The sequence below is a fragment of the Pseudomonas sp. FFUP_PS_473 genome, assembly GCF_002858665.1.
Lineage (GTDB): Bacteria > Pseudomonadota > Gammaproteobacteria > Pseudomonadales > Pseudomonadaceae > Aquipseudomonas > Aquipseudomonas defluvii.
The window spans coordinates 55,512-111,740 of sequence record NZ_PJQQ01000016.1; the positions used below are offsets into that span (position 1 = coordinate 55,512).

54 protein-coding genes and 1 other RNA gene (2 of these 55 running past the window's edge) are annotated in these 56,229 nt (G+C 60.0%); 41 read left to right on the plus strand and 14 right to left on the minus strand.

The window, feature by feature from the left end; genetic code table 11:
* The 6 genes from CYD26_RS13065 to CYD26_RS13090 form a co-directional block, all read left to right on the plus strand.
* On the plus strand, nucleotides 1–760 hold the 3' portion of the coding sequence (locus CYD26_RS13065; protein WP_102052789.1) for a polysaccharide deacetylase family protein. Its footprint begins 371 nt before the window's first position; only the last 760 of its 1,131 coding nucleotides appear in the window; the start codon falls outside the window, past its left edge; it ends in the stop codon at nucleotides 758–760.
* 328 nt (nucleotides 761–1,088) lie between these two features.
* Nucleotides 1,089–2,483, plus strand: a complete 1,395-nt coding sequence (locus CYD26_RS13070) for a PhoH family protein (RefSeq protein WP_065758773.1) — start codon at nucleotides 1,089–1,091, stop codon at nucleotides 2,481–2,483.
* 105 nt (nucleotides 2,484–2,588) lie between these two features.
* Nucleotides 2,589–3,062 (plus strand): cyclic pyranopterin monophosphate synthase MoaC, encoded by a 474-nt coding sequence (gene moaC, locus CYD26_RS13075; protein WP_099776780.1) that lies wholly within the window; start codon nucleotides 2,589–2,591, stop codon nucleotides 3,060–3,062.
* Nucleotides 3,059–3,304, plus strand: coding sequence for a MoaD/ThiS family protein (locus tag CYD26_RS13080; protein ID WP_065758772.1), 246 nt, complete (start codon nucleotides 3,059–3,061; stop codon nucleotides 3,302–3,304). Before moaC ends, CYD26_RS13080 begins: the two co-directional genes overlap by 4 nt.
* Before the next feature lie 2 nt (nucleotides 3,305–3,306).
* Nucleotides 3,307–3,765, plus strand: coding sequence for a molybdopterin synthase catalytic subunit MoaE (moaE, locus tag CYD26_RS13085; RefSeq protein WP_065758771.1), 459 nt, complete (start codon nucleotides 3,307–3,309; stop codon nucleotides 3,763–3,765).
* A gap of 184 nt (nucleotides 3,766–3,949) precedes the next feature.
* Nucleotides 3,950–4,729, plus strand: a complete 780-nt coding sequence (locus CYD26_RS13090; RefSeq protein ID WP_099775743.1) for an ABC transporter substrate-binding protein — start codon at nucleotides 3,950–3,952, stop codon at nucleotides 4,727–4,729.
* 29 nt (nucleotides 4,730–4,758) lie between these two features.
* Here CYD26_RS13090 and CYD26_RS13095 read toward each other — a convergent pair whose 3' ends face one another.
* From CYD26_RS13095 to CYD26_RS13115, 5 genes are all read right to left on the minus strand, one after another.
* Complete coding sequence (locus CYD26_RS13095) at nucleotides 4,759–5,385, minus strand: transcriptional regulator (protein ID WP_065758769.1); 627 nt, start codon at nucleotides 5,383–5,385, stop codon at nucleotides 4,759–4,761.
* 74 nt (nucleotides 5,386–5,459) lie between these two features.
* Nucleotides 5,460–6,599 carry an FAD-binding oxidoreductase gene (locus tag CYD26_RS13100; RefSeq protein WP_102052790.1) on the minus strand — a complete coding sequence of 380 codons (1,140 nt, stop codon included), beginning with the start codon at nucleotides 6,597–6,599 and terminating at the stop codon, nucleotides 5,460–5,462.
* 18 nt (nucleotides 6,600–6,617) lie between these two features.
* Complete coding sequence (locus tag CYD26_RS13105; RefSeq protein WP_099775741.1) at nucleotides 6,618–7,568, minus strand: ornithine cyclodeaminase family protein; 951 nt, start codon at nucleotides 7,566–7,568, stop codon at nucleotides 6,618–6,620.
* Nucleotides 7,569–7,689: 121 nt separating this feature from the next.
* A complete protein-coding gene (gene rhlB / locus CYD26_RS13110) occupies nucleotides 7,690–9,117 on the minus strand; it encodes an ATP-dependent RNA helicase RhlB (RefSeq protein ID WP_102052807.1) in 1,428 nt (475 codons plus the stop codon).
* Nucleotides 9,118–9,219: 102 nt separating this feature from the next.
* A complete protein-coding gene (locus CYD26_RS13115) occupies nucleotides 9,220–9,876 on the minus strand; it encodes an alpha/beta hydrolase (protein ID WP_102052791.1) in 657 nt (218 codons plus the stop codon).
* A gap of 330 nt (nucleotides 9,877–10,206) precedes the next feature.
* Here CYD26_RS13115 and CYD26_RS13120 point away from each other — a divergent pair, with 330 nt between their 5' ends.
* The 4 genes from CYD26_RS13120 (at nucleotide 10,207) to CYD26_RS13135 (ending at nucleotide 14,360) form a co-directional block, all read left to right on the plus strand.
* On the plus strand, nucleotides 10,207–11,235 hold the full coding sequence (locus tag CYD26_RS13120; protein ID WP_099775740.1) for an amino acid ABC transporter substrate-binding protein: 1,029 nt from the start codon (nucleotides 10,207–10,209) through the stop codon (nucleotides 11,233–11,235).
* Nucleotides 11,236–11,298: 63 nt separating this feature from the next.
* Nucleotides 11,299–12,477 carry an amino acid ABC transporter permease gene (locus CYD26_RS13125; RefSeq protein ID WP_099775739.1) on the plus strand — a complete coding sequence of 393 codons (1,179 nt, stop codon included), beginning with the start codon at nucleotides 11,299–11,301 and terminating at the stop codon, nucleotides 12,475–12,477.
* 10 nt (nucleotides 12,478–12,487) lie between these two features.
* Entirely contained in the window at nucleotides 12,488–13,585 is a 1,098-nt protein-coding gene (locus CYD26_RS13130; RefSeq protein ID WP_102052792.1) for an amino acid ABC transporter permease, read from the plus strand.
* A 10-nt stretch (nucleotides 13,586–13,595) separates the two neighbouring features.
* Entirely contained in the window at nucleotides 13,596–14,360 is a 765-nt protein-coding gene (locus CYD26_RS13135) for an amino acid ABC transporter ATP-binding protein (RefSeq protein WP_065761990.1), read from the plus strand.
* 47 nt (nucleotides 14,361–14,407) lie between these two features.
* On the opposite strand, the gene algW is transcribed toward CYD26_RS13135, so the two are convergent.
* On the minus strand, nucleotides 14,408–15,565 hold the full coding sequence (algW, locus tag CYD26_RS13140) for a Do family serine endopeptidase AlgW (protein WP_102052793.1): 1,158 nt from the start codon (nucleotides 15,563–15,565) through the stop codon (nucleotides 14,408–14,410).
* 226 nt (nucleotides 15,566–15,791) lie between these two features.
* Between algW and CYD26_RS13145 the strand changes: the two genes are divergently transcribed.
* From CYD26_RS13145 to cysN, 3 genes are all read left to right on the plus strand, one after another.
* Nucleotides 15,792–16,550, plus strand: a complete 759-nt coding sequence (locus CYD26_RS13145) for a Nif3-like dinuclear metal center hexameric protein (RefSeq protein ID WP_102052794.1) — start codon at nucleotides 15,792–15,794, stop codon at nucleotides 16,548–16,550.
* A gap of 137 nt (nucleotides 16,551–16,687) precedes the next feature.
* A complete protein-coding gene (gene cysD, locus CYD26_RS13150; protein WP_099775736.1) occupies nucleotides 16,688–17,605 on the plus strand; it encodes a sulfate adenylyltransferase subunit CysD in 918 nt (305 codons plus the stop codon).
* Nucleotides 17,606–17,619: 14 nt separating this feature from the next.
* The gene (gene cysN, locus CYD26_RS13155) at nucleotides 17,620–19,521 is read left to right on the plus strand and encodes a sulfate adenylyltransferase subunit CysN (RefSeq protein ID WP_102052795.1); all 1,902 of its coding nucleotides are present in this window, start codon (nucleotides 17,620–17,622) and stop codon (nucleotides 19,519–19,521) included.
* 87 nt (nucleotides 19,522–19,608) lie between these two features.
* Here the strand turns inward: cysN and CYD26_RS13160 are convergent, their stop codons facing one another.
* Complete coding sequence (locus tag CYD26_RS13160; RefSeq protein ID WP_065761279.1) at nucleotides 19,609–20,088, minus strand: Lrp/AsnC family transcriptional regulator; 480 nt, start codon at nucleotides 20,086–20,088, stop codon at nucleotides 19,609–19,611.
* 127 nt (nucleotides 20,089–20,215) lie between these two features.
* Between CYD26_RS13160 and CYD26_RS13165 the strand changes: the two genes are divergently transcribed.
* Nucleotides 20,216–21,412 (plus strand): methionine gamma-lyase, encoded by a 1,197-nt coding sequence (locus tag CYD26_RS13165; RefSeq protein WP_065761280.1) that lies wholly within the window; start codon nucleotides 20,216–20,218, stop codon nucleotides 21,410–21,412.
* 60 nt (nucleotides 21,413–21,472) lie between these two features.
* Nucleotides 21,473–24,139 (plus strand): alpha-ketoglutarate dehydrogenase, encoded by a 2,667-nt coding sequence (gene mdeB / locus CYD26_RS13170; RefSeq protein ID WP_256588020.1) that lies wholly within the window; start codon nucleotides 21,473–21,475, stop codon nucleotides 24,137–24,139.
* Nucleotides 24,140–24,273: 134 nt separating this feature from the next.
* Here mdeB and CYD26_RS13175 read toward each other — a convergent pair whose 3' ends face one another.
* Complete coding sequence (locus tag CYD26_RS13175; protein ID WP_102052796.1) at nucleotides 24,274–24,711, minus strand: YhcB family protein; 438 nt, start codon at nucleotides 24,709–24,711, stop codon at nucleotides 24,274–24,276.
* A 138-nt stretch (nucleotides 24,712–24,849) separates the two neighbouring features.
* Here CYD26_RS13175 and CYD26_RS13180 point away from each other — a divergent pair, with 138 nt between their 5' ends.
* From CYD26_RS13180 to zapE, 3 genes are all read left to right on the plus strand, one after another.
* Nucleotides 24,850–25,485, plus strand: a complete 636-nt coding sequence (locus CYD26_RS13180) for an alpha/beta hydrolase (protein WP_102052797.1) — start codon at nucleotides 24,850–24,852, stop codon at nucleotides 25,483–25,485.
* Between the two features lie 24 nt (nucleotides 25,486–25,509).
* Nucleotides 25,510–26,859: a tryptophan--tRNA ligase gene (locus tag CYD26_RS13185; RefSeq protein ID WP_065761283.1), complete on the plus strand. Its 1,350-nt coding sequence runs from the start codon at nucleotides 25,510–25,512 to the stop codon at nucleotides 26,857–26,859.
* A gap of 82 nt (nucleotides 26,860–26,941) precedes the next feature.
* Entirely contained in the window at nucleotides 26,942–28,036 is a 1,095-nt protein-coding gene (gene zapE / locus CYD26_RS13190; protein WP_099775729.1) for a cell division protein ZapE, read from the plus strand.
* Nucleotides 28,037–28,121: 85 nt separating this feature from the next.
* Here zapE and CYD26_RS13195 read toward each other — a convergent pair whose 3' ends face one another.
* Both CYD26_RS13195 and CYD26_RS13200 read right to left on the minus strand, forming a co-directional pair.
* Nucleotides 28,122–29,018 carry a GlxA family transcriptional regulator gene (locus CYD26_RS13195; protein WP_176717467.1) on the minus strand — a complete coding sequence of 299 codons (897 nt, stop codon included), beginning with the start codon at nucleotides 29,016–29,018 and terminating at the stop codon, nucleotides 28,122–28,124.
* A 212-nt stretch (nucleotides 29,019–29,230) separates the two neighbouring features.
* The gene (locus tag CYD26_RS13200; protein ID WP_099775728.1) at nucleotides 29,231–30,271 is read right to left on the minus strand and encodes an NADP(H)-dependent aldo-keto reductase; all 1,041 of its coding nucleotides are present in this window, start codon (nucleotides 30,269–30,271) and stop codon (nucleotides 29,231–29,233) included.
* A gap of 250 nt (nucleotides 30,272–30,521) precedes the next feature.
* Here CYD26_RS13200 and rplM point away from each other — a divergent pair, with 250 nt between their 5' ends.
* The 7 genes from rplM to CYD26_RS13235 all read left to right on the plus strand — a co-directional run bounded on the left by rplM (nucleotide 30,522) and on the right by CYD26_RS13235 (nucleotide 35,376).
* The gene (gene rplM / locus CYD26_RS13205) at nucleotides 30,522–30,950 is read left to right on the plus strand and encodes a 50S ribosomal protein L13 (RefSeq protein ID WP_009404632.1); all 429 of its coding nucleotides are present in this window, start codon (nucleotides 30,522–30,524) and stop codon (nucleotides 30,948–30,950) included.
* Nucleotides 30,951–30,964: 14 nt separating this feature from the next.
* Complete coding sequence (rpsI, locus tag CYD26_RS13210; RefSeq protein ID WP_065761287.1) at nucleotides 30,965–31,357, plus strand: 30S ribosomal protein S9; 393 nt, start codon at nucleotides 30,965–30,967, stop codon at nucleotides 31,355–31,357.
* A 263-nt stretch (nucleotides 31,358–31,620) separates the two neighbouring features.
* Nucleotides 31,621–32,214, plus strand: a complete 594-nt coding sequence (gene petA, locus CYD26_RS13215) for a ubiquinol-cytochrome c reductase iron-sulfur subunit (protein ID WP_065761951.1) — start codon at nucleotides 31,621–31,623, stop codon at nucleotides 32,212–32,214.
* Nucleotides 32,214–33,425: a cytochrome bc complex cytochrome b subunit gene (locus CYD26_RS13220; RefSeq protein ID WP_065761950.1), complete on the plus strand. Its 1,212-nt coding sequence runs from the start codon at nucleotides 32,214–32,216 to the stop codon at nucleotides 33,423–33,425. Before petA ends, CYD26_RS13220 begins: the two co-directional genes overlap by 1 nt.
* Nucleotides 33,425–34,207, plus strand: a complete 783-nt coding sequence (locus tag CYD26_RS13225) for a cytochrome c1 (RefSeq protein ID WP_065761949.1) — start codon at nucleotides 33,425–33,427, stop codon at nucleotides 34,205–34,207. Before CYD26_RS13220 ends, CYD26_RS13225 begins: the two co-directional genes overlap by 1 nt.
* Nucleotides 34,208–34,324: 117 nt before the next feature.
* Nucleotides 34,325–34,942: a glutathione S-transferase N-terminal domain-containing protein gene (locus CYD26_RS13230; protein ID WP_065761948.1), complete on the plus strand. Its 618-nt coding sequence runs from the start codon at nucleotides 34,325–34,327 to the stop codon at nucleotides 34,940–34,942.
* Nucleotides 34,943–34,959: 17 nt separating this feature from the next.
* Entirely contained in the window at nucleotides 34,960–35,376 is a 417-nt protein-coding gene (locus CYD26_RS13235; protein ID WP_065761947.1) for a ClpXP protease specificity-enhancing factor, read from the plus strand.
* Nucleotides 35,377–35,458: 82 nt separating this feature from the next.
* On the opposite strand, the gene CYD26_RS13240 is transcribed toward CYD26_RS13235, so the two are convergent.
* From CYD26_RS13240 to CYD26_RS13255, 4 genes are all read right to left on the minus strand, one after another.
* Entirely contained in the window at nucleotides 35,459–36,040 is a 582-nt protein-coding gene (locus CYD26_RS13240) for a BON domain-containing protein (protein ID WP_065758901.1), read from the minus strand.
* Nucleotides 36,037–36,630, minus strand: a complete 594-nt coding sequence (locus tag CYD26_RS13245; protein WP_065758902.1) for a phosphoheptose isomerase — start codon at nucleotides 36,628–36,630, stop codon at nucleotides 36,037–36,039. The genes CYD26_RS13240 and CYD26_RS13245 overlap by 4 nt, the downstream gene beginning before the upstream one ends.
* A 132-nt stretch (nucleotides 36,631–36,762) precedes the next feature.
* Complete coding sequence (locus CYD26_RS13250) at nucleotides 36,763–37,134, minus strand: YraN family protein (RefSeq protein ID WP_065758903.1); 372 nt, start codon at nucleotides 37,132–37,134, stop codon at nucleotides 36,763–36,765.
* Nucleotides 37,134–38,954: a penicillin-binding protein activator gene (locus CYD26_RS13255; protein WP_065758904.1), complete on the minus strand. Its 1,821-nt coding sequence runs from the start codon at nucleotides 38,952–38,954 to the stop codon at nucleotides 37,134–37,136. Before CYD26_RS13255 ends, CYD26_RS13250 begins: the two co-directional genes overlap by 1 nt.
* Before the next feature lie 187 nt (nucleotides 38,955–39,141).
* Here CYD26_RS13255 and rsmI point away from each other — a divergent pair, with 187 nt between their 5' ends.
* The 16 genes from rsmI to ftsA all read left to right on the plus strand — a co-directional run.
* Complete coding sequence (rsmI, locus tag CYD26_RS13260; RefSeq protein ID WP_178081712.1) at nucleotides 39,142–40,017, plus strand: 16S rRNA (cytidine(1402)-2'-O)-methyltransferase; 876 nt, start codon at nucleotides 39,142–39,144, stop codon at nucleotides 40,015–40,017.
* Between the two features lie 67 nt (nucleotides 40,018–40,084).
* Nucleotides 40,085–40,444, plus strand: an RNA gene (gene rnpB / locus CYD26_RS13265) — RNase P RNA component class A.
* Nucleotides 40,445–40,753: 309 nt separating this feature from the next.
* The gene (gene mraZ, locus CYD26_RS13270) at nucleotides 40,754–41,209 is read left to right on the plus strand and encodes a division/cell wall cluster transcriptional repressor MraZ (RefSeq protein ID WP_065758906.1); all 456 of its coding nucleotides are present in this window, start codon (nucleotides 40,754–40,756) and stop codon (nucleotides 41,207–41,209) included.
* Nucleotides 41,206–42,153 (plus strand): 16S rRNA (cytosine(1402)-N(4))-methyltransferase RsmH, encoded by a 948-nt coding sequence (gene rsmH / locus CYD26_RS13275; RefSeq protein WP_065758907.1) that lies wholly within the window; start codon nucleotides 41,206–41,208, stop codon nucleotides 42,151–42,153. Before mraZ ends, rsmH begins: the two co-directional genes overlap by 4 nt.
* Nucleotides 42,150–42,443: a cell division protein FtsL gene (gene ftsL / locus CYD26_RS13280; protein WP_065758908.1), complete on the plus strand. Its 294-nt coding sequence runs from the start codon at nucleotides 42,150–42,152 to the stop codon at nucleotides 42,441–42,443. The genes rsmH and ftsL overlap by 4 nt, the downstream gene beginning before the upstream one ends.
* Nucleotides 42,443–44,176, plus strand: a complete 1,734-nt coding sequence (locus CYD26_RS13285; protein ID WP_177442449.1) for a penicillin-binding protein 2 — start codon at nucleotides 42,443–42,445, stop codon at nucleotides 44,174–44,176. The genes ftsL and CYD26_RS13285 overlap by 1 nt, the downstream gene beginning before the upstream one ends.
* The gene (locus CYD26_RS13290; protein WP_102052799.1) at nucleotides 44,176–45,639 is read left to right on the plus strand and encodes a UDP-N-acetylmuramoyl-L-alanyl-D-glutamate--2,6-diaminopimelate ligase; all 1,464 of its coding nucleotides are present in this window, start codon (nucleotides 44,176–44,178) and stop codon (nucleotides 45,637–45,639) included. The genes CYD26_RS13285 and CYD26_RS13290 overlap by 1 nt, the downstream gene beginning before the upstream one ends.
* The gene (murF, locus tag CYD26_RS13295; RefSeq protein WP_102052800.1) at nucleotides 45,632–46,999 is read left to right on the plus strand and encodes a UDP-N-acetylmuramoyl-tripeptide--D-alanyl-D-alanine ligase; all 1,368 of its coding nucleotides are present in this window, start codon (nucleotides 45,632–45,634) and stop codon (nucleotides 46,997–46,999) included. Before CYD26_RS13290 ends, murF begins: the two co-directional genes overlap by 8 nt.
* Nucleotides 46,999–48,081, plus strand: coding sequence for a phospho-N-acetylmuramoyl-pentapeptide-transferase (mraY, locus tag CYD26_RS13300; RefSeq protein ID WP_065758912.1), 1,083 nt, complete (start codon nucleotides 46,999–47,001; stop codon nucleotides 48,079–48,081). The genes murF and mraY overlap by 1 nt, the downstream gene beginning before the upstream one ends.
* A gap of 6 nt (nucleotides 48,082–48,087) precedes the next feature.
* On the plus strand, nucleotides 48,088–49,434 hold the full coding sequence (gene murD, locus CYD26_RS13305; protein ID WP_099775722.1) for a UDP-N-acetylmuramoyl-L-alanine--D-glutamate ligase: 1,347 nt from the start codon (nucleotides 48,088–48,090) through the stop codon (nucleotides 49,432–49,434).
* Nucleotides 49,431–50,645: a putative lipid II flippase FtsW gene (ftsW, locus tag CYD26_RS13310; protein WP_065758914.1), complete on the plus strand. Its 1,215-nt coding sequence runs from the start codon at nucleotides 49,431–49,433 to the stop codon at nucleotides 50,643–50,645. The genes murD and ftsW overlap by 4 nt, the downstream gene beginning before the upstream one ends.
* Entirely contained in the window at nucleotides 50,635–51,714 is a 1,080-nt protein-coding gene (gene murG, locus CYD26_RS13315; RefSeq protein ID WP_065758915.1) for an undecaprenyldiphospho-muramoylpentapeptide beta-N-acetylglucosaminyltransferase, read from the plus strand. The genes ftsW and murG overlap by 11 nt, the downstream gene beginning before the upstream one ends.
* Nucleotides 51,707–53,161 carry a UDP-N-acetylmuramate--L-alanine ligase gene (gene murC, locus CYD26_RS13320; RefSeq protein WP_102052801.1) on the plus strand — a complete coding sequence of 485 codons (1,455 nt, stop codon included), beginning with the start codon at nucleotides 51,707–51,709 and terminating at the stop codon, nucleotides 53,159–53,161. The genes murG and murC overlap by 8 nt, the downstream gene beginning before the upstream one ends.
* A complete protein-coding gene (locus CYD26_RS13325; RefSeq protein ID WP_099775718.1) occupies nucleotides 53,158–54,117 on the plus strand; it encodes a D-alanine--D-alanine ligase in 960 nt (319 codons plus the stop codon). The genes murC and CYD26_RS13325 overlap by 4 nt, the downstream gene beginning before the upstream one ends.
* A 4-nt stretch (nucleotides 54,118–54,121) precedes the next feature.
* A complete protein-coding gene (locus tag CYD26_RS13330) occupies nucleotides 54,122–54,988 on the plus strand; it encodes a cell division protein FtsQ/DivIB (RefSeq protein ID WP_065758918.1) in 867 nt (288 codons plus the stop codon).
* A 14-nt stretch (nucleotides 54,989–55,002) separates the two neighbouring features.
* Nucleotides 55,003–56,229, plus strand: partial view of a cell division protein FtsA gene (gene ftsA / locus CYD26_RS13335; protein ID WP_065758919.1) — the 5' portion only. Its footprint extends 27 nt past the window's final position; only the first 1,227 of its 1,254 coding nucleotides appear in the window; it begins with the start codon at nucleotides 55,003–55,005; its stop codon lies off the right edge, out of view.

Sequence of the window (56,229 nt, forward strand, 5' to 3'; positions counted from 1 at the left end):
CGGCCAGATCAAGGTCGCCGCCGACTCGTTCTATGCCCCGTGGGTTGAGCCAAGCCGGATTTTCCATGAGCGCTACCTGGATGAACTGCTGCGCAAGGCTGCGTTGTTTCCGCAGACCAGCAGCGAGATCGAGCGTTTCTCCAGCCTGGAGCGTAACGGTGACGAGCTGAACGACCGGATGTTCCTGCTGACCTTCGAGGGTGGCCCTACGCTGGCCGGTGGTGCCAGTGATGCGCTGACAGATTATTTGCGTCGGCAGAAGCTGTCAGCGACGTTCTTTGTGCTCGGCGACAGTGTGCAGAAACGCCGTGACAAGACCTCCGTCGCCGCGTTGCAGGCGCTTTACCGCGGGCAGTGCGTGGGCATTCAAGGCTGGCAGTACCGTTCTCACAGCCATTGGCTGGACTGGCAGGACTCTATTCTGCGCAGTCAGGCACGGGCCAGTAGCGATCTGCCCGAGCAGTATGTTGCGCTCTTTCGCCCCCCCTATGGTCAGCGTCGTGCCGACGCGCAGGCGTTTTTCAGCAGCCAGCACATGCAGGTGGTGTTGTGGGATATCGATGCCCAGGACCAGAGCGCACTGGATGCCGAACAGTCGGCACAGCGGGTGCTGAGCCTGATGTTGCTGTGGCGCAAGGGCTTGATCCGGTTCCATGACACCCAGCCCAAGGCGCAGGCGTCACTGACCTGGCTGCTACAACACACGGCGCAGAGCGGGATCGGTTGGGAGGGGTGTAAGGACTTCGCGGCAGGCCGTTGAGGGGCGTGGGTGGGCGCACATTGCATGCAGCCGTTGAGCCGACTGGATTTTTGACTTTAGCGGTGCATGGGGGCTACGCCAAGCGGTTTTTGTCCTCTTGAAAAATAAACTTCAAGAATGCGTAAAAACGCTTTTTACCGTCATGGGTTTTGCGGTATTACAAAGACAGACCGCCGAACCCTGCAACACAGGTGGCGTCTTACTCGCCATCCTTTGTTTGTAGCTGCCCACCCGTAACGACGCGGGCCCCGGGGAGCATCAGCGGTCACATCGCGGCGCAGCACCGTCTGGGTATTGCGTCGTCAGGCTCCCACAAAGGTGACCGAGTATGGATGATCAAGGACGTACCACTTCTTCCAACCTGCCAATCCTTTACGTGCTCGATACCAATGTTCTGATTCACGATCCGAACGCGTTACTGAACTTCGAGGAGCACCACGTCACCATCCCGATGACCGTGCTTGAGGAGCTCGACAAGCTCAAGGACGGCAAGCACTCCGTAGCCGCAGAATGTCGTCAGGCCATCCGCTTGATCGATCAGACCCTGGGCGACGCCTCGCCTGCCGATGTTGAGCAGGGCGTACCCATCCAGCGGGGCAAGAGTGGCCCGAAAGGCTTCCTGTCCATCTTGATGACGCCGCGCACTGAGCCGCACCGTCTACTGCCTGAGCATTTGAACGACAACATCATCATCAACCAATTGCTTGAGCTGCGGAGCCGGCGCAAGGAACTGAGTGTGGTGCTGGTGACCAAAGACATCAACATGCGCCTCAAGGCCCGTGCCTGTGGAATCGCGGCCGAGGACTACAGTACCGATCAGTTGGTCGACGACGTTTCCCTGTTGTCCAAGGGCTATCACTCGGTGACGGGGTCGTTCTGGGACCGGGTCAGCAAGGTCGAGACCCGTCAGGAGCGCGGGCGCACCTGGCACCGTGTGCAATTGATCGACAACCTGCCGGCTGTTCACATCAACGAGTTCATCATTGACGAACAGGGCTTTGTCGGCTGGATCAAAGGTATCAAGGACAGTGAACTGCTGCTGCTCGACTTGCACCAGGAGCCGCTGCTGCATCAGGAAGCCTGGGGTTTGAAGCCGCGTGACATTCATCAGGGCCTGGCGCTGTTCGCCTTGCTTGACCCGGACATCCACCTGGTCAACCTGACGGGCGCTGCCGGTTCCGGCAAGACCATTCTGGCCTTGGCGGCAGCCATTGAGCAGACCATGGTCAGCAAGCGTTACCGGCGCATCATCGCTACCCGCAGTGTGCAGGGGCTCGACCAGGAGATCGGCTTCCTGCCAGGCACCGAAGCGGAAAAAATGGAGCCTTGGCTGGGCGCCATCACTGACAACCTCGAAGCGCTGCACATGGACGATGAGAGCACCCATGGCAGTGTCGAATACATCCTTGAGCGGGTTCCGCTGCAGTTCAAGTCGCTTAACTACATTCGCGGTCGCAGCTTCCAGCAAAGCCTGATCCTGATCGACGAATGCCAGAACCTGACCCCGCACCAGATGAAAACCATCATCACCCGTGCCGGTTCCGGTTCCAAGGTGATCTGCCTGGGCAACCTGGCGCAGATCGATACCCCTTACCTGTCCGCGACCAGCTCGGGCCTGACCTACCTGACCGAGCGCTTCAAGGACTTCCCCAACGGTGTGCATATCACCCTGCAAGGGGTGCCTCGTTCGATTCTGGCCGAATACGCCGAATCGCATCTGTGACGTCTCGTTCGGGCGGCCATGTGCCGCCCGAACTTTGTCGCATGGCCCGTGCGAAAAGTTGACCTGCAGGTTTACAATCAAGGTCCGCTGATCAGGAGTATGGCTGTGCTGACACATCTCGATTCTCAAGGTCGGGCCAATATGGTCGACGTTACCGAAAAGGCCGTGACCTCGCGTGAAGCTGTTGCTGAGGCGCGCGTACGCATGCTCCCGCAAACCCTGCAGATGATTGTCGACGGTGATCATCCCAAAGGGGATGTGTTTGCCGTGGCCCGCATTGCCGGGATCCAGGCAGCGAAAAAAACCAGTGACCTGATCCCGTTGTGCCACCCGTTGATGCTCACCAGCGTCAAGGTCGAACTCAGTGCCGAAGGCCTCGACACGGTGCACATCCTGGCCCGCTGCAAGTTGGCCGGGCAAACCGGCGTCGAGATGGAAGCCCTGACCGCGGCCAGTGTGGCCGCGTTGACGATCTATGACATGTGCAAGGCCGTCGACCGTGGCATGACCATCGACAGCGTGCGCCTGTTAGAGAAGCGCGGCGGCAAGAGTGGTGATTACCAGGCAGGTGACGCATGAGCTTGAACGTGCAGTATTTCGCCCGTTACCGGGAAGCCTTGGGGCTGGAGAGCGAAACGCTCGAGGGCGTGTTTGCCACGGTCGATGCCCTGCGCCAGCACCTGCTGCAGCGCGGCGGAGCCTGGGAGGTACTGGCCGAGCAGAACATCATGTGCGCACGTAACCAGGACCTCTGTTCACTCAGCGAGCCCTTGGCTGATGGCGATGAGGTAGCGTTTTTTCCAACCGTGACCGGAGGTTGAGCATGGCGATTCGGGTGCAGGCGGGCGCTTTTGATCCGGGTGCCGAACTCAATGCCCTGCATGCGGCCAATGTGGGGATCGGCGCCGTGGTCGGTTTCGTCGGGTACGTGCGCGACTTCAACGAGGGGCGTGAAGTCGCGGGCATGTTCCTGGAGCACTATCCAGGCATGACCGAAAAGGCGCTCGGCAAAATCATCGCCGAAGCGGAGTCACGCTGGCCGTTGTTGCGCCTTGAAGTACTGCATCGCATCGGGGCGTTGGAGCCCGGTGAGCCGATTGTCTTCGTCGGGGTGGCCAGCGCTCATCGTCAGGCGGCATTCGATGCCTGCAACTTCGTGATGGACTACCTCAAGACCCGGGCACCGTTCTGGAAAAAGGAAAACACTGCCGAAGGGCCGCGTTGGGTCGAAGGACGGGTCAGTGACCAGTCGGCGGCGCAGCGCTGGGAGGACGGTCGCTAAACGACACAAACGCTGTGGTCGCCAGTGTGGCTGGCGATGCTGCGCCTCGGTCTCTCGCGCGCATCCAGGTGTTGAAATTCTGTACGTAAAAGTCCAGTATGGATTTATAAGTACAAAATAATTTCAGGCTTGTCACTTTCCTCTGTCTTGCAACACACCTCCAATAATGAGCGAGAGAGCCCTCATGAAGACCACTACCCTGATTGCCGGTCTGGCCCTGAGCCTGTTGGCCAGCAGCAACCTGTTCGCCGCCGAGAAAACCTTGCGTATCGGTATCGAAGCCGCCTACCCGCCGTTTGCGTTCAAGACCCCGGACGGCAAGATCAGCGGTTTCGACTATGACATCGGTAATGCCCTGTGCGCGCAGATGCAGGTCAAATGCCAATGGACCGAGCAAGAGTACGACGGGCTGATTCCCTCGCTGAAGGTCAACAAGATCGACGCCGCGCTGTCGTCTATCACCATCACCGAAGAGCGTAAGCGCTCCGTGGACTTCACCCACAAGTACTACTTCACCTCGGCGCGCCTGGCGATGAAGGCCGGTACTCAGGTCGATGACCAGTACCAGAGCCTCAAGGGCAAACGTATCGGCGTGCAGCGTGCGACCACCACCGACCGTTACGTCTCTGAAGTGCTGGCGCCAAAAGGTGTAGAAATTGTTCGCTACACCAGTAACGAAGAGATTTTCATGGACCTGGTTTCCGGGCGTCTGGACGGTGTGTTCGCGGACACCATCCCGCTGGAGCAAGGCTTTCTGTTGACGCCCAAGGGCGAGGGCTATGCCTTTGTCGGGCCTGAGCTGAAAGATCCGAAGTACGTTGGCGAAGGTGCCGGTATTGCCGTGCGCAAGGGCAATACGCAGCTGGTCAGCGAGCTCAACAAAGCCATCGATGAAATCCGCAGCAATGGCGAGTACCAGAAGATCCAGGCCAAGTACTTCAAGTCGGATATCTACGGCGACTGATCTGCGCCTGACTCAGGGCCTGATGCTGTTCAGGCCTTGAGTTCCTTCAGGTGTTTGTACACCGTCGCCCGCCCCATGTTCAGTACATTGGCCACATAGTTGGCCGCACTCTTGCCACGAAACGCGCCTTCAGCGTGCAGGGCAAACACCAGTTCACGCTTATGCTCGCGGGTCAGCAGGTTCAGGCTGAGCTGGCGCTGGCGCAGCCAGCCGTTCAGGAAGGTATTGATACGCTCCTGCCAGTCATCGCGGAACAATGCGTCGGGTTGCGGGATCAACTTGCTGGGCGAGAGAAACAGGTCCAGGGCGGCCTTGACGCTCTCGAACAGGGAAATGTTCAAGTTGATGCACAGCACGGCCAAGGGGCTGCCGTTGGCGTCGCGCAGCACCGTGCTCAGCGAGCGAATCTTCTGCCCGTCCCAGTTGAGTTTCTCGTAAGGGCCGATATTGGTTTCGTCGGTGCCTTCTTCGAACATGTCTTCCAGCGCCGCATCGTCACCGATCTCGCGCTTGGAGAGGTTGTTGGCGATGTAGTCGATCTTCTGGCTGCGCAGGTCGTGCAGGACCACTTCGGCATGCGGGAAGAACAGCGTGGCGATGGCATCGGCGATCGCCCGGAAGTTGTCCAGGGCCGGGTCGGGGCGAGGTGTCGACATTGAGGCGGGCTCCAGCGGTTGTCAGCGCCCTTGGCTAAAGGGCGCTGGGAGTGTGCCGCAAACGCAGTGGCGCGTCACCCTTGGGCTGCAACCAAGCGCTCAGGCGAGAGCATGGCGGCCGTCAGGCCAAAGCTCTTGAGTGGCTCGGGCAATGCTTCGCCGCGCACCAGTGCGGCACTGGCCTGGCCCATGGCGGGCGAGGTCTGTATGCCATAGCCGCCTTGTGCCGCGACCCAGAACAGGCCGGGTACTTGAGGGTCGAAGCCGGCGATCAGGTCGCCGTCGGCCACGAAGCTGCGCAGCCCGGCCCAGGTGCGGGTAGGGCGGCGAATGCTCAGGGTGGTGGCTTCTTCGATCTGGTAAATGCCCATGGCGATGTCCAGCTCTTCCGGCTGCACATCGTGTGGTGCCACCGGGTCAGCGTTGGCGGGCGAGCCCAGCAGCATGCCGGCGTCGGGCTTCATGTAGAAGGATTCGTCGAGGCTGACCAGCATTGGCCAGTCATGGCTGTCCACGCCTTCCGGGGCGGCGAAGATGAAGGCGGCGCGGCGTTTGGGTTGCAGGCCCAGCGGCCGTGCGCCCGCCAGTTCGCCGATCTGGTCCGCCCAGGCGCCTGCCGCGTTGATCAACACCGGGGCGCTGAAACTGCCACGACTGGTGTGGACCTGCCACAGGCCGTCGGCGCTGCGTTCTATGCGCTGAACTTCACAGTCGCTATGCACTTCGCCCTGTTGGCGGCGAATGCCACGCAGGTAACCCTGATGCAGGGCGTCGGTGTCGATATCGCTGGCGCTTGGGTCGTAGAGCGCGCCGTGCACCTTATCGCGGCGCAGTACCGGGAGCCGCTCGCAGGCCTGCTCGGCACTGAGTAACTGCACCTCGGGCACGCAGGCTTTGGCGCTGTCGTACTGGCGTTGCAGCTCTTCGGCATCACCGGTGAAGTCGACGGTCATTTCCCCGCGCGGGGTCAGTAGCGGATGCTCGGCAAACCCCGCTGGCGGGGCATCGAAAAATGCCCGGCTGGCAAGCGTCAGGGCGCGTACTTGTGGCGTGCCATAGGCGGCCGTGTAGAGCGCCGCCGAGCGGCCGGTGGAGTGATAGCCCGGCTGCGACTCGCGTTCGAGCAGCACGACCTTGCCATGGCCGGCGAGCCAGTAGCCGGTGGAGGCGCCGGCAATGCCGGCGCCAATAATGATGAAATCTGCTGGTTGCATGGACGTCTCCGGTCGCCGTCAGTCGGCGCGCTGCAGTCGATAGAGCGCATTGGCCAAGGCAATGTCTTCAAGGCCCAGGCCGATGGAGCGGAAGAACGCATGGCGCTGGTAGTCAGGGCGCGGCGCCTGATCGCTCAGCAGTTGTGCCAGGTCGCCGATGATCGCGTCGGCGTGCCAGCCATGCTGTTCGCTGGCGATGCGCATTTCCCCGGCCGACCCTGGCGTGGTCAGGCGGTAGTCGCAGTAGACGTCCATGTTCGCGAGGGTTTCTGGCGGCACTTCATGAGCGCGCACGGCGTTGGTGCTGATCGAGGTGATCAGGGCAGGCTTGCTCAATTGACGCGGGTCGATGACCGGGCTGGCCGAAGACGTACAGAGCATGATGACGTCGGCGTCTTGTACCGCTTGTTCAAGGGTATCGGCAAAGGTCAGGCGTGGATCGAGGTCACTCAGTGCACGACGTTGTTCGGCGCTCTGCTGATGCAGGCGCGGCGAGTAGAGGCGGATGTCCTGCCAGTCGCGCAGGTCGCGGGTGTAGCGCAGGTGCGCCCGGGCGATGGGGCCGCTGCCGATCAGGGTCAGGCGGCGGGCACCGCTTGCGGCCAGTGCATCGACGGCCACGGCGGTGGTCGCGGCGGTGCGCGCTGTGGTCAGTTCGCCAGCGTCGCAAAGCAGCAGTGGCTGGCCGCTTTCCATGGACATCAGCAGTGTCCAGGCGGTAACCAGCGGGCCCGTGTCACGGACGATGTAGGGCGATGTCTTGACCCCGTAGACACCGTCTTCAGCCAGTACGCCGCCGTAGTTGATGAAATCGCCGGCACCACCTGGGAACTCGACGAGCTGCTGCGGCGGCTGCACAGCTTGCCCGGCGGCCAGATCGCGAAACAGTTTGCGCAGGATCTGCGGGACATCCAGCTGGCTGAGCAGTTGGCGTGCGTGCTGTTGATCAATGACGAGGGGCGCGGACATGCAGTGCTCCAAATAAACTATTTTGTCTATTATGGACTTTTTGTTCTTGCGGGCAATATCGCGGCCATAAAAAAACGCCGCCTGGCAGCAGGCAGCGTTTTCGGTGTTGCAGTACAGCCGATCAGTGAGGCTTGCGGGGCACGGCGTCGAGCAACTCGGCCGGCGGCATCTCGCAGCTGATCTTGCGACCCAGCAGTGTTTCGATGGCGGGTAGCTGGTAAGAGTCATCTTCACCGGCGAAGCTGATCGATACGCCGCTGGTGCCGGCACGACCGGTACGACCGATACGGTGAACGTAATCGTCCGGGTCTTCTGGCAGGGTGAAGTTGATCACATGGCTGATGCCGTCGATATGAATACCGCGACCGGCCACGTCGGTGGCCACCAGTACGGTGATACGGCCTTCACGGAAGTTTTCCAGCGTGCGGATACGCTTGTGCTGCGGCACATCGCCGGACAGCTGGGCGGCGTTGACACCGTCGCGTACCAGGCGCTCTTCGATACGGCGCACTTCGTCCTTGCGGTTGGCGAAGACGATGACCCGTTCCCATTTGTTGCGGGTGATCAGGTTGTACAGCAACTTGTATTTGTCGCTGCCGGCCACGGCATAAACGTGCTGCTCGACGGTCTCGCTGGCGACGTTTTCCGGCTCGATCTCGACGATGGCCGGGGTCGTGGTCCACTGCTTGGCCAGGTTCATCACGTCTTCGGTGAAGGTGGCCGAGAACAGCAGGGTCTGGCGTTCGCTTTTCGGTGGTGTCTGGCGAATGATCTGCCGTACCTGGGGGATAAAGCCCATGTCGAGCATGCGGTCGGCTTCGTCCAGCACCATCACCTCGACCATGTCCAGGTGCACTTCGCCGCGCTGGTTGAAGTCCAGCAAGCGGCCCGGTGTGGCAACCAGGATGTCGCAGTGGCGGGCTTCAAGCTGTTTGAGTTGTTTGTCGAAGTCCATGCCGCCAACGAAGGTCATTACGTTCAGGCCGGTGTACTTGGTGAGTGCGGCGGCGTCCTTGGCGATCTGGACGACCAGTTCACGGGTCGGGGCGATGATCAGTGCCCGTGGCTCACCCATGTAGCGCTCTTTGGGGGCCGGAGTCTGCTGCAGTTGGGTAATGATCGAAATCAGGAACGCGGCGGTCTTGCCTGTGCCGGTCTGAGCGCGGCCGATAGCGTCCTGGCCACGCAGGGTATAGCCCAGTACCTGAGCCTGAATCGGCGTGCAGTAGGGGAAGCCCAGGTCATGGATGGCGTGCATCAGCTCTGGCGAAAGCTTGAAGTCGTGGAAACGGGTCTTGCCTTCCTGTGGCTCAACCATGAAGTCTTCCAGTTTCCAACTGGATGCCGCGGGTTTTGGCTTGCGCTCACGGCGCGGCTTGGGTTCTGCCGGTTTCTCAGCCTTTGCCGCGACGGGCGCTTGAGCCTGTGGCTGGGCTGCTGGTGCAGAGGGCTTGGGTTGTGCAGGTGGCTGCACCACGGGGGCAGCGGTTTCGGCAGCGAGTTGCTCAGCCTCGCCTTTGCCGAACATCTTCTTGAGTGCTTTGAGCACGGTCATCTCGTCAATTGGTTAAGGAATGTACGCCGGCCAGTGTAATGCAAGATTCGGGCGCGGCGTAGTGGATTGCGCTGACGGCTACACGGAAGTCGCGCTTCAGCTCAGACGCTGGGTCAGCCAGGTACCGATATCGCGGATTTCCTCGGGCAGCACTTCGTGCTCCATCGGGTATTCCTGCCAGCTGACATTAACCCCCCAATGTTTGAGGTGTTCGTAGGCGGTACGGCCCATGGCGTTCTGTACCACAGTGTCGTACTGGCCATGCAGGCACAAGGCCGGGGTGCGTTGCTGGCTGGCGCTTAGCTCGCGTTCGGCGCTGAAGGTCGGTGCGTAGGTTGACAGGGCCAGGACACCGCCCAGGGTGCCTTGCCACTTTACATACGCCGTGTGCAGCACGACCGCACCACCTTGTGAAAAGCCGGCAAGAAAAATCCGCGTTGGATCGATCCCTTTGGCGCGCTCGGCCTCGATCAATGCAATGACCTGGTCGGCTGAGTCTTCCAACTGCTTGCGATCAATCGAACGGGCCGGGCTCATGGCCGTGATGTCGTACCAACTGGGCATTTCATAGCTGCCGTTGATGGTCACCGGGCGGGTGGGTGCCTGGGGCATTACGAAGCGGGTACTCAACAACTGTTCCTGCAAGGCTTCGGCGACCGGCAGGAAGTCGTAACGATCTGCCCCCAAACCGTGCAACCAGATCACACAGGCATCGGGGGTCTTTTGCGGCTCAAGTATCAACGGGGTGGTCATGACTGCTCCGAAAATGTGCGCACGCTCTTATTAAGTGCATGAAAAGAAGGCGTGTCGGTTCGGTCCGGGAAAAACTTGTCGAAAGGCGACAAGTTTACCTGTTGGCGCACACTGAATCGCTTAAGCGGCTCAGTGTGGTACGCGCTTTGCTACGAACCTTGCGACGTGACGCGTGGCGTTTCGACGGTAACACCATTTCGCTATTAAAGGCTGTCACAGAACAGCGTTATTGCGCCATTGACCCAAAAGCAAGCCAGCGCGGGTCGGATGCGCCTCATAAGGGTGCGGTGCAATCGGCTCGAACACAACAAGAGCAATCTGGAGGTTTTAATGAAGATGTTGAAATCCACTCTGGCAGTCGTTACCGCTGCCGCCGCACTGGGTATCAGTGCTTTCGCGCAGGCCGGTGCAACCCTCGAAGCGGTTCAGAAAAAGGGTTTCGTCCAGTGTGGCGTGAGTGACGGCTTGCCGGGCTTCTCGGTGCCGGATGCCAAGGGCAAGATCGTGGGTATCGATGCTGACGTCTGCCGCGCCGTGGCTGCCGCCGTCTTCGGTGATGCAAACAAGGTCAAGTTCAGCCAACTGAACGCCAAGGAGCGTTTCACGGCGTTGCAGTCCGGTGAAGTGGATGTGCTATCGCGTAACACTACCTGGACCAGTTCGCGCGATGCCGGCATGGGCCTGGTGTTCGCGGGCGTCACGTACTACGACGGCGTAGGTTTCCTGGTGAACAAGAAGCTTGGCGTTTCCAGTGCCAAGGAACTGGATGGCGCAACCATCTGCATCCAGGCCGGTACCACCACTGAACTCAACGTCTCCGACTACTTCCGCGCCAATGGCCTGAAGTACACCCCGATCACCTTCGACACCTCCGATGAAAGCGCCAAATCGCTGGAGTCCGGTCGTTGCGATGTACTGACCTCCGACAAGTCGCAGCTCTACGCACAACGCTCCAAACTGGGGTCGCCAAACGATTATGTCGTGTTGCCGGAAACCATCTCCAAGGAGCCACTGGGCCCTGTCGTGCGTAAGGGCGATGAAGAGTGGTTCAGCATCGTCAAGTGGACCCTGTTCGCGATGATCAATGCCGAAGAGGCAGGTATCACCTCGAAGAATGTCGAGGCTGAAGCGAAATCGACCAAGAACCCGGACGTCGCCCGCCTGCTCGGTGCTGATGGCGAATATGGCAAAGACCTCAAGCTGCCCAAGGACTGGGTCGTACAGATCGTCAAGCAAGTCGGTAACTACGGCGAAGTGTTCGAGAAGAACCTTGGCGCAAGCACCGATCTGAAGATCGACCGTGGTCTGAATGCCCTCTGGAACAACGGCGGCATCCAGTACGCGCCACCAGTGCGCTGATGGGTACGGCCTGCGGCAGCGAGCTGCTGCAGGCCGTTTCGTTCCTTCTCTTCGGGGCATTTCATGCAAAATAAAATCGGCGCACCCAAAGGGGTTTCCCTTAGCGATCCACGTGTGCGTGCGTGGCTGTTCCAGATCATCACCGTGGTCGCGGTGGTAGGGCTGGGCTGGTACCTGTTTCACAATACCCAAACCAACCTGCAGCACCGAGGCATTACCTCGGGTTTTGATTTCCTTGAGCGCAGTGCCGGTTTCGGGATCGCTCAGCATTTGATTCCTTACACCGAGTCCGACAGTTATGCCCGGGTATTTGTCATCGGTTTGCTCAACACGCTGCTGGTGACCTTCATCGGCATTATCCTGGCGACCGTGCTGGGTTTCATCGTCGGTGTGGCCCGGTTATCGCCGAACTGGATGATCAGCAAGCTGGCCACGGTGTATGTCGAGACTTTTCGTAACATTCCGCCGCTGCTGCAGATCCTGTTCTGGTACTTCGCAGTATTTTTGACCCTGCCGGGGCCGCGCGGCAGCATCAATTTTGGCGATACGTTCTTTATCAGCAACCGTGGCTTGAACATGCCGGGTGCTTCGCTGGCGGAGGGCTTCTGGCCGTTCGTCGGCAGTCTCGTGGTAGCCGTGATTGCCATCGTGCTCATGGTCCGTGTGGCCAACAAGCGCTTTGAGGAAACCGGTGAGCCGTTCCATAAGTTCTGGGTCGGCCTGGCGCTGCTTTTGGCCATTCCCGGGCTGTGTGCGTTGCTCATAGGCACCCCACTGCACTGGGAAGTGCCGCAGCTCAAGGGCTTCAACTTTGTGGGCGGCTGGGTACTGATTCCCGAACTGCTGGCGCTGACCCTGGCATTGACGATCTATACGGCAGCGTTCATTGCCGAGATCGTTCGTTCCGGGATTCGCTCGGTCAGCCATGGCCAGACCGAGGCGGCGCGTTCGTTGGGCCTGCGTGAAGGGCCAACCCTGCGCAAGGTCATCATTCCCCAGGCGCTGCGAGTGATCATTCCACCCTTGACCAGCCAATACCTGAACCTGGCGAAGAACTCCTCGCTGGCGGCGGGTATCGGCTATCCGGAAATGGTTTCGCTGTTCGCCGGAACCGTGCTCAACCAGACCGGCCAGGCTATCGAAGTGATCGCCATCACCATGAGTGTCTACCTGGCCATCAGCATCAGCATTTCCCTGCTGATGAACTGGTACAACAAGCGCATTGCGCTGATCGAGCGGTGAGGATACGCGCATGAGTACCCATGTTTTCAAACCTGATATGCCGCCGCCGGTGAAAGCCGTCGGTGCCCTCGCATGGATGCGCAACAACCTGTTCTCCAGCTGGCTCAACACCCTGTTGACGTTGTTTGCGGTGTATTTGGTCTGGCTGATCGTACCGCCCCTGTTGCAGTGGGCATTCATCGATGCCAACTGGGTGGGAACCACTCAGGCCGACTGCACCAAGGAGGGCGCTTGTTGGGTGTTTATCCAGCAGCGCTTCGGGCAGTTCATGTACGGCTACTACCCCAGTGAACTGCGCTGGCGGGTCGACCTGACGGTGTGGCTGGCCGTGATCGGCGCAGCACCCCTGTTCATCGCCCGCGTCCCGCACAAGGTTGTCTACGGCCTGGCGTTTCTGGTGCTGTACCCCGTCCTGGCCTACACCCTGCTGCACGGTGGGTACCTGGGGCTGGTTGCGGTGGCCACCAGCCAATGGGGTGGCTTGATGCTGACCCTGGTGATTGCCACGGTCGGTATCGTCGGTGCGTTGCCGCTGGGCATTCTGCTGGCACTGGGGCGGCGCTCGAGAATGCCTGCAGTGCGCGTGGTGTGCGTCACGTTCATCGAGTTCTGGCGTGGTGTGCCGTTGATCACGGTGCTGTTCATGTCGTCGGTAATGCTGCCGCTGTTCCTGCCTGAAGGCATGAGCTTCGACAAGCTGCTGCGAGCGATGATCGGGGTGATCCTGTTCCAGTCGGCCTACATCGCCGAGGTGGTGCGCGGTGGCTTGCAGGCCATTCCCAAAGGCCAATACGAGGCGGCTGCCGCGATGGGCCTGGGTTACTGGCGGGCGATGGGCCTGGTGATCCTGCCGCAAGCCCTGAAACTGGTGATTCCCGGCATCGTCAACACCTTCATTGCCCTGTTCAAGGACACCAGCCTGGTCATCATCATTGGCCTGTTCGACCTGCTCAACAGTGTCAAGCAGGCAGCGGCCGACCCCAAATGGCTGGGTATGGCGACTGAAGGCTACGTCTTCGCCGCCCTGGTGTTCTGGATTTTCTGTTTCGGTATGTCCCGCTACTCCATGCATCTGGAGCGTAAGCTGGACACAGGCCACAAGCGTTAGGAGTGTTCCCATGAGTGAAGCGATCAAACAGCCTGTGAGCCCTGAAGGCATTATTCAGATGCAGGGCGTGAACAAGTGGTACGGTCAGTTCCACGTGCTCAAGGACATCAACCTCAATGTGCGTCAGGGGGAGCGTATCGTCCTGTGCGGGCCTTCGGGCTCGGGCAAGTCGACGACCATCCGCTGCCTCAACCGTCTTGAAGAGCACCAGCAAGGCCGCATCGTGGTCGATGGCGTCGAGTTGACCAACGACCTCAAGCAGATCGAGGCGATTCGCCGTGAAGTGGGCATGGTGTTCCAGCACTTCAACCTGTTTCCGCACCTGACCATTTTGCAGAACTGCACCCTGGCACCGATGTGGGTACGCAAGATGCCCAAGCGCAAGGCCGAGGAAATCGCCATGCACTATCTGGAGCGGGTGCGGATTCCCGAGCAAGCCAACAAGTATCCGGGGCAGTTGTCCGGTGGTCAGCAGCAGCGGGTAGCGATTGCTCGGGCGTTGTGCATGAAGCCAAAGATCATGTTGTTCGATGAGCCAACCTCGGCGCTCGACCCGGAGATGGTCAAGGAAGTGCTCGACACCATGATCGGCCTGGCCGAAGACGGCATGACCATGCTCTGTGTGACCCATGAAATGGGCTTTGCCCGGACCGTGGCGAACCGGGTGATCTTCATGGACAAAGGTGAGATCGTTGAGCAGGCGCCGCCGAACGACTTCTTCGACCGGCCTCAGAACGAGCGAACCAAGCTGTTCTTGAGTCAGATCCTGCACTAAGGGCTGAAATGCAATCGCCGGCTTTGCCGGCGATTGCATTTACGGGGTCAGTTGTTTTCTGTCTGCACCGGCGCGGGTGGCGGGCGCAGGCCGACTTCGGCGACCAGCTTGAGCTCCTTGCCGTTGCGGATCACCTCGATCGTCACTTTATCGTTGGGCTTGGTCCGCGCCACCTGATTCATCGAACGACGGCCATCACCCGCTTCCTCACCATTGATGCTCAAGATCACATCGCCCAATTGCAGGCCGGCCTTTTGCGCCGGGCCATCGCGGAAGATCCCGGCGACGACGATGCCTGGTCGGCCCTGCAGGCCGAACGAATCCGCGAGTTCCTGAGTCAGGGGTTGTACTTCGATGCCCAGCCAACCCCGGATTACCTGGCCATGCTCGATGATCGACTTCATGACTTCCAGGGCCAGCTTGGTCGGGATGGCGAAGCCAATGCCTTGCGAGCCGCCGGACTTGGAGAAAATCGCTGTGTTGATACCGGTCAGGTTGCCGTTGGCATCGACCAGCGCGCCGCCCGAGTTGCCCGGGTTGATCGCGGCGTCCGTCTGGATGAAATCTTCATAGGTGTTCAAGCCGAGCTGGTTGCGCCCGGTGGCACTGATGATACCCATGGTGACGGTTTGGCCGACGCCGAATGGGTTGCCAATCGCCAGGGCGACATCGCCGATATGAATACCGTCGGAGCGACCAATGGTGATTGAGGGCAGGTTTTTCAGGTCGATCTTCAAGACCGCGAGGTCGGTCTCAGGGTCGCTGCCAATGACGCGGGCGAGGGTTTCGCGGCCGTCCTTGAGCGCCACCACAATCTGGTCCGCCCCGGCGGTCACGTGGTTATTGGTCAGCAGGTAGCCTTCCGGGCTCATGATCACGGCTGAACCCAGGCTGGACTCCCAGCGTTTTTGCTTGGGCAGGTTATCGCCGAAGAAGCGGCGGAACTGCGGGTCCTCGAACAGCGGGTGAGCGCTCTTGTTCACCATTTTGGTGGTGTACAGGTTGACCACGGCAGGAGCGGCAATGTTCACCGCATCGGCGTAGGACACCGGCCCCTGCATGATGCGTGTGGTTTGCGGCGCCTGCTGCAAATTGACATCCTGGCTGGGCAAGCCAACCCACTGTGGGAAGCGCAGGATGACCAGCAGGGCGACCAGTACACCGGTCAGCAGTGGCCAGCCAAAGTAACGCAAAGCCTTGAGCATTGAACGAATCTCGGGAGTTGGCAGAGGGCCGCGAAGTAGTAAGGCGCGCGATCATACTGTGTCAGGCGTTGCGCCGGAACAGCGCAACGTGATGACGGATAGCGGTAATTGATCTGGCGCCCCAGGCGTATGCCGTCGGTTTCCCCAAACCGGTCGACGGCCCATAATGACGTTCATTATACGAGGCCTTGTGCCGCGCTGAACTGCTGAATTAAGGAGTCTTTTCATGGCTGTCGCCCTGAGCACCCTGGTCGAGGAAGCCGACCGTTACCTTGGCAGTGCAAAAATTCAGGATTACTGCCCCAATGGCCTGCAAGTCGAGGGCAACCCACAGGTAACGCGCATTGTCAGTGGTGTCACTGCCAGCCAGGCGTTGCTCGATGCTGCTGTCGAGGCTGGCGCTGACCTGGTGCTGGTTCATCATGGTTATTTCTGGAAGGGTGAGAACCCTTGTATCACCGGCATGAAACAGCGCCGCCTGAAGACCTTGCTCAAGCACGACCTGAGCCTGCTGGCCTATCACCTGCCGCTGGACCTGCACCCGGAAGTCGGCAACAACGTGCAACTGGCGCGGCAACTGGAGATCACCGTTGAAGGCCCTCTGGATCCTGAAAACCCAAGGGTAGTGGGATTGGTCGGCTCGCTGGCCGAACCGCTTTCTGCGCGTGATTTTGCCCGCAAGGTGCAGTATGTGATGGGGCGTGAACCCCTGCTGATCGAAGGCGACGGGGTTATACGCAGGGTCGGCTGGTGTACGGGCGGTGGCCAGGGCTATATCGATCAGGCGATTGCAGCCGGTGTCGACCTGTACCTCAGTGGCGAAGCGTCCGAGCAGACCTTCCACAGTGCGCGGGAAAACGGCATCAGCTTTATCGCCGCAGGCCATCACGCGACCGAGCGTTATGGCGTGCAGGCACTGGGCGATTACCTGGCGCGGCGATTCGCACTGGAGCATCTGTTCATCGATTGCCCGAACCCCATCTGAAACTCAAAACCCCTAGGCATATTCTTATACCGTTTCGTTCTAGTTTGCTTCCTCAATAGAATTGGACGCTGTGCTAGAGTGCCGAACGCGAACACGGCCCGCTGGCCGTCCATAAGATCGATTTTCCGTGAGTAGCCATGGTCGACAAACTGACGCATTTGAAACAGTTGGAGGCGGAGAGCATCCACATCATTCGTGAGGTGGCCGCCGAGTTCGATAACCCGGTGATGCTGTACTCGATTGGCAAGGATTCGGCAGTGATGCTGCATCTGGCGCGCAAGGCTTTCTTCCCGGGCAAGCTGCCGTTTCCAGTGATGCATGTCGACACACAGTGGAAATTCCAGGAGATGTACAGCTTCCGCGACAAGATGGTCGAGGAAATGGGCCTGGAGCTCATCACCCACGTCAACCCTGAAGGCGTCGCCCAGGGTATCAACCCGTTCACCCACGGCAGTGCCAAGCACACCGACATCATGAAGACCGAGGGCCTGAAGCAGGCGCTGGACAAGTATGGTTTCGATGCCGCGTTCGGTGGTGCTCGTCGCGATGAAGAGAAATCCCGCGCCAAGGAGCGTGTGTACTCGTTCCGCGACAGCAAGCACCGCTGGGACCCGAAGAACCAGCGTCCTGAGCTGTGGAACGTCTACAACGGCAAGGTGAACAAGGGCGAGTCGATTCGTGTGTTCCCGCTGTCGAACTGGACCGAGCTGGACATCTGGCAGTACATCTATCTGGAAGGTATCCCGATCGTGCCGCTGTACTTCGCTGCCGAGCGCGAAGTGATCGAGAAGAACGGCACGCTGATCATGATCGACGACGAACGCATCCTCGAGCACCTCTCCGACGAGGAGAAGGCTCGCATCGTCAAGAAGAAAGTGCGTTTCCGTACCCTTGGCTGCTACCCGTTGACGGGCGCGGTGGAGTCCGAAGCTGAAACCCTTACGGACATCATTCAGGAAATGCTCCTGACGCGAACGTCCGAACGCCAGGGCCGTGTCATCGACCACGATGGCGCCGGTTCGATGGAAGACAAGAAACGTCAAGGCTACTTCTAAGTTAGGGTCAGAGCATGTCGCACCAATCCGAATTGATCAGCGAGGACATCCTCGCTTACCTGGCCCAGCACGAACGTAAAGAGCTGCTGCGCTTTTTGACCTGCGGTAACGTCGATGACGGCAAGAGCACCCTGATCGGGCGCCTGCTGCACGACTCCAAGATGATCTACGAAGACCATCTGGAAGCGATCACCCGCGACTCGAAGAAAGTCGGCACCACTGGCGAAGACATCGATCTGGCGCTGCTGGTCGACGGCCTGCAGGCCGAGCGTGAGCAAGGCATCACCATTGATGTGGCCTACCGCTATTTCTCCACCGCCAAGCGCAAGTTCATCATTGCCGACACCCCGGGCCACGAGCAGTACACCCGCAACATGGCGACCGGTGCTTCTACCTGCGACCTGGCGATCATTCTGGTCGATGCCCGCTATGGCGTGCAGACCCAGACCCGCCGTCACAGCTACATTGCGTCGCTGCTGGGCATCAAGCACATCGTTGTCGCCATCAACAAGATGGACCTCAAGGGCTTCGACGAGCAGGTCTTCGAGTCGATCAAGGCCGACTACCTGAAGTTTGCCGATGCCATCAAGCTGAACCCGAGCAGCCTGCACTTTGTACCGATGTCGGCCCTCAAGGGCGACAACGTGGTCAACCGCAGCGAGCGTTCGCCGTGGTACACCGGCCCTGCGCTGATGGAAATTCTGGAAACCGTGGAAGTTTCCGCCGACCGCAACTTCACCGACCTGCGCTTCCCGGTGCAGTACGTGAACCGGCCGAACCTGAACTTCCGCGGCTTTGCCGGTACGTTGGCCAGCGGTGTCGTATACAAGGGCGACGAGATCGTCGTTCTGCCGTCGGGCAAGAGCAGCCGGGTCAAATCCATCGTCACCTTTGAAGGTGAGCTGGAACAGGCAGGCCCAGGCCAGGCCGTAACCCTGACCATGGAAGACGAGATCGACATCTCCCGTGGTGACTTGCTGGTGCATGCCGACAACGTTCCACCGGTGACCGACCAGTTTGATGCCATGCTCGTGTGGATGGCTGAAGAGCCCATGCTGCCGGGCAAGAAGTACGACATCAAGCGTGCTACCAGCTACGTGCCGGGCTCGATTGCCAGCATCACCCACAAGGTTGATGTGAACACCTTGGAGCAGGGCGCCGCCAGTGCGTTGCAGCTCAACGAAATCGGTCGGGTCAAGGTCAGCCTGGACGCGCCGATTGCCCTCGACGGCTATGACAGCAACCGCACTACCGGTGCTTTCATTGTCATCGACCGTCTGACCAATGGCACCGTGGGTGCCGGCATGATCATCGCACCACCGGTTGTACCGCATGGTTCGGTGGGGCATCACGGCAAGATGGCTCACGTGGCCACGGAAGAGCGTGCACTGCGTTTCGGTCAGCAACCGGCCACCGTGCTGTTCAGCGGCCTGTCGGGCGCGGGCAAGAGCACCTTGGCGTATGCCGTTGAGCGCAAGCTGTTCGACATGGGCCGTGCGGTCTACGTGCTCGATGGCCAGAACCTGCGTCATGACCTGAACAAGGGCCTGCCACAGGACCGCGCCGGGCGTACCGAGAACTGGCGCCGTGCCGCGCACGTTGCGCGTCAGTTCAACGAAGCCGGCCTGCTGACCCTGGCGGCCTTCGTCGCGCCGGATGCCGAAGGCCGTGAACAGGCCAAGGCGCTGATCGGCAAGGAGCGTCTGGTCACGGTCTACGTCCAGGCGTCGCCACTGGTTTGCCGCGAGCGTGACCCGCAAGGGCTCTACGCTGCCGGTGGCGACAACATCCCGGGTGAGTCCTTCCCGTACGATGTACCACTGGATGCCGATCTGGTGATCGACACCCAGAGCGTCAGCCTGGAAGACGGCGTGAAGCAAGTGCTGGACGTGCTGCGTAAGCGCGGCGCGATCTAAGCGTCTGGCTTGACCGAAAACCCCGCGCTTGTCGCGGGGTTTTTTATTGTTGGCGCAACGACCTTGTACTCTGTGTAAGAGCCGGGGTCAGATATGTTTTTCCGACACCGGTATCACCCGTCGCTCCTTCACCGCCTTGAAGGAAAAGCTCGAGTAGATCTCCTTTACACCCGGTAGTGACTGCAACACCTCGCGGGTGAATTCGCCGAACGATTCCAGATCGCGTGCGAGGATTTCCAGCAGAAAGTCATAGCGGCCGGAGATGTTGTGGCAGGCGACGATCTCTGGAATTTCCATGAGCCGTTGCTCAAAGGCGCGCGCCATTTCCTTGGTGTGCGAGTCCATCATGATGCTCACGAACGCGGTCACGCCAAACCCCAGGGCCTTGGGCGAGAGGATGGCCTGGTAGCCGGTGATGTAGCCGGTCTCTTCCAGCAGTTTGACTCGCCGCCAACAGGGGGAGGTGGTCAGTGAGACGCTGTCGGCCAGCTCGGCGACGGTGAGCCGGGCATTGTCTTGCAAGGCCCCCAGCAGGGCACGGTCGGTACGGTCGATGGCGTTAGGCATGATTTGCCCTCCACGGTCTTTTATTGTTGTTTTTATGCTAATAGTTGCCGAAAAAGCTGGGTTTATTTGGAAAAATATCAGCACTTGAGTGGCATAAGCTTATAGCAAACCATAAGAGGCTGTTGCCATGCGCGACTCCAACAATAAATCCGGTTTTTCTACGCGTGCCATTCACCATGGTTACGATCCGTTGGCGCACAACGGCGCACTGGTGCCGCCGATCTACCAGACTGCCACGTTCGCATTTCCGACGGTTGAGTACGGTGCAGCGTGCTTTGCGGGGGAAGAGGCAGGGTATTTCTACAGCCGTATTTCCAACCCTACCCTGGCCTTGCTGGAGGCGCGCATGGCTTCGCTGGAAGGCGGCGAGGCCGGGCTGGCGCTGGCGTCGGGTATGGGGGCGATTACCTCCACGTTATGGACCTTGCTGCGTCCTGGCGACGAAATTCTGTTGGGGCGTACCTTGTACGGCTGCACTTTCGCGTTCTTGCACCACGGCATTGGCGAGTTCGGTGTCACCTCGCGGCATGTCGATATGAGTGACCTGCAAGCGCTCGAAAACGCGATCACTCCGGCCACGCGGGTGATCTACTTCGAATCGCCAGCCAACCCGAACATGCATCTGACAGACATTGCCGCCGTGGCGAAAATTGCCCATCAGCACGGCATCATCGTCGTGGTCGACAACACCTACTGCACGCCGTACCTGCAGCGTCCACTGGAGCTGGGCGCGGATCTGGTGGTGCATTCGGCAACCAAATACCTCAGTGGTCACGGTGATATCACCGCTGGCCTGGTCATCGGCAGCAAGGCGCTGGTTGACCGTATTCGCCTGGAAGGCCTCAAGGACATGACCGGCGCTGTCCTCTCGCCGCATGACGCCTCGCTGCTGATGCGCGGCCTGAAGACGCTCACGCTGCGTATGGAGCGCCACTGCAGTAATGCGCAGGCCATTGCTGAACTCCTCGCCGAACAAGCGCAGGTGGAGTTGATCAACTACCCCGGCTTGCCAGGTTTTTCCCAATACGAACTGGCACAGCGGCAAATGCGCTTGCCGGGCGGGATGATTGCCTTTGAACTCAAGGGTGGCATTGCCGCCGGTCGGCGTTTCATGAATGCCCTGCAGTTGTTCAGCCGTGCCGTCAGTCTGGGCGATGCTGAATCGCTGGCCCAACACCCGGCGAGCATGACCCATTCCAGCTATACCCCGCAGGAGAGGGCCCAGTACGGTATCTCCGAGGGGTTGGTGCGGTTGTCGGTGGGGCTGGAAGACATCGATGACCTGCTGGCAGACATCGCGCAGGCATTGAAGGCCTGTGCCTGAACTGACATGGATGGGGTCAATGCGATGGTGGCAATGATGAACCGTGTGCCTGGCGACGGTATGGCAGGGCAGCCTGGACATGACCCGCAGGTCGATCCCGATCCGGGCGAAACGGCCGAGTGGCTGGATGCGCTGGACTCGACCTTGCGGCATTGTGGCCCGGCGCGTGCGCGTTTTTTGCTGGAGCAACTGGAGGCGCACGCCCGTGAGTTGGGCCTAGAGCGCGGTGCTCAGGCGTATTCGGCGTACCGCAATACGTTGTCGGTAGAGCAGCAGGGCGCCTATCCCGGTGACCTGGAAATTGAAGAGCGGATTACCCGTTTGCTGCGCTGGAACGCGTTGGCAATGGTGGTTCGAGCCAACCATGCCTACGGTGATCTGGGTGGGCATATCGCCAGCTACGCTTCGGCCGCCGAAATTTTCGAGGTGGGTTTTCAGCATTTCTTCAAGGGCGGTGAGCCTCAGCACGCCGATCTGGTGTTTTTTCAGCCGCATTCAGCCCCTGGTGTTTACGCCCGGGCGTTCCTTGAAGGGCGACTGAGTGAGGCGCAACTGTCGCGCTATCGGCAGGAGGTCGAGGGTGGCGGCCTGTGTTCTTATCCGCATCCCTGGTTGATGCCTGACTTCTGGCAGTTCCCCACCGGTTCGATGGGAATCGGCCCGATCAGTGCGATTTACCAGGCGCGTTTCATGCGTTACCTGCAGCACCGTGGGCTGGCGGATACTGCCGCTCGGCATGTCTGGGGCGTGTTCGGTGACGGTGAGATGGACGAGCCGGAGTCGATTGCCGGGCTGACCCTGGCGGCCCGTGAGCAACTGGATAACCTGACGTTCGTGGTCAACTGCAACTTACAGCGCCTGGACGGGCCCGTACGGGGCAATGGACAGATTGTCCAGGAGCTGGAAGCCCTGTTCAGCGGTGCTGGCTGGCAGGTGGTCAAGGTGCTGTGGGGGTCGGAGTGGGACGCCCTGTTTGCCCGCGACAGCGAGCATGTGTTGTTGCGTCAGCTTGCGGCGACCCCCGACGGGCAGTTCCAGACCTTGGGGGCCAATGACGGCGCCTATAATCTTGAGCATTTCTTCAATCAGAGCCCGGCGTTGCAGCAGTTGGTCGCGCACATGAACTCGGCCGAGATCAACGCCCTGAAGCGCGGTGGCCACGATTTTCGCAAGCTGTATGCCGCCTTCGCTGCCGCCAAGGCCTGTAAGGGGCGGCCAACCGTGATCCTGGCCAAGACCAAGAAGGGCTATGGCATGAGTGCTGCCGGTGAGTCGCGGATGACCGCGCACCAGGCGAAAAAACTCGATGTGCAGGCCCTCTTGGCCTATCGCGACCGCTTCCATCTGCCGCTCTCGGATGCCGATGTCGAACAGCTGCGCTTCTACCGTCCACCGGAGGACAGCTCGGAAATGCGCTATCTGCAAGCGCGTCGTGCGGCACTGGGGGGCTTTTTGCCAGCGCGTCGCAGTGAGGTTCGGTCGATACCGGTGCCATCGCTGGATGCCAGTGCAGGGTTTGCGCTGCAGGCGGATGGCAAGGAAATGTCTACCACCATGGCGGCGGTTCGCGTACTCAGCGCCTGGTTGAAAGCGCCGGAGCTGGGGCCGCGCATTGTGCCGATCGTGGCGGATGAGGCGCGCACATTCGGCATGGCCAGCCTGTTCCGGCAGATCGGTATCTACTCGCCGCAGGGGCAGCGCTACGAGCCGGAAGATGCCGGTTCACTGTTGTTCTACAAGGAAGCGCAAGACGGTCAGTTGTTGGAAGAGGGCATTACCGAAGCTGGGGCGCTGTCCTCCTGGGTCGCGGCTGCCACGTCGTATGCGGTGCACGGCGAACCGATGCTGCCTGTGTATATCTATTACTCGATGTTCGGTTTCCAGCGGGTGGGCGACCTGATCTGGGCCGCCGCCGACCAGCGTGCCCGGGGCATCCTGCTGGGGGCTACCGCCGGGCGTACCACGCTCGGCGGTGAAGGCCTGCAGCATCAGGATGGTTCCAGCGTGGTGATGGCGTCCATGGTGCCCAATTGCCGGGCCTGGGAGCCATGCTTCGCGGGTGAGTTGGCGGTCATTCTGGAGCATGCTGCGCGGCGGATGCTCGGCGAACAGTGCGACGAATTCCACTACATCGCCGTGATGAACGAAAACTATCCACAGCCCTCGCTGCCCGAGGCCGCTCATGCAGGGGTGCTGCGAGGTATGTACCGGTTCACTGAGCACTCGCTGGAGCGCGCCGTGGGGCGCGTACGTCTGCTGGGCTCCGGGGCGATTCTGCGAGAGGTGATTGCCGCCAGTGAGCTGCTGGCGAACGAGTGGCAGGTTGAAAGTGAAGTGTTCAGTGTCACCAGCTTCAGTGAGCTGGCTCGCGATGCGCGCGATGCTCAACGTGCTGGCCGTTGCGCGAAGGCACGGGTGGCAGCCAGTTACGTCCAGCAGTGCCTGGGTGGGAGCGCGCCGATCGTCGCTGCCAGTGATTATGTGCGGGCCTGGCCGCAGTTGATTGCCGAGTACCTGTCGGCGCCTTATGTCACCTTGGGCACTGACGGTTTCGGTCGCAGTGATACGCGGCAGCAGCTACGTCGGTTCTTTGAGGTCGACCGCTTCAGTATTGTCCTGGCCAGCCTGCATAGCCTGGTGCAGAACGGGGCGTTGGCGCCGAGTGTGCTGGAGCAGGCTGTAGCGCGGTATCCCGTCTGTAGCGAGACGGCGCCGTGGTATAGCTGATGTGGGATGCAGGCTTGCCTGCGATGGCGCTGGTGGAGTGCCCCTGAGTTCGCGGCGTTTGTATCGCGGGCAAGCCCGGCTCCCACAGGCTGGCACGGGCTCTGTTGGAGCAGGCTTGCCTGCGATGGCTTCGGTCAGTTGCGCTTGAGCCCGTAATGCTCGTCGAGCATGCCTGGGGCGTTTGGCGTCTTCGGTGCGTAGTCTTTCGGTGCTTCCTGATCGCGAGGAGGCGTCAGACGCTCGCGAGGTGCCTGTGGTGTCTCGGCGTGCAGCGAGGCCAGCAGGCGTTGACGGGTGAGTTCGTCCAGGGCCAGGCGGTTGGCGCCTTCAGTCAGATGGTCCTGAACATCCTGATAGCTTTGCGTGAGCTTTTTCACCAGCGCTGCAGTGCTGTTGAAGTGGGTGACCACTTCGTTCTGATAATTGTCGAAACGTTCCTGGATTTCGTCCAGTTGCCGCTGGGTGCTGCTCGGCGCGGCATTGGGCAACAGGCGGGCGACCAGGAAACCAACAACGACACCTACTGCCAGGGCCAGGGTCGGCAACAACCAAACTAAGAGCGAGAGTTCCACGAGTCCTTCCTCTATAAACGGCTTTGCTTTACGTTAACGGCTCGGACCTGCGCTGTATACCGCGAACTATCGCAAATATCTCAGACAGAATCATTCAGCTAGACGAGTCGACCCTTTCCGAGGTCACGGAGTTCTTCCTTGCTTATCCGCGAAACCCCCGTATTCATCGATGGCCCGGTTGGCCAGCTCGAAGCCTTGTACCTCGATGTGGCCGACGCCCGTGGCGTGGCCTTGCTCTGCCACCCTAACCCCGTTCAGGGCGGTACCATGCTCAACAAGGTGGTTTCCACCTTGCAGCGTACGGCACGTGATGCTGGTTACATCACTTTACGCTTCAATTATCGCGGCGTCGGTGCCAGCGCTGGCAGCCATGACATGGGCAGTGGTGAAGTCGATGACGCTCAGGCGGTGGCCGCCTGGGTGCGTGAGAAACATCCCGAACTGCCATTGACGCTGTTTGGCTTCTCGTTCGGTGGCTTTGTTGCGGCCAGCCTTGGCGGTCGTCTGGAGGCTGCTGGCGTACCGCTGGCCCGGCTGTTCATGGTGGCCCCGGCGGTCATGCGCCTGAGCGACAATGACGTGCTGCCGCAGGGCTGCCCGCTGATCGTGATTCAGCCGGATACCGACGAAGTGGTTGCACCGCAGTTGGTCTATGACTGGTCTGCTGCACTGTCGCGCCCCCATGAGCTGCTGAAAGTGGCAGAATGCGGACACTTTTTTCATGGCAAGCTGACCGACCTCAAGGATTTGGTGCTGCCGCGCCTTTCGAACTGATACAAGCCTGATAAGCGATTACCCATGACCACTCGTATCCTTACCGGTATCACCACCACGGGCACGCCCCACCTGGGCAACTACGCCGGTGCCATCCGCCCGGCGATCCTGGCCAGCCGCCAGGACAATGTCGACTCGTTCTACTTTCTGGCCGACTACCACGCCCTGATCAAGTGCGATGACCCGCAGCGTATCCAGCGCTCGCGCCTCGAAATCGCGGCGACCTGGCTGGCCGGTGGTCTGGATCCTGAGCGGGTCACGTTCTACCGTCAGTCCGATATCCCTGAAATTCCAGAGCTGACCTGGCTGCTGACCTGTGTCGCTGCCAAGGGCCTGCTCAACCGCGCCCATGCCTACAAAGCGTCCGTGGACAAGAACCTGGAAAACGGTGAAGACCCGGATGCGGGCATCAGCATGGGCCTGTACAGCTACCCGGTACTGATGGCTGCCGACATCCTGATGTTCAACGCGCACAAGGTGCCGGTGGGCCGTGACCAGATTCAACACGTGGAAATGGCGCGTGATATCGGTCAGCGTTTCAACCACCTGTTCGGTCAGGGCAAGGAGTTCTTTGTCATGCCCGAAGCCCTGATCGAGGAGAGCGTGGCGACCCTGCCGGGCCTCGACGGGCGCAAAATGTCCAAGAGCTACGACAACACCATCCCGCTTTTCAGCAGTGCCAAGGAGATGAAAGACGCGATCTCGCGCATCGTCACCGACTCGCGTGCACCAGGGGAAGCGAAGGATCCGGACAACGCCCACCTGTTCACCCTGTTCCAGGCATTCGCTACGCCGGACCAGGCGGCAGAGTTCCGCACTGAGCTGCTGCAGGGCTTGGGCTGGGGCGAGGCCAAGCAGCGCCTGTTCCAGTTGCTCGATGGCCAGTTGAGTGAGGCGCGTGAGCGCTACCATCAGTTGATCGCGCGACCTGCTGACCTGGAAGATATCCTCCTGGCTGGCGCACAGAAGGCGCGCAAGGTTGCTACGCCGTTCCTTGAGCAACTGCGTGAAGCGGTTGGCTTGCGCTCGTTCCGCAACATCGTGCAGGGGCCTGTCGAGGTCAAGAAAAAGGCTGCCAAGGCCGCGCGCTTCGTCAGTTTCCGTGAAGATGACGGCAGCTTCCGTTTCCGTCTGCTGGCCGCTGATGGTGAGCAACTGCTGCTGTCTCGTCACTTTGCCGACGGCAAGACTGCCGGTGCCGTGACCAAGCAACTGCAGCAGGGGCAAGCACTGGATGTACGCAGTGAAGGCCTGGGCTTCAGCCTCTGGCTGGAAGGCGAATGTGTCGCCGATGGCCCGCAGTTCAGCGACGCGGCGGCTCGCGATGCGGCCATTGAGAGCTTGCGCGTGGCCTTGCAGCCACAACAGGACTAAACAGGCTATCGGAAGTCTGATTGCCAATAACCGGGGCCGTCGCTACAGTGACGGCCCGCTTTTGTTGCCTTGCTAACGAATTATGACGCCCCTAGAACGATATCAAGCAGATCTGAAACGTCCCGAATTCTTCCATGACGCGGCGCAGGAAACAGCGGTGCGTCACCTCCAGCGCCTGTACGACGATTTGATCGCGGCGCAGAACAGCAAGCCAGGCGTGTTTGGCAAACTGTTTGGCAAGAAAGAGCAGGTACCTGTCAAAGGCCTGTATTTCTGGGGTGGGGTAGGGCGGGGCAAGACCTACCTGGTCGATACCTTCTTCGAGGCGCTACCGTTCAAGCAGAAGGTGCGTACGCACTTCCACCGCTTCATGAAGCGGGTCCACGAGGAAATGAAAACCCTCAAGGGCGAGAAAAACCCGCTGACGATCATTGCCAAGCGTTTCTCTGAAGAGGCGCGGGTGATTTGCTTCGACGAGTTCTTCGTTTCCGACATTACCGACGCGATGATCCTCGGTACCCTGATGGAAGAACTGTTCAAGAACGGCGTTACGCTGGTGGCAACGTCCAACATCGTCCCCGATGGTCTGTACAAGGACGGTCTGCAGCGTGCGCGCTTCCTCCCGGCCATTGCCCTGATCAAGCAGAACACCGAGATCGTCAACGTCGACAGTGGCGTCGACTACCGTCTGCGTCACCTGGAGCAGGCCGAGCTGTTCCATTACCCACTCGATGAGGCCGCTCACGAGAGCCTGCGCAAGAGTTTCCGCGCCCTGACGCCGGAATGCACCCAGGCTGTTGAGAATGACGTGCTGGTCATCGAGAACCGGGAAATTCGTGCGTTGCGTACCTGTGACGACGTGGCCTGGTTCGATTTCCGCGAACTGTGTGATGGGCCGCGTAGCCAGAACGATTACATCGAGTTGGGCAAGATCTTCCATGCCGTGCTGCTCAGTGGTGTCGAGCAGATGGGCGTGGCGACCGACGATATCGCTCGTCGCTTCATCAACATGGTCGATGAGTTCTATGACCGGAACGTGAAGCTGATCATCTCTGCCGAGGTCGAACTGAAGGACCTGTATACCGGCGGGCGCTTGAGTTTCGAGTTCCAACGTACCCTGAGCCGCTTGCTGGAGATGCAGTCCCACGAGTTCCTGGCGCGGGCGCATCGTCCTTAAGCCGCGTTATGCCCGTCTGGCAAAGCCTGCCCTCGCGCTGAGCACCCTGTGCTGCGCGAGGCAGGCCTGCCTGTGATGCGGTCGCTCAAGCTTCTTGCATGAACTGCTGGCGGTACTGGTTTGGTGACAGTGCCGTGTGCTGGCGGAACAGTCGTGCGAAGAAGCTCGCATCGTCATACCCCACCTCATAGCTGATCGTCTTGATGCTCTTGCGCGTACCGGACAGCAAGCCCTTGGCTGTTTCGATCCGCAAACGCTGCAGATAGTGCAGGGGCTTGTCACCCGTGGCGCCCTGGAAGCGACGCATGAAATTGCGAATGCTCATACCGTGGTTGCGGGCCACGTCCTCAAAGCGAAACTTGTCAGCGAAGTGTTCTTCGAGCCATTGCTGAATTTGCAGGATGATCAGGTCCTGATGCAGTTTCTGCCCACCAAAACCCATGCGTCCCGGCGTGTAGCTGCGCTGTACTTCGTAAAGGATGTCGCGGGACACTGCCTGGGCCACGTTGGCGCCGCAGAAGCGTTCGATCAGGTAGATGTAGAGGTCGCAGGCTGAGGTAGGGCCGCCTGCGCAGTACAGGTTGTCGGCATCGGTCAGGTGCTTGTCCTGGTTGAGGCTGACTTTGGGGAAGCGTTCGGCGAAGGTATTGAAAAAGCGCCAGTAGGTGGTGGCCTCCTTGCCGTCGAGCAGCCCGGCCTCGGCCAGCCAGAACACCCCGCTGGCTTCACCGCAGAGGACGGCGCCAGCAGCATGTTGCTCGCGTAGCCAGGGCAGGATCTGCGGGTAGCGCTGACACAGGGCATCGAAGTCATCCCAGAACGCCGGCAGGATGATGATATCGGCCTGTTCCAGGCCGCCGTCTACCGGTATCAGCACATCGCTAAAGCTGTTCACGGGGTTGCCGTCGGGGCTGACCAGGCGTGTTTCAAACATGGGTTTGAGGCCCAGTCCCAGTTGCTTGCTATACCGCAGGCTGGCCAGATGGAAGAAGTCCTTGGCCTGCATCAGGGTTGAAGCGAACACCTTATCGATGGCCAGAATGCTGACGCGCCGCAGCGACGCGGAGGGTTGGGTAAAGATCATTTCGTTATTCTTATAGGGGAAAGTGGTCAATCACCGGCTGGATCGTCTTATTTTTTGCCGGTGATGTCTACCCTGCGTACCCGCGTTTGCCGCGGGTACGCTACTGCCCTTCAAGGTGCAGGGTTGGGTTGGTCCTGATGGATGGCTTCGATGCTGGCCAGCAGCTCATCACTCAGCTTGAGTTCAAGGCTGCCCAGGTTGCTCTCCAGTTGTTCCAGTGACGTGGCGCCAATGATGTTGCTGGTGACAAAGGGCTGCTGGGTGACGAACGCCAAGGCCATTTGTGCCGGGTCCAGGCCATGCTCGCGGGCCAGCGTCACATAACGGCTGCAGGCCGCTACGGTCTGTGGGTTGGAGTAGCGAGAGAAGCGGCTGAACAGCGTCAGGCGGCCCTTGGCAGGGCGCGCACCGTTCTCGTATTTGCCCGAGAGCATGCCAAAGGCCAGTGGCGAATAGGCCAGCAAGCCGCACTGTTCGCGGATGGCAATTTCCGCCAGGCCGACTTCAAAGCTGCGGTTGAGCAGGTTGTAGGGGTTCTGTATCGATACAGCCCTCGACCAGCCGCGGCTTTCTGCCAGTTGCAGGAACTTCATGGTGCCCCACGGGGTTTCGTTGGACAGGCCGATGTGGCGGATCTTGCCGGCCTTGACCTGCTCGTCGAGGACTTCCAGGGTTTCTTCCAGCGGCGTGAAGTGGTCATGAGGCAGGTGCTGGTAGCCCAGCTTGCCGAAAAAGTTGGTGCTGCGCTCTGGCCAGTGCAGTTGGTAAAGGTCGATCCAGTCGGTCTGCAGGCGCTTGAGGCTGTCGTCGAGTGCGGCAACGATGTGTTGGCGATTGTGTTTCAGCTGGCCGTCGCGAATGTGGCTGATTCCATTGCCTGGGCCGGCCACCTTGCTGGCGAGAACCCAGTCGGCGCGGTCACCGTGCTGCTTGAACCAATTGCCGATGATTTGCTCGGTGGCGGCATAGGTTTCCGGGCGTGGGGGCACGGGGTACATTTCTGCCGTGTCGATGAAGTTGATGCCGGCTGCCTTGGCTCGCTCGATCTGGGCGAAGGCTTCGGCCTGGCTGTTCTGCTCGCCCCAGGTCATGGTGCCCAGGCACAGGGCGCTTACGTTCAGGTCGCTGCGGCCCAGTTGGCGGTAGTCCATTTGCATCTCCCAAGGCAAAAGAAGCATAAAAGCAGGTTGAATTTTTTTTCGCAATCTGGATAATTCAGCCCCTCTCTGTGCTGCGGAAGTGATGCCCCGCGTACCGAAGAACCCTGCCGAATATTGGACGCGCTGACCCGAGCCCCCGATAGCGTCCGTGTGCGGCTGTGTCCTTGACTTGTCAAGGTGCGCACTATCCAGTAAGATCTGCCGTCTTATTTTCGCTGGGCGGCCTCTGAGGCTATAAAGAATGAAAACTTTTACTGCTAAACCGGAAACAGTAAAGCGCGACTGGTTCGTAGTTGACGCCGCTGGTCAGACCCTGGGTCGTCTGGCTACCGAAATCGCTAGCCGTCTGCGTGGCAAGCACAAACCAGAATACACCCCTCACGTTGACACCGGCGACTACATCGTCGTTATCAATGCCGAGCAGGTGCGTGTGACTGGCGCCAAAACTTCGGACAAAATGTACTACTCCCACTCCGGCTTCCCGGGCGGTATCAAGGAAATCAACTTCGAGAAGTTGATCGCCAAGGCCCCAGAGCGCGTGATCGAGACCGCGGTTAAAGGCATGCTGCCTAAGAACCCACTGGGTCGCGACATGTACCGTAAGCTGAAAGTCTATGCGGGCGCTACTCACCCTCATACTGCTCAGCAGCCCCAAGAACTGAAGATTTAACGGAATAGTTCATTATGTCGGCGACTCAAAATTACGGCACTGGCCGTCGCAAGACCGCAACCGCTCGCGTTTTCCTGCGTCCGGGCACTGGCAACATCTCCATCAACAACCGTTCTCTCGAGACGTTCTTCGGTCGTGAAACCGCGCGCATGGTCGTTCGCCAGCCGCTGGAACTGACTGAAACCACCGAGAAGTTCGACATCTACGTCACCGTTATCGGTGGTGGTGTCAGCGGTCAAGCCGGTGCTATCCGTCACGGTATCACTCGCGCTCTGATGGACTACGACGAAACCCTGCGTAGCGCTCTGCGTCGCGCTGGCTACGTCACCCGCGATGCTCGTGAAGTCGAGCGTAAGAAAGTGGGTCTGCGTAAAGCACGTAAGCGTCCGCAATACTCGAAGCGTTAATTCGCGACAGTATTCAAAAAAAGCCCAGTTCCAGGTGGAACTGGGCTTTTTTTATGTCTTGAATACATGAGTCGGACTTTGGTGTGACAACTTGCCGCATAGATGCAAGTCAAGCACTGCAAGGGGTCCAAGGTTTTGGCCGGGCTAATCACCTTGTCAGAGCAGGGTCTTTTAATTACCATTCGGCAAATTTTTACGCAGTTCAGAAATTATTTAGTAGATGCCTGTTGCAACAGGCCACAAAGCTGATGGGAGAGGACTGAATGAGCAATGACGGCGTCAATGCAGGCCGGCGTCGCTTCCTAGTAGCAGCCACGTCTGTGGTAGGTGCTGCTGGAGCGGTGGGGGCTGCGGTCCCGTTCGTGGGGTCATGGTTCCCCAGTGCCAAGGCGAAAGCCGCAGGTGCACCGGTGAAAGTCAATATCGCCAAGATCGAGCCAGGTCAGCAGCTAATCGCTGAGTGGCGCGGCCAGCCCGTGTTCGTCGTTCGCCGTACAGAAGAAATTCTGGGCAACTTGAAAAAGATTGCCGGCGACCTCTCTGACCCTGAATCCAAGGCATCGGTTCAGCCGGCTTACGTCGATCCGTCGAATCGTTCGATCAAGCCTGAAATTCTTGTGCTGGTTGGCCTTTGCACGCATTTGGGTTGCTCCCCGACGTTCCGCCCAGAAGTGGCGCCGGTCGATCTGGGGCCGAAGTGGGTGGGTGGCTATTTCTGCCCTTGCCACGGCTCCCACTACGATTTGGCGGGTCGGGTCTACAAGTCTCAGCCAGCGCCGCTCAATCTGCCGGTGCCGCCGTACTCTTATGAGTCGGACGACATCATTGTCGTCGGTGTCGATCAGGAGAAAGCGTGATGAGTAAGTTCATGGATTGGGTTGATGCGCGCTTCCCCGCGACCAAGATGTGGGAAGACCATCTCAGCAAGTACTACGCACCGAAGAACTTCAACTTCTTCTATTTTTTTGGCTCCCTGGCGCTGCTGGTGCTGGTTAACCAGATCGTCACGGGCGTCTGGCTGACCATGAGCTTCACGCCGTCGGCGGAAGAGGCCTTCGCCTCCGTCGAATACATCATGCGTGACGTTGAATACGGCTGGGTGCTGCGTTACCTGCACTCTACCGGTGCATCGGCGTTTTTCGTCGTTGTCTATCTGCACATGTTCCGCGGTTTGCTCTACGGCTCTTACCAGAAGCCGCGTGAGCTGGTGTGGATCTTCGGTATGCTGATCTACCTGGCGCTGATGGCCGAGGCCTTCATGGGTTACCTGCTGCCGTGGGGCCAGATGTCCTACTGGGGTGCCCAGGTGATCATCTCGCTGTTCGGTGCGATCCCGGTCATCGGTGATGACCTCACCCAATGGATTCGTGGTGACTACCTGATCTCCGGTATTACCCTGAACCGCTTCTTCGCCTTGCACGTGATTGCCCTGCCAATCGTGATTCTGGGTCTGGTAGTGCTGCACATTCTGGCGCTGCACGAAGTAGGTTCGAACAACCCGGATGGTGTCGACATCAAGAAGCTGAAAGATGAGAACGGTGTTCCGCTCGACGGCATTCCTTTCCATCCGTACTACACCGTCAAGGATATCGTCGGTGTCGTGGTCTTCCTGTTCGTCTTCTGTCTGATCGTGTTCTTCTTCCCGGAAATGGGCGGTTACTTCCTCGAGAAGCCGAACTTCGAGCAGGCGAACGCCTTCAAGACACCTGCGCACATTGCGCCTGTATGGTACTTCACGCCGTTCTACGCGATTCTGCGTGCCGTCCCTGACAAGCTGCTTGGTGTCGTAGCCATGGGTGCCGCCATTGCCGTGCTGTTCGTGCTGCCTTGGCTTGACCGTAGCCCGGTCAAATCGATGCGCTACAAAGGCTGGCTGAGCAAGATCTGGCTGGTGGTGTTCTGCATTTCGTTCGTGATCCTGGGCGTGCTGGGTGTTCTGGCGCCGACTCCGGGTCGTACCTTACTGTCGCAGGTATGTACCTTCCTGTACTTCGCCTACTTCATTCTGATGCCGTTCTATACCAGGCTCGAGAAGACCAAACCGGTTCCGGAAAGGGTGACTGGCTGATGAAAAAGCTATTTGCAGTATTGATTCTGGCAGTGATGCCTTCGTTGACCTTTGCTGCCGGTGGTGAAACCGTCGAGCTGCAGAAGGTTGATATCGATCTGACTGACAAGGCCGCTCTGCAGGACGGTGCGCGCACCTTTGCAAACTATTGCATGGGTTGCCACGGCGCCAAGTTCCAGCGTTACGAGCGCGTTGCCGATGACCTCGGTATCCCGCATGAGCTGATGCTCGAGAAGCTGGTGTTCACCGGTGCCAAGATCGGCGATCACATGAAAGTCGGCATGCAGCCCAACGATGCCAAGGCCTGGTTTGGCGCCGCGCCGCCTGACCTGACCCTGGTTGCCCGGGTGCGTGGTACTGACTGGCTCTACAGCTACCTGCATGGCTTCTATGAGGACAAGGCGCGTCCTTGGGGTGTGAACAACACCGTGTTCCCTAACGTGGGCATGCCTAACGTGCTGGTAGGGTTGCAGGGTCGGCAGGTCATCGGTTGCAAGCAGGTCCAGATAGTCACTGACGGCAAGAAGCAATTCGACCCGCTGACCGGTACGCCGTTGACCCATGAGGCGTGTGACCAGCTGACCATCGTGCCGAAATCCGGTACCCTGAACGAAGAGCAGTTCGACGAGAAGGTCAAGAACCTGGTGACCTTCCTGGCGTACTCGGCCAACCCGGTCAAACTGGAAAGCCAGCGCATCGGTACTTACGTGCTGCTGTACCTGGCCTTCTTCTTCGTATTCGCTTACCTGCTCAAGCGCGAATACTGGAAGGACGTGCACTGATCACGCAGTAGTTTCTGGTAGTTGAACGCGCCCTGGGGCGCCTCTGCAACGCAGGGGTGTCCGCAGGGCGCGTTTGCATTTGTACCATTCATAATTACATTCGCGAGGAGGATCACCATGGGCGTGACCAACCGGTTAGCCTGCTACTCCGACCCCGCTGACCACTATTCTCATCGGGTACGCCTTGTTCTCGCCGAGAAGGGGGTCAGTGTCCAGATCATTGATGTGCCTGCTGGTCAGCAGCCGGCAAAGCTGATTGAAGTGAACCCTTACGGCAGTCTGCCGACACTGGTTGATCGCGATCTGGCGTTGTTTGAGTCGACCGTGGTGATGGAGTACCTCGACGAGCGTTATCCGCACCCGCCCTTGCTGCCGGTGTATCCGGTAGCCCGAGCCAACAGCCGGTTGCTGATACACCGCATCCAGCGCGACTGGTGTGGGTTGGTTGATCTGATTCTTGATCCGCGCAGCAAGGACAGCGCGCGCGCTCAGGCGCGCAAAGAGCTGCGAGAGAGCCTTACCGGCGTTTCTCCGCTGTTTGCTGAAAAACCTTGTTTCTTGAGCGAGGAGCAAAGTCTGGTCGACTGTTGTCTACTGCCCATACTCTGGCGTTTGCCGGTGTTGGGTATTGAATTGCCGCGGCCGGCAAAACCGTTGCTGGACTACATGGAGCGCCAGTTCGCTCGTGAAGCTTTCCAGGCGAGCCTGTCCGCTGCTGAACGTGAAATGCGTTAGGTTTTAAGGAGCCGTTTATGAACTCCAGTCGCCCTTATTTGGTGCGTGCGTTGTATGAGTGGATCGTGGACAACGATTGCACGCCGCATATGCTGGTCAATGCCGAGTACCCGGCGGTACAGGTGCCGCAAGGCTTTGCCAGTGATGGTCAGATCGTCTTGAACATTTCGCCCAGTGCCGTGCGTCATTTGCACATGGATAACGAGGCCGTGAGCTTCGAGGGTCGCTTTGGTGGCGTTGCGCATACCCTCTACGTGCCCACAGGTGCGATTCTGGGCATTTACGCTCGAGAGAATGGTCAGGGTATGGTGTTCGAGCTTGAGCCGCCTCTGGTGGACGACGACGAGCTTGAGGGGGAGGATGAATCGGGCGATGACACCGACAATCCACCGCCGCGCCCAAGTGGCCGGCCTAGCTTGAAAGTGGTCAAGTAACAAAAAAGGCGATCCAGGTGAATCGCCTTTTTTGTGCGCGATGCCCGGAGTCCGGGCAGTCGATGGTGCGTCAGGCTGTGGATCAGTCGATGTACTCGAACAGCTTGACGATCTTCTGTACCCCGGACACACCCTGAACCAGACTGGTTGCGCGTGCGGCCTCTTGCTGGGTCATGAGGCCGAGGAGGTAGACGATACCGTTCTCGGTGATCACCTTGATGCGCGAACCGGGTATGTTGGCATCGGCCAGCATCTGGGTTTTGATCTTGGTGGTCAGCCAGGTGTCATTGTTGCGGGCGAGCAGCGAAGAGGGCTGGATGACCTGCAGTTCGTTATGCACCTTCTTGACGCGTTGAACCTGGCTTGCGGCCTGTTCGGCGAGGCTCTTGAGGTCGGCGCGGGGGGTCTGGCCCGCCAGCAGCACGATACCGTTGTAGCTGCTTACGACAATGTGCGAATTCTTGTCCAGGTCGGGACTGGCCTTGGCGACGTTCACCGCCACCTTGGTTTCGATCAGTGAGTCGTCAATCTTGCTGCCGAGTGTGCGCGTGCCGCGATCATCCTCGATCGGGGCTTCGCGGCTTGCGCTAATTACCGAGCTGCAACCGGCATTCAGGCCGAGGCACAAGGTCAGGGCCATCAGGCCCAGGCGTTTTGCGGTCATTCTTCACTCCCAAACAATTGGCTGTCGATCAGATCGCAGAGACAGTGGATCGCCAGCAGGTGGACTTCCTGGATGCGTGCGGTGACGTCGGCCGGGACACGAATCTCGACGTCCTCTGGCAGCAACAACGAAGCCATGCCGCCTCCGTCGCGCCCAGTCAGAGCTACGACAATCATTTCGCGATCATGTGCGGCCTGGATCGCTTGAATAATGTTTGCCGAGTTGCCGCTGGTCGAAATTGCCAGCAGCACATCGCCGGGTTGGCCAAGGGCACGGATCTGCTTGGAGAACACCTCGTTGTAGCTGTAATCGTTTGCGATCGAGGTGATGGTCGAGCTGTCGGTCGTCAGGGCGATCGCTGGCAGGCTTGGGCGTTCACGTTCGAAGCGGTTCAGCAGTTCCGAGGAAAAGTGCTGGGCGTCGCCGGCCGACCCACCGTTGCCGCATGCGAGCATCTTGCCCTCATTGAGCAGGGCATTGACCATCACCTGGCTGGCTTGCTCGATGTGAGGTGCAAGGACGTCCATCGCCTGTTGCTTGGTGTTGATGCTGGCCTGGAAAAGCTGGCGAATTCGGGATTGCATGTCCATCAGTGTGACCTTAAGTGGGGCGGCTGGCCGGGCGCGTCGGGAAGCCGGATACCCCGGCACATGACTGTGCAGCCCGTGAAGCAAAGAGCAAATTGAGTTCGGTGGGTAAACGATGCATTGCCAGGCGCTGGCTTAGCATTCGAAGGCATTTTTCAGCCATTCGAGTGCTTGCCCTGCATGGCCGCGACCTTGCAGGGCAATGACATCGAATCGGCAAGGGTGCCTGGCCCATCGTGCTTCCTGTTGCAGAAAATGTTCGGCGGCCAGCGCCAGTTTTTCCTGCTTGCGGGCATCGATACTGCCGAGTGCGCCGCCGAAGCTTGCGTGCAGCCGGTAACGAACTTCGACGAATACTACTGTATCGCTGTCGAGCATGACCAGATCAAGCTCGCCGCGTTTGCATCGCCAGTTCTGCGCCAGCAGGTGCAGACCTTGTCCCTGAAGGTACTGCAAGGCCTGCTGTTCGGCGGCTTGGCCGGCCTTCTGGCGCGAACTGTCGGGCATTAGCGTGGTGTATCGGGCAAGCGTTTGACCTGGCCGGCGGAGAACTCCGCCCAGGGCAGTTGGCGTTCGATGCGCTGGCTCTGGCCCATGCTCAGGCTGCCGGAGAAGCCTTCGATACGGGTGTCTGGCAGTGCCTTGAGCTGGCTCAGGCGCGGCGCGAGGCTGTACGCATCAATACCCATGGCATAAAGGCGACCCAGGCTGCCGCCGGCTTGTGGCCATTGGCGAACGACCTGTTGACGCAGCGAATTGCCGGTATCGAGCAGCCATGGGGTTTCGCAGAAGCGAATGCCGTTCATGTCGTTGTACTGGTTGACGTCGCCTGAGGCGCTGTACAGGTGCGAGGTTGCGTACACGGGTACGTCGCCGGCGTACTGGAAGTTCAGGGTCGGCTTGATTTGCTGGGCCTGCTGTGGGGTGGCAGCGAGGAAGATGAAGTCGATGTCCTGGCGGCGTGACGGCTGTGCCGAAACGTTACCGCCTACCGTGCTCTGCAGGCTCTTCGCGCGGCCTTCGCTTTGGCGCAGTTGGAACAGTTCGGCGATTTGCTGGGCGAGTGCCACAGGCTGGTCGATATGCTCGGCTGCGATCAGGGTGCCGCCTTTGGCTTCCCAGTCCTGACGGAAGGCCTTGAGCACGCGGTCGCCCCATTCGCCGCGTGGCACCAGGGCTGCAGCGCGGCGCATGCCATCGGCATGAGCGCGGCGGGACACTTCACGTGCCTCGTCTTCGGCGGCCAGGCCGAACTGGAACAGTTGTGGTGGGTTGCCTTGGCCGACGTCGCTGTAGTTCAGGGCGAGGGTGGTGATAGGCAGTTGGCTGCGGGTGCTCAGTTGTTTGACCAGTGGTTTTTCCAGCGGGCCGATCACCAGTTGTACGCCGGCAGCCTGTGCCTGACGATAGAAGTCATCCAGGGATGTCAGGCGCGAGCTGTCGAACACCTGGATTGCAGGTGGTTGCTGGCCGGCTTGCTGGGCTTGCAGGTGTGCAGCCATGAAACCGTCACGCAGGGCGCGGGCTACCGATGCCAACTGACCTTCCTGCGGCAGCAGCAGGGCAATTTTGGTCAATGGCTGACTGGCCAGTTGCTTGAGTTTTACCAATGGCAGCGGCAGTTGCAGGGCAGCAGGGTGTTCGCTGTGTTGGCCGCGCCAGGTTTCGATGGCGACCTGTTGCTGTTCCAGCGTGCCTGCGTTTTTCACGGCCAGCGCCAGGCTGGCCCAACCGGCCAAGGGGTCGCTACCCATGCTGACGCTCTGCAGTTGCTCGCTCGGCAGGGCGGAAACCAGGCTCCAGATGGCTTCGTGGTTGGCGTTGGCTGCGTTGCCCGCGAGCAATGGTGCCAACTGAACACGCTCCTGGGCAGCCGCCAGGGTTTGGCCGTCGGCCTCAAGGGCAGCAGCGCGCACGCTGTAGGTACGAGCCTGTTGCTCCTTCGGCAGTTCGCTCAGGCGGGCCAGGCTGGGGTGGCTCAAGGCGCTGAGTGCAGCTTTGGGCTGATTACGGCCCATCGCCAGTTCGGCGCTCAAGGTGCTGGCAAAGACCTGTTGTGCAGGCTTGAGTGATTCCAGCGGCACCTGCTCAAGAATCTGCGAGGCACGTGCGTTGTCTTTTTGCGTGTGAGCCAAGTCTGCCGCGCTCAGGCGCAACAGTGCGGCTTTTTCCGGTGTCTTGCTGGTGGCGGCCTGGTCGAGCAGTTGCTCGATGCTGGCATCTGGAGTGCGTGGCAACTCGCCCAGGCTTGATGAGGGCGAACTGGCGCAGGCTGCCAGCAGGGCAGCGAGACAGAGGGCTGAGAGCAGCCGCAGGCTAGCGATCATGTAAATGTCCTGTTACTCGATCAAATTAACCTGCAATTGTACCCAAGCGCTTGCTTGGGTGCGATCTCGCTGGCGCTAAACCTTCACTATAGGTCGCTCGGCTTCGTGCCAGGCAGGTCTTGGTTACGCATTGTTGCTGGCGATCGGGCTACAATGGCGCCTTTGATCTCGATGATGGGTGTGTGCTGTGACCGATGTTTCAGGTGCTTCCAATTCCACTGCCGGTACGTTGTACGTAGTGGCCACGCCGATTGGCAATCTGGATGACATCAGTGCGCGCGCCCTGAAGATTCTGAGCGGTGTGGCGCTGATCGCGGCCGAGGACACGCGGCACTCGGTACGGTTGCTGCAGCACTTCGGGATCAACACACCCTTGGCGGCGTGTCATGAGCACAATGAGCGTGACGAGGGTAATCGCTTCATTACCCGTTTGCAGGCCGGCGACAGTGTTGCGCTGATTTCCGATGCGGGTACGCCGTTGATTTCCGACCCGGGCTATCACCTGGTCCGGCAGGCGCGCGCAGCGGGTATTGCGGTGGTGCCTGTCCCTGGCGCGTGTGCCTTGATTGCGGCGCTGTCCGCCGCGGGCTTGCCGTCTGATCGTTTTATTTTCGAAGGGTTTCTGCCGGCCAAGGCTGTCGGGCGCAAGGCGCGCCTGAGCCAGCTCAAGGAGGAGCCGCGTACATTGATCTTCTACGAAGCGCCGCATCGAATCCTCGAGTGTCTGCAGGATATGGAGTCGGTGTTTGGTGCTGAGCGCCCGGCACTTCTGGCGCGTGAGTTGACCAAAACGTTCGAGACGCTCAAGGGGTTGCCGCTGGCCGAGTTGCGCGCCTTTGTTGAGTCCGACAGTAATCAGCAGCGCGGAGAGTGCGTGGTGCTGGTTGCCGGTTGGGTGGCACCGGAGGATGAGCAGGCCGTCAGTGCCGAGGCGATGCGTGTGCTCGATCTGCTGCTTGCAGAAATGCCGCTCAAGCGTGCAGCTGCATTGGCTGCGGAAATTACTGGTGTACGCAAGAATGTTTTGTATCAAGTTGCCTTGGAAAAACAGAAAGGCGAGTGATATCACCTGGCCATTCTTTCTATTTAAGCTTGTTCTTGAGCCTTTCAACCGTTAACCTTCGCGGCGGAGAGTCGATTGGACAGTCGCTGCCTTCTTTTGTTCTGCAAAAGAGGGGGGAGGAAAGTCCGGGCTCCATAGGGCAGAGTGCCAGGTAATGCCTGGGGGGCGCGAGCCTACGGAAAGTGCCACAGAAAATAACCGCCTAAGTGCTTCGGTACCGGTAAGGGTGAAAAGGTGCGGTAAGAGCGCACCGCACGTCTGGTAACAGTTCGTGGCTAGGTAAACCCCACTCGGAGCAAGACCAAATAGGGTTCCATATGGCGCGGCCCGCGTTGGAACCGGGTAGGTTGCTAAAGGCGTCCAGTGATGGCCGTCGTAGAGGAATGACTGTCCTCGACAGAACCCGGCTTACAGATCGACTCTCCACCTTTTTCCCTCCCCTGCTTGAATCGATAGCAGACTCGCTTTGGTAATACCGAAAAAATCTTACTCTTGAGAAACTACTTTAAGTTCGCACTCCATCCGTTTGAGTGAGCTCGCAATTTATCGTCAAAAATCCCTCCGATAAGTCTCTTCATTATCCAATGTTGCGCTAAATCTCCGATCTGTAAGGGTTTTCCCTATAAGGGTGCCTTGACGGTGTGGTGGGCGGATTCCTATAGTGTGCGCAAGTGGCAGAAAGTGGCATGAAGTGGGTTTTCAGGCACAAAAAACAAACAATTAGGGAAGCGCAGCCGTGTTCCGCGGAGCAAACGCTATCAACCTCGACGCCAAGGGCCGTCTCGCAATGCCGAGCCGGTACCGTGACGAGCTTGATTCGCGCAGTTCCGGGCAATTGATCGTGACAATTGATGCCGTTGACCCCTGTTTGTGTGTCTACCCGCTTGATGAATGGGAAATTATTGAAGCCAAGTTGCGTGCCTTGCCGTCATTGCGTGAAGAGAACCGCCGTCTGCAGCGTTTGCTGATCGGCAATGCGGTGGATCTGGAGCTTGATGGCAGTGGGCGCTTCCTGGTGCCTCCGCGTTTGCGTGAGTACGCCAAGCTCGACAAGCGCGCGATGCTTGTGGGGCAACTGAACAAATTCCAATTGTGGGACGAGGATGCCTGGAATGCTGTTGCTGCAGCAGACCTGGCGGCCATTCAACAACCGGGCGCCATGCCTGATGAACTACGTGATTTGATCCTGTGACTATAGATAGCGGCTTTAACCACATCACCGTGCTGCTTGACGAAGCCGTCGAGGCTCTCGCCATACGCGCCGATGGCTGCTACCTGGACGGCACGTTCGGTCGTGGCGGTCACAGCCGTTTGATCCTTCGGCATTTGGGGCCGCAAGGGCGACTGCTCGGCTTCGATAAAGATCCTCAAGCGATTGCAACCGGGCAAGCGCTGGCGGCCGAAGACGGCCGCTTTGTTATTGTGCAGCGCAGTTTTGCCGAACTGGGTGCAGAGGTTTCCGCGCGCGGCCTGGCCGGCAAGGTCAGTGGCGTGCTGCTTGATCTGGGCGTTTCCTCGCCTCAGCTGGATGACCCCGAGCGCGGTTTCAGCTTTTTGAACGATGGCCCTCTGGATATGCGCATGGACCCTTCGCGGGGTATCAGTGCGGCAGAATTCATTGCTACGGCGCCCGAAGAGGAAATTGCCCGGGTATTCAAGGAGTACGGCGAGGAGCGTTTCGCCAAGCGGATGGCCCGTGCCGTGGTCGAGCGTCGTCAGGTGCAGCCGTTTACCCGTACCGCAGACCTCGCCGAAGTGCTCAAGGTAGCCAATCCGGCATGGGAGAAGGGCAAGAACCCGGCAACCCGTGCATTCCAGGGGCTGCGCATTCACGTCAATAACGAGCTGGGCGATCTTGAGGCTGGCCTGGAGGCTGCGCTCGAGATGCTGGAGATCGGCGGTCGTCTGGTGGTGATCAGCTTCCACTCCCTGGAAGACCGGATCGTCAAACTGTTCATGCGCAAACTGGTCAAGGGTGAGGCCGATAACCTGCCACGCAACCTGCCTGTACAGCACAAGCCTTTCGAGCCGAAGATCAAGGTGCACGGCAAGGCGCAGTTCGCCTCCGACGCTGAGCTCAAGGCTAACCCGCGTTCGCGTAGCGCGGTCATGCGGGTTGCGGAGAAGCTGCGGTGAGCAAGCTTTTTGCCAAGCCTCTACCAGGCGGAAGCTTCCTGATGCTGCTGCTGTTCATTGGCGTGCTCGTTTCGGCGATCGCCGTGTCCTACAGCGCGCACTGGAATCGTCAACTGCTTAACACCCTCTATGGCGAATTGAACGAGCGCGACAAGGCGCAGGCCGAGTGGGGGCGTTTGATTCTTGAACAAAGTACCTGGACCGCCCACAGCCGGATCGAGAGTTTGGCTAGCGAACAGTTGAAAATGCGTATTCCTGGCGCCGATGAAGTAAGGATGGTGGTGCCATGATGAAGCTTGAGGGTGCGCTTTATCCGTGGCGGTTTCGCGTGGTGCTTGCGCTGCTGGCCGTGATGGTCGGTGCCATTGCCTGGCGAATTGTCGATTTGCAGGTGGTCGACCGTGACTTCCTCAAGGGGCAGGGCGACGCGCGCAGCCTGCGCCATATTCCCATTCCGGCGCACCGTGGGTTGATTACCGACCGCAACGGTGAACCGCTGGCGGTCAGTACGCCGGTTACCACGCTGTGGGCCAACCCGAAGGAGATGCAGGCGGGCAAGGACCGTTGGCCGGTATTGGCGGCTGCCCTCAAGCAGGACCCCAATCAGTTGAGCCAGCGTCTTGAGGCGCAGGCCAACAAAGAGTTCATTTATCTGGTGCGCGGCCTGACCCCAGAGCAAGGACAGGTTGTGCTCGACCTGAAAATACCGGGCGTCTACGGCATCGAGGAGTTCAGGCGCTTCTATCCGGCCGGTGACGTAACCGCGCACATGGTTGGTTTCACCGACCTTGATGATCACGGCCGGGAAGGTGTGGAGCTGGCCTACGATGACTGGCTGGCCGGGGTCCCGGGAAAACGTCAGGTGATCAAGGATCGGCGTGGCCGACTTATCAAGGATATCCAGGTAACCAAGAACGCCAAGGCAGGGAAGACCTTGGCGTTGTCAATTGACCTGCGTCTGCAGTACCTGGCTACCCGCGAGCTGCGCAATGCGATAGCCGAGCAGGAGGCCAAGGCCGGTAGCCTGGTGATCATGGACGTGAAGACTGGCGAAGTTCTGGCAATGGTCAACCAGCCAACCTACAACCCGAACAACCGTCGCAGCATGTTCCCCGCTGCGATGCGTAACCGGGCCATTATCGATGTGTTCGAGCCAGGCTCCACCGTCAAGCCATTGTCGATGAGTGCGGCGCTGCAAAGCGGACGCTGGAAGCCGACCGACAAGGTCGAGGTGTATCCCGGTACCTTGCAGCTGGGCCGTTACACCATTCGTGACGTTTCCAAGACCGAAGGCCCGATCCTCGATCTGACGGGCATCCTGATCAACTCCAGTAACGTCGGCATGAGCAAGATCGCCTTCGATATTGGGGGTGAGGCGATCTATCGCGTCATGGCTCAATTGGGCCTGGGCCAGTACACCGGCCTGGGGTTCCCGGGCGAGCGCGTCGGTAACTTGCCGAACCACCGTGAATGGCGCAAGGCCGAGACCGCCACGCTGTCCTATGGCTATGGTTTGTCGGTTACCGCGCTGCAGTTGGTGCACGCGTATGCGGCATTGGCCAACGACGGCAAGATGGTGCCGTTGAGCATTCTCAAGACCGACAAAGCACCTGAAGAAACCCAGGTAGTGCCGAAGGAAACCGCAGAAACCATTCAAGGCATGCTGCAGCAAGTGATCGAAGCGCCGCGTGGGGTGTTCCGTGCGCAGGTGCCGTTCTATCACGTCGGCGGCAAGAGCGGTACGGCCCGTAAGGCCACCATTGGTTCCAAAGGTTATACCGAGAACGCCTACCGATCCCTGTTCGCCGGCTTCGGGCCCATGAGTGATCCGCGTTACGCCATCGTGGTGGTCATCGACGAGCCGAGCAAAGGTGGCTACTTCGGTGGCCTGGTTTCTGCGCCGGTGTTCAGCAAGGTCATGTCGGGCACCCTGCGTTTGATGAACGTTCCGCCGGACAACCTGCCGGCACCTATTCCACCGCAGCAGGTCAATGCTGCGCCCGCCAAAGGAGGGCGCGGATAATGACAATGCCATTGAGTAAGCTGTTCGCCCAAGCCTCGCGCGATCCATTGATTCGCGAGCTGACGCTCGACAGTCGTAACGTGCGTCCTGGCGATCTGTTCCTGGCGGTGCCGGGTACGCGTGTGGACGGGCGCGAGCACATTGCCGATGCGCTGGCGCGCGGTGCCGCGGCTGTTGCCTATGAGGCTGACGGCGCCAGCGTGTTGCCGCTCACGGATGTGCCGTTGATTCCGGTCAAGGGCCTGGCTGCCCAGTTGTCGGACATCGCCGGGCGTTTCTATGGCGAGCCCAGCCGTCTGCTGGACCTGGTGGGTGTCACTGGAACCAACGGCAAGACCAGCGTGACTCAGTTGGTGGCTCAGGCGTTGGACCGTCTTGGCCAGCACTGCGGTCTGATCGGTACCTTGGGCACCGGGTTTTATGGTGCTTTGCAAAGTGGCCGCCTGACGACGCCTGACCCTATTGCGGTACAGTCCACGCTCAGCGATCTGAAAAACCAGGGCGCCCGTGCGGTGGCCATGGAAGTGTCCTCTCACGCGTTGGATCAAGGCCGGGTCGCAGCCCTTGCGTTCGATATTGCTGTGATGACCAATTTGTCGCGTGATCATCTGGATTACCACGGCAGCATGCAGGACTACGAGGCTGCCAAGGCACGCCTGTTTGCCTGGCCGAACCTGCGGTGCCGGGTGGTCAACCTGGACGACGACTTTGGTCGCCGCCTCGCTGCCGAATCCAGTGATGCGCGTCTTATCAGCTACAGCTTGATCGATGCCGAGGCCTCGCTTTATTGCCGCGAAGCTCACTTCGATGATGATGGCGTGCGCGCCGTGATCGTGACGGCTCAGGGCGAACGTACCCTGCGTAGCCGCCTGCTTGGGCGCTTCAATCTGAGCAATATGCTGGCTGCGGTCGGCACATTGCTGGCGCTGGATTACCCGCTGGATGAAATTCTCAAGGTCACCCCCGAGCTGGATGGGCCGGTTGGGCGCATGCAGCGCCTGGGTGGCGGCAAGCGGCCTTTGGTGGTGGTCGATTACGCACATACCCCGGACGCCTTGGAAAAGGTACTTGAAGCTCTGCGCCCGCACGCCAAGGGGCAGTTGTTGTGCCTGTTCGGGTGCGGTGGTGACCGTGATCGCGGCAAACGACCGCTGATGGCGCAGGTTGCCGAGCGTCTGGCTGATCGTGTGCTGGTCACTGACGACAACCCGCGCAGTGAAGATCCGCAGCAGATTTTTGCGGACATTCGTGCAGGCTTCGATGACGTGACAGCCGTCGAATTCGTTGCCGGGCGCGGTGAAGCCATCGCCCAACTGATCGCCAGTGTGGCGGCCGATGATGTCGTCGTCCTGGCCGGCAAAGGGCACGAAGATTATCAAGAGATCAATGGCCAGCGGCATGCGTTCTCCGATCTGGTTGAAGCCGAGCGCGCGTTGAGCGCCTGGGAGGTTACTCATGCTTAAGCCACTGTCGCTCAGCGAGTTGACCGTAGCATTGCAGGCACGTGTGCATGGCAGTGATGCCACGTTCAATGGCGTCAGTATCGACAGCCGTGCAATTACCCCGGGGCAGTTGTTCGTGGCGCTGACCGGGCCGCGTTTCGATGGGCACGACTACCTGAACGATGTTGCAGCCAAGGGGGCTGTGGCGGCGTTGGTCGAGCGTGAAGTGCCAGGTACTGATTTGCCGCAGCTGATCGTGGCCGACAGTCGTCTGGCACTGGGCCAACTGGGTGCGCTGAACCGTGCCCGGTTCGACAAGCCTGTCGCGGCGATTACCGGCTCTAGCGGTAAAACCACGGTTAAAGAGATGCTCGCCAGTATCCTGCGCACCCGTGGGCCGGTGTTGGCCACCCGTGGCAATCTGAACAACGACCTTGGCGCGCCATTGACGCTGCTGGAGTTGGCATCGGAGCACACTGCGGCGGTTATTGAGCTGGGTGCTTCGCGCATCGGCGAAATCGCCTACACCGTTGGCCTGACCCGACCGCATGTCGCCTTGATCAACAATGCCGGTACGGCTCATGTCGGCGAATTTGGCGGTCCGGAAAAGATTGTTGAAGCCAAAGGTGAAATCCTTGAGGGCCTGGATCAGGATGGCGTGGCTATCCTCAACCTTGATGACAAGGCGTTCGCTACCTGGAAGCAACGTGCAGGCGATCGCCGTGTGATCAGTTTTGCGCTGAACAATGCTGCCGCTGATTTCCATGCCACTGCGCTTGATCGCGATGTGCGCGGTTGCCCCGCATTCGACTTGCGTAGCCCTCTGGGTTCGGCGCGGGTGCAGTTGAACCTGCTCGGCACGCACAACGTCAGCAATGCCTTGGCTGCCGCCGCTGCCGCCTATGCCTTTGGTCTGACACTTGAAGGTATTGTTGCCGGCCTGAATGCCGTGCAGCCCGTCAAGGGCCGCACCGTGGTACAGATGGCTGCAAATGGCGTTCGGGTGATCGATGACACTTACAACGCAAACCCCACCTCCATGTGTGCTGCCGTTGATATACTCGCCGGCTTTTCCGGGCGCACTGTTCTGGTGCTCGGGGATATTGGCGAACTGGGCCAGTGGGCCGAGGAAGGGCACCGGCAGGTGGGCGACTACGCCAAAGACAAGGTTTCGGCACTCTATGCCGTAGGGCCAATGATGGCTCACGCTGTTAAGGCGTTTGGCATCAACGCCCGCCACTTCGCTACTCAAGCCGACCTGATCGAAGCCGTTCGTGGCGAGCAGGCTGGCAATACCACCATTTTGATCAAGGGTTCGCGCAGCGCTGCGATGGAAAACGTCGTGGCGGCCTTGTGCGGTTCCAGCGGGGAGAAACATTAATGCTGCTGCTGTTGGCCGAGTATCTGCAACAGTTCTACAAAGGCTTCGCGGTCTTTCAGTACCTGACCCTGCGCGGGATTCTGGGTGTGCTGACGGCGTTGTCGCTGGCCCTGTGCCTGGGGCCCTGGATGATCCGCACGCTGCAGATTCGCCAGATCGGTCAGGCGGTGCGTAATGACGGCCCGCAATCGCACTTGTCCAAGTCCGGTACCCCGACCATGGGTGGTGCCTTGATCCTGTCGGCCATTGCCATCAGTACGCTGCTTTGGGCCGACCTGAGCAACCGTTATGTGTGGGTCGTGCTGATCGTCACGCTGCTGTTTGGCGCCATTGGTTGGGTTGACGACTACCGCAAGGTGATTGAAAAGAATTCGCGTGGCCTGCCGAGCCGCTGGAAGTATTTCTGGCAATCGGTGTTCGGCCTGGGCGCTGCGATCTTCCTGTACATGACGGCACCGACCAGCGTCGAGACCACGCTGATCGTACCGATGCTCAAGGATGTCACCATTCCGTTGGGCATTGGCTTCGTGGTGCTGACCTATTTCGTGATCGTCGGTTCGAGTAACGCGGTCAACCTGACCGATGGCCTCGATGGCCTGGCCATTCTGCCCACGGTGATGGTTGGCGGCGCCTTGGGTATCTTCTGCTACCTGTCGGGTAACGTGAAGTTTGCTGAATACCTGCTGATTCCTTATGTACCGGGCTCTGGCGAGCTGATCGTGTTCTGTGGCGCCTTGATCGGTGCGGGCCTGGGTTTCCTCTGGTTCAACACCTATCCGGCTCAGGTCTTCATGGGTGATGTCGGCGCGCTGGCACTGGGTGCTGCACTGGGCACCATTGCCGTGATCGTCCGCCAGGAGATCGTGTTGTTCATCATGGGCGGCATTTTCGTCATGGAGACCCTGTCGGTGGTCATCCAGGTGGCGTCCTTTAAATTGACCGGTCGTCGTGTGTTCCGCATGGCGCCTATCCACCACCACTTTGAACTCAAAGGCTGGCCCGAGCCGCGTGTGATCGTCCGTTTCTGGATTATCACCGTGATTCTGGTGCTGATTGGCCTTGCCACCCTGAAACTGAGGTAGACACGCGTGTCCCTGATCGCTTCTGACCACTTCCGCATTGTTGTCGGCCTCGGCAAGAGCGGCATGTCCCTGGTTCGCTTCCTGGCGAGCCGGGGCGTTGCGTTTGCGGTCGCCGATACGCGCGAGAACCCGCCGGAGCTGGCAACGCTGCGGCGCGACTACCCACAGGTGGAAGTACGTTGCGGCGAACTGGATGTGGACTTTCTGTGCCGCGCTGACGAACTGTATGTCAGCCCGGGCCTGGCGCTGGCGACACCTGCATTGCAACAGGCGGCTGCCCGTGGCGTGAAACTGTCGGGTGATATCGAACTGTTTGCCCGCAATGCCAAGGCACCTATTGTCGCGATCAGCGGCTCCAATGCCAAAAGCACGGTGACCACCCTGGTCGGGGAGATGGCTGCGTCAGCCGGCAAGCGTGTTGCGGTGGGTGGCAACCTGGGTACCCCCGCCCTGGACCTGTTGAGCGATGACGTTGAACTGTATGTCCTGGAGCTTTCCAGCTTTCAGCTGGAAACCACGGATCAGCTCAACGCCGAAGTCGCGACCGTGCTGAACATCAGTGAAGACCACATGGACCGTTACAGCGGCCTGCCGGCGTATCACCTGGCCAAGCACCGGATCTTCCGCGGCGCGCGTCAGGTTGTGGTCAACCGCCAGGATGCCCTGAGCCGTCCCCTGCTGACCGATGGCCAGACCTGCTGGACCTTCGGTTTGAATGCCCCGGATTTCAAGGCGTTCGGTTTGCGTGAGGAGAATGGCGAGAAGTACCTGGCCTTCGAATTCCAGAACCTGATGCCGGTGCGTGAGCTGAAGGTTCGCGGCGCTCACAATCAGTCCAATGCCCTTGCCGCGCTGGCGCTGGGCCATGCTGTTGGCCTGCCGTTCGATGCCATGCTGAGCAGCCTGCGCAGTTTTACCGGCCTTGCACACCGTTGCCAGTGGCTGCGTGAGCGTGACGGGGTGAACTGGTACGACGACTCCAAGGCGACCAACGTCGGTGCAGCCCTGGCCGCTATCGAAGGCCTGGGCGCCGATATCGACGGCAAGCTGGTGCTGGTGGCTGGCGGTGATGGCAAGGGTGCAGATTTCAGCGCCCTGCGTGCTCCGGTGGCAGCCCATTGTCGCGCTGTGGTGCTGCTGGGTCGCGATGCCGAATTGCTGGCCCAGGCCTTGGGCGACAGCGTGCCGCTGATTCGTGTGAAGACCCTGGACGAAGCCGTCCAGCAATGCGCAGCGTTGGCCCGTCCGGGTGATGCCGTGTTGCTGTCACCCGCCTGCGCCAGCCTCGACATGTTCAAGAACTTTGAAGAGCGTGGGCGTCTGTTCGCCCACGCGGTGGAGGGGCTTTCATGATCTTTGGCATCATCAAGCCCTACCCATCACCGTTGATCACCGGGCGAGGTATCGACCTCGACTTCCCGTTGCTTGCCGGTTGCCTGGCCTTGTTGGGCCTGGGTCTGGTGATGATCACCTCGGCTTCCTCGGAAGTGGCGGCGGCGCAATCGGGCACACCGCTGTACCACATGTTCCGTCACCTGGTTTACGTGCTGCTGGGCTTGGGCGCTGGCGTAGTGACCATAATGGTGCCGATTGCCACCTGGCAACGCATGGGCTTCCTGATGCTGGTGGGTGCCTTTGGCCTGTTGGTGTTGGTGCTGGTGCCAGGCATTGGCCGGGAAGTGAACGGTTCGATGCGCTGGATCGGCTTCAGCTTCTTCAACGTGCAGCCGTCGGAAATTGCCAAGGTTTTCGTGGTGATCTACCTCGCCGGCTATCTGGTACGACGTCAGACAGAGGTACGCGAAAGCTGGATGGGCTTTTTCAAGCCATTCATCGTTTTGCTGCCGATGGCCGGCCTGTTGCTGATGGAGCCTGACTTCGGTGCCACCGTCGTGATGATGGGGGCGGCTGCAGCGATGCTGTTCCTCGGCGGTGTTGGGTTGTTCCGCTTCAGTCTGATGGTGGTGCTGGCGGTCGGAGCCGTGTTTGTTCTGGTACAGGCCCAGCCCTACCGGATGGCGCGTTTGATTACTTTTACCGACCCGTGGTCCGATCAGTTCGGTTCGGGATACCAGCTGACGCAGGCACTGATTGCGTTCGGTCGTGGAGAGTGGTTTGGTGTCGGCTTGGGCAACAGCGTACAGAAGCAGTTCTACCTGCCTGAAGCGCACACCGACTTCGTGTTTTCGGTGCTGGCTGAAGAACTGGGCGTCGTTGGCTCGCTGGCGACCGTTGCCTTGTTCCTGTTTGTTACGGTGCGGTCGCTGTACATCGGTCTGTGGGCCGAGAAGGCCAAGCAGTTCTTTGCCGCGTACATGGCGTTCGGCCTGGCCTTCCTGTGGATCGGTCAATTCTTGATCAATATCGGGGTGAACGTCGGCCTGCTGCCGACCAAGGGCCTGACGTTGCCGTTCCTCAGTTACGGTGGCAGTTCCCTGGTGATCTGCTGTGCCTGTGTGGGGTTGCTGCTGCGAATCGAGTGGGAGAGTCGAACCCACCTGGGCAGTGAAGAGCACGAATTCGATGAAAGCGATTTTGCCGAGGAGCCGAATCATGGCCGCTAATGGCAAGAACGTCTTGATCATGGCAGGCGGCACTGGGGGCCACGTGTTCCCTGCGCTGGCCTGTGCCCGGGAGTTCCAGGCACGCGGTTACACCGTGCATTGGCTGGGAACGCCGCGAGGCATTGAAAACGAACTGGTTCCTCAGGCGGGGCTGCAGCTGCACCTGATCAATGTCAGTGGCCTGCGTGGCAAGAGCAAGCTGTCGCTGCTCAAGGCGCCGCTCACGGTGCTCAAGGCTGTGTTGCAGGCGCGCCAGGTGATTCGTCGGCTCAAGCCCGTATGCGTATTGGGTTTCGGCGGCTATGTCACCGGCCCGGGCGGCGTTGCGGCGAAGCTCTGTGGCGTGCCACTGGTGATTCACGAACAGAACGCCCGTGCGGGGACGGCCAATCGTTTGCTGGTACCGCTGTCTGCGCGTGTCTGCGAAGCGTTCCCGGACACCTTCGCCGCTTCGGAAAAACGTCGTACCACCGGCAATCCGGTACGCAGCGAGTTGTTCCTGGAACCTGTGCGCGAACCGCTGGCCGGTCGCCGTCCGCACCTCTTGATCCTCGGCGGCAGCCTGGGTGCCGAGCCGTTGAACAAATTGTTGCCCCAGGCATTGGCGCTGGTTGCGGAACCAATCCGCCCGAAAGTGTTCCATCAGGCCGGGAAACAGCATGATCAGATCACTGCCGAGCGCTATCGCGAAGCGGGGGTCGAGGCTCAGGTAGAGCCCTTTATCAAGGACATGGCCCAGGCCTATGGCTGGGCTGATCTGGTGGTGTGCCGTGCAGGTGCGTTGACGGTCAGTGAGCTGGCGGCAGCAGGACTGCCGTCGTTGCTGGTGCCATTGCCCCACGCAATCGACGACCACCAGACCCATAACGCCCATTATCTGGCTCGTGAAGGCGCCGCCTTCCTGATGCCACAAGCGACAACTGGCGCAGCGCAGCTCGCTGAACGCCTGAACGAGGTGCTGATGCAACCGGAAAAACTCAACACGATGGCCTGCACCGCACGGCGCTTGGCCAAGCCCGCTGCCACCCGCACCGTGGTCGATATCTGCCTGGAGGTGGCCCATGGTTGAGAATCGCAAAGCCATGCCTCAACCTGAAATGCGCCGTATCCGTCGTATCCATTTCGTCGGTATTGGCGGTGTGGGGATGTGCGGCATTGCCGAAGTGCTGTTGAACCTGGGTTATCAGGTCTCGGGTTCTGATCTCAAGGCTTCGCCGGTCACCGAGCGCCTGCTGTCGTTCGGCGCCGAGATCTTCATCGGCCACCGCGCCGAGAACGCTGCCAGCGCCGATGTGCTGGTGGTCTCCAGCGCGGTCAATACAGCCAACCCTGAAGTCGCTACGGCCCTGGAACGTCGTATTCCCGTGGTGCCGCGTGCCGAGATGCTCGCCGAGTTGATGCGCTACCGTCACGGTATTGCCGTTGCCGGCACCCACGGCAAGACCACCACGACCAGCCTGTTGGCCTCGGTGTTCGCCGCAGGTGGCCTGGACCCGACGTTTGTCATCGGTGGTCGTCTGAATGCAGCCGGTACCAATGCCCAGTTGGGCACCAGCCGCTACCTGATCGCCGAAGCCGATGAGAGCGACGCCAGCTTCCTGCACCTGCAGCCGCTGGTGGCTGTGGTCACCAACATTGATGCCGACCATATGGCGACCTATGAGGGTGACTTCAACAAACTGAAGAAAACCTTTGTCGAGTTCCTGCACAACCTGCCGTTTTATGGCTTGGCAGTGGTATGCCTGGACGACCCGGTGGTACGTGAGATTCTGCCGCTGATCAAACGCCCGACCCTCACTTACGGCGTCAGCGAAGAAGCTGACGTACGGGCAATCAATATTCGCCAGTCGGGCATGCAGACGCACTTCACCGTGCTGCGTCGTGACCGCGAGCCGCTGGATGTCTCGGTGAACATGCCGGGTAACCATAACGTGCTCAACGCCTTGGCAACCATCGCCATCGCGACCGATGAAGGCATCACCGACGAGGCCATCGTCCAGGGGCTTTCGGGCTTCCAGGGTGTTGGTCGACGCTTCCAGGTCTATGGCGAGCTGCCAGTGGACGGCGGCAGCGTGATGCTGGTGGACGACTACGGCCATCACCCGACCGAAGTGGCTGCCGTGATCAAGGCCGTGCGCGGTGGTTGGCCGGAGCGCCGTCTGGTGATGGTGTACCAGCCGCACCGTTATAGCCGCACCCGCGACCTCTACGACGACTTCGTGCAGGTACTGGCCGATGCCAACGTGCTGCTGTTGATGGAGGTTTATCCCGCTGGAGAGGAGCCGATCCCCGGCGCCGACAGCCGTCAGCTTTGCCACAGCATTCGCCAGCGCGGCCAACTCGACCCGATCTACATCGAGCGCGGCATCGAACTGGCGCCGTTGGTCAAACCTCTGCTGCGTGCCGGCGACATCCTGCTGTGCCAAGGGGCAGGTGATATCGGTGGCCTGGCCCCACAATTGCTGAAGAGCCCGTTGTTCGCGAGTGTTGCAGCCAGCGAAGGGAAATCGAAATGACTGTTAACGACTATTCGAAACTGCATTCACACATCGCACCGAAGGATTTCGGTCGGGTTGCCGTGCTCTATGGCGGCAAGAGCGCTGAGCGTGAGGTCTCGCTCAAGTCGGGTGCCGCGGTCATTGACGCGCTGCAGTCTGCCGGCGTCGACGTGGTTGCCATTGATGTTGGTGACGATCTGCTCAGCCGTCTGCAGAACGAAAAGATCGACCGCGCGTTCATCATTCTCCATGGCCGCGGCGGTGAAGATGGCAGCATGCAAGGCCTGTTGGAGTGCCTGGGCATTCCTTACACCGGCAGCGGCATTCTCGCGTCGGCCCTGGCCATGGACAAATTGCGGACCAAGCAGGTCTGGCAGAGCCTGGGTATTCCAACCCCGCGCCATGCCGTGCTGGCCAGCGAAGCCGACTGCGTGGCCGCGGCGTCGGCCCTGGGCTTCCCGCTGATCGTCAAGCCTGCCCATGAGGGTTCGAGCATCGGCATGGCCAAGGTGCACAGCCGTGACGAGCTCATCGTGGCGTGGAAGGACGCTGCCCGTTATGACGCTCAAGTGCTGGTCGAGCAGTGGATTCAGGGGCCGGAATTCACCGTGGCCGTGTTGCGCGACAAGGTGCTGCCACCGATTGCCCTGGGTACGCCGCACTCGTTCTACGACTACGACGCCAAGTACCTGGCCAACGATACCCAGTACCGCATTCCCTGCGGCCTGGACAGCGCCAAGGAACAGGAACTGATCGACCTTACCGCACGTGCTTGCGAAGCCATCGGCATCGCAGGGTGGGGGCGGGTTGATGTGATGCAGGACGAGCAGGGCCGGTTCTGGCTGCTCGAAGTCAATACCGCACCAGGCATGACTGATCACAGCCTGGTCCCGATGGCGGCTCGCGCAGCCGGCCTGGACTTCCAGCAGTTGGTGCTGGCAATCCTGGCCGCTAGCGTTGAGGCGCGAGGTTAAGCCCATGCAAGGCGCGATGTTACGTCATCAGCAACCCGCCACCGGCCGCAAGCCGGTGCCGCGTGGTGCCAGCCGGATGGTGGCCAAGGAGCCACTGTCGGCGCGCCTGCCCAAGGCAAGGTTCAGTGTTTTCAAGCGTCTGCTGTGGCCGGTATTGCTGGTGGTCGCCGGTTTCGGTGCCTACGAGGGCGCGCAACGCCTGATGCCGTACGCCGATCGGCCGATTACCAAGATCGCCGTACAGGGTGACCTGAGTTACATCAGCCAGCAGGCGGTGCAGCAGCGAATCGCGCCTTATGTCGCGGCGAGCTTCTTTACCGTAGACCTGGCGAGCATGCGCGCCGAGCTGGAGCAAATGCCCTGGATCGCTCGCGCCGAAGTCCGTCGCGTCTGGCCGGATGAGGTCGTGATCCACCTGGAAGAGCAGTTGCCGATTGCGCGTTGGGGGGATGATGCCTTGCTCAACAACAAGGGCCAGGCCTTTGCCCCGCGCGAGCTGGCCAACTATGAGCACCTGCCGCAGCTGATCGGGCCGCAGCGGGCGCAGTTACAAGTGATGCAGCAGTATCAGATTTTGAACCAGATGTTGCGGCCCATGGGTTTCTCGATCGCGCGACTGGAATTGCGTGAACGTGGCAGCTGGTTCCTGACCACGGGCGCTGGCAGTGCCGGTCCGGGTATCGAGCTGCTGCTGGGGCGTGACCACTTGGTGGAAAAAATGCGCCGTTTCATTGCCATTTACGACAAGACACTCAAAGAGCAGATCACCAACATCGCCCGCATTGATCTGCGATATGCCAACGGCCTGGCCGTCGGCTGGCGGGAACCGAATGCACCGACGACGGCCCAACCCGCCGTTGCGAAGAATTAGAGAGAGGCAGGACCATGGCAAATGCGCATAGCGGCAAAATGATCGTCGGGCTGGACATTGGCACCTCCAAGGTGGTGGCGCTGGTGGGCGAGGTCGCGGCTGACGGTACCCTGGAGATCGTCGGGATCGGTACGCATCCATCGCGCGGCCTCAAGAAGGGCGTAGTCGTGAACATCGAGTCGACCGTACAGTCGATTCAGCGCGCGGTTGAAGAGGCCCAACTGATGGCCGGTTGCCGCATTCACTCGGCATTCGTTGGCGTTGCCGGCAATCACATCCGTAGCCTGAACTCCCACGGTATCGTTGCCATTCGCGACCGTGAAGTCAGTGCCGCCGACCTTGAGCGCGTTCTGGACGCTGCCCAGGCCGTGGCCATCCCTGCCGATCAGCGCGTCCTGCACACCCTGCCGCAAGACTACGTGATCGATAATCAGGAAGGCGTACGCGAGCCGTTGGGTATGTCCGGGGTGCGTCTGGAAGCCAAGGTTCACGTGGTGACCTGCGCGGTCAATGCCGCCCAGAACATCGAGAAGTGTGTACGTCGCTGCGGCCTGGAAATCGACGACATCATTCTCGAACAACTGGCCTCGGCCTATTCGGTACTGACCGATGACGAGAAAGAGCTGGGCGTGTGCCTGGTGGACATCGGTGGTGGCACTACCGATATCGCCATCTTCACTGAAGGCGCTATCCGTCATACCGCAGTGATCCCGATTGCGGGCGACCAGGTGACCAACGACATCGCGATGGCCCTGCGTACCCCGACCCAGTACGCCGAAGAAATCAAGATTCGCTATGCCTGCGCCCTGGCCAAGCTCGCCGGTGCTGGGGAAACCATCAAGGTGCCGAGCGTAGGTGATCGCCCTCCGCGTGAACTGTCGCGTCAGGCGCTGGCTGAAGTGGTCGAGCCACGTTACGACGAACTGTTCACCCTGATCCAGGCCGAGCTGCGTCGTAGCGGTTACGAAGACCTGGTACCCGCGGGCATCGTCCTGACCGGCGGTACCTCGAAGATGGAAGGCGCTGTAGAGCTGGCGGAAGAGATTTTCCACATGCCGGTACGCCTGGGTGTACCGCACAGCGTTCGCGGCCTCAGTGATGTGGTCCGCAACCCGATTTATTCCACTGGTGTGGGCCTGCTGACCTACGGGCTGCAAAAGCAGTCCGACGGCGTGACCCTGACCGGTATTAACAGCAACAGCTATGGCGATGAACCGAAGGCACCCGTGCTGGAGCGCTTG

Excerpts from the sequence above, each read along its gene's own strand:
- CYD26_RS13070 (WP_065758773.1), top strand. The coding sequence starts at position 1,089 with ATGGATGATCAAGGACGTACCACTTCTTCCAACCTGCCAATCCTTTAC.
- CYD26_RS13080 (WP_065758772.1), top strand. The coding sequence starts at position 3,059 with ATGAGCTTGAACGTGCAGTATTTCGCCCGTTACCGGGAAGCCTTGGGG.
- moaE (WP_065758771.1), top strand. The coding sequence starts at position 3,307 with ATGGCGATTCGGGTGCAGGCGGGCGCTTTTGATCCGGGTGCCGAACTC.
- CYD26_RS13090 (WP_099775743.1), top strand. The coding sequence starts at position 3,950 with ATGAAGACCACTACCCTGATTGCCGGTCTGGCCCTGAGCCTGTTGGCC.
- CYD26_RS13095 (WP_065758769.1), bottom strand. The coding sequence starts at position 5,385 with ATGTCGACACCTCGCCCCGACCCGGCCCTGGACAACTTCCGGGCGATC.
- CYD26_RS13100 (WP_102052790.1), bottom strand. The coding sequence starts at position 6,599 with ATGCAACCAGCAGATTTCATCATTATTGGCGCCGGCATTGCCGGCGCC.
- CYD26_RS13105 (WP_099775741.1), bottom strand. The coding sequence starts at position 7,568 with ATGTCCGCGCCCCTCGTCATTGATCAACAGCACGCACGCCAACTGCTC.
- CYD26_RS13115 (WP_102052791.1), bottom strand. The coding sequence starts at position 9,876 with ATGACCACCCCGTTGATACTTGAGCCGCAAAAGACCCCCGATGCCTGT.
- CYD26_RS13120 (WP_099775740.1), top strand. The coding sequence starts at position 10,207 with ATGAAGATGTTGAAATCCACTCTGGCAGTCGTTACCGCTGCCGCCGCA.
- CYD26_RS13125 (WP_099775739.1), top strand. The coding sequence starts at position 11,299 with ATGCAAAATAAAATCGGCGCACCCAAAGGGGTTTCCCTTAGCGATCCA.
- CYD26_RS13130 (WP_102052792.1), top strand. The coding sequence starts at position 12,488 with ATGAGTACCCATGTTTTCAAACCTGATATGCCGCCGCCGGTGAAAGCC.
- CYD26_RS13135 (WP_065761990.1), top strand. The coding sequence starts at position 13,596 with ATGAGTGAAGCGATCAAACAGCCTGTGAGCCCTGAAGGCATTATTCAG.
- algW (WP_102052793.1), bottom strand. The coding sequence starts at position 15,565 with ATGCTCAAGGCTTTGCGTTACTTTGGCTGGCCACTGCTGACCGGTGTA.
- CYD26_RS13145 (WP_102052794.1), top strand. The coding sequence starts at position 15,792 with ATGGCTGTCGCCCTGAGCACCCTGGTCGAGGAAGCCGACCGTTACCTT.
- cysD (WP_099775736.1), top strand. The coding sequence starts at position 16,688 with ATGGTCGACAAACTGACGCATTTGAAACAGTTGGAGGCGGAGAGCATC.
- cysN (WP_102052795.1), top strand. The coding sequence starts at position 17,620 with ATGTCGCACCAATCCGAATTGATCAGCGAGGACATCCTCGCTTACCTG.
- CYD26_RS13160 (WP_065761279.1), bottom strand. The coding sequence starts at position 20,088 with ATGCCTAACGCCATCGACCGTACCGACCGTGCCCTGCTGGGGGCCTTG.
- CYD26_RS13165 (WP_065761280.1), top strand. The coding sequence starts at position 20,216 with ATGCGCGACTCCAACAATAAATCCGGTTTTTCTACGCGTGCCATTCAC.
- mdeB (WP_256588020.1), top strand. The coding sequence starts at position 21,473 with ATGGCAGGGCAGCCTGGACATGACCCGCAGGTCGATCCCGATCCGGGC.
- CYD26_RS13185 (WP_065761283.1), top strand. The coding sequence starts at position 25,510 with ATGACCACTCGTATCCTTACCGGTATCACCACCACGGGCACGCCCCAC.
- zapE (WP_099775729.1), top strand. The coding sequence starts at position 26,942 with ATGACGCCCCTAGAACGATATCAAGCAGATCTGAAACGTCCCGAATTC.
- CYD26_RS13200 (WP_099775728.1), bottom strand. The coding sequence starts at position 30,271 with ATGGACTACCGCCAACTGGGCCGCAGCGACCTGAACGTAAGCGCCCTG.
- rplM (WP_009404632.1), top strand. The coding sequence starts at position 30,522 with ATGAAAACTTTTACTGCTAAACCGGAAACAGTAAAGCGCGACTGGTTC.
- rpsI (WP_065761287.1), top strand. The coding sequence starts at position 30,965 with ATGTCGGCGACTCAAAATTACGGCACTGGCCGTCGCAAGACCGCAACC.
- petA (WP_065761951.1), top strand. The coding sequence starts at position 31,621 with ATGAGCAATGACGGCGTCAATGCAGGCCGGCGTCGCTTCCTAGTAGCA.
- CYD26_RS13220 (WP_065761950.1), top strand. The coding sequence starts at position 32,214 with ATGAGTAAGTTCATGGATTGGGTTGATGCGCGCTTCCCCGCGACCAAG.
- CYD26_RS13225 (WP_065761949.1), top strand. The coding sequence starts at position 33,425 with ATGAAAAAGCTATTTGCAGTATTGATTCTGGCAGTGATGCCTTCGTTG.
- CYD26_RS13230 (WP_065761948.1), top strand. The coding sequence starts at position 34,325 with ATGGGCGTGACCAACCGGTTAGCCTGCTACTCCGACCCCGCTGACCAC.
- CYD26_RS13235 (WP_065761947.1), top strand. The coding sequence starts at position 34,960 with ATGAACTCCAGTCGCCCTTATTTGGTGCGTGCGTTGTATGAGTGGATC.
- CYD26_RS13240 (WP_065758901.1), bottom strand. The coding sequence starts at position 36,040 with ATGACCGCAAAACGCCTGGGCCTGATGGCCCTGACCTTGTGCCTCGGC.
- CYD26_RS13245 (WP_065758902.1), bottom strand. The coding sequence starts at position 36,630 with ATGGACATGCAATCCCGAATTCGCCAGCTTTTCCAGGCCAGCATCAAC.
- CYD26_RS13250 (WP_065758903.1), bottom strand. The coding sequence starts at position 37,134 with ATGCCCGACAGTTCGCGCCAGAAGGCCGGCCAAGCCGCCGAACAGCAG.
- CYD26_RS13255 (WP_065758904.1), bottom strand. The coding sequence starts at position 38,954 with ATGATCGCTAGCCTGCGGCTGCTCTCAGCCCTCTGTCTCGCTGCCCTG.
- CYD26_RS13285 (WP_177442449.1), top strand. The coding sequence starts at position 42,443 with ATGAAGCTTGAGGGTGCGCTTTATCCGTGGCGGTTTCGCGTGGTGCTT.
- CYD26_RS13290 (WP_102052799.1), top strand. The coding sequence starts at position 44,176 with ATGACAATGCCATTGAGTAAGCTGTTCGCCCAAGCCTCGCGCGATCCA.
- murF (WP_102052800.1), top strand. The coding sequence starts at position 45,632 with ATGCTTAAGCCACTGTCGCTCAGCGAGTTGACCGTAGCATTGCAGGCA.
- mraY (WP_065758912.1), top strand. The coding sequence starts at position 46,999 with ATGCTGCTGCTGTTGGCCGAGTATCTGCAACAGTTCTACAAAGGCTTC.
- ftsW (WP_065758914.1), top strand. The coding sequence starts at position 49,431 with ATGATCTTTGGCATCATCAAGCCCTACCCATCACCGTTGATCACCGGG.
- murG (WP_065758915.1), top strand. The coding sequence starts at position 50,635 with ATGGCCGCTAATGGCAAGAACGTCTTGATCATGGCAGGCGGCACTGGG.
- murC (WP_102052801.1), top strand. The coding sequence starts at position 51,707 with ATGGTTGAGAATCGCAAAGCCATGCCTCAACCTGAAATGCGCCGTATC.
- CYD26_RS13325 (WP_099775718.1), top strand. The coding sequence starts at position 53,158 with ATGACTGTTAACGACTATTCGAAACTGCATTCACACATCGCACCGAAG.
- CYD26_RS13330 (WP_065758918.1), top strand. The coding sequence starts at position 54,122 with ATGCAAGGCGCGATGTTACGTCATCAGCAACCCGCCACCGGCCGCAAG.